This window comes from Thermodesulforhabdus norvegica (assembly GCF_900114975.1).
GTDB lineage: Bacteria > Desulfobacterota > Syntrophobacteria > Syntrophobacterales > Thermodesulforhabdaceae > Thermodesulforhabdus > Thermodesulforhabdus norvegica.
This window is the reverse complement of sequence record NZ_FOUU01000001.1, coordinates 517352-573735: the sequence shown is the minus strand read 5'-3', so window position 1 is coordinate 573735 and position 56384 is coordinate 517352. Positions and strand designations below refer to the sequence as shown.

At 50.2% G+C, this 56384-nt stretch carries 55 protein-coding genes and 1 tRNA gene (1 of these 56 cut by a window edge); 29 read left to right on the top strand and 27 right to left on the bottom strand.

Annotation, left to right across the window (positions count from 1 at the left end):
- A protein-coding gene (locus tag BM091_RS02770; RefSeq protein WP_093393297.1) for a sensor histidine kinase crosses the window boundary here: on the top strand, positions 1-674 show its 3' portion. The gene continues 151 nt to the left of window position 1, outside the view; 674 of the gene's 825 nt are visible here — the last part of the coding sequence; its start codon lies beyond the left edge, outside the window; its stop codon occupies positions 672-674.
- A gap of 102 nt (positions 675-776) precedes the next feature.
- Entirely contained in the window at positions 777-3257 is a 2481-nt protein-coding gene (locus BM091_RS02765; protein WP_093393295.1) for a methyl-accepting chemotaxis protein, read from the top strand.
- A 420-nt stretch (positions 3258-3677) separates the two neighbouring features.
- Here the strand turns inward: BM091_RS02765 and BM091_RS02760 are convergent, their stop codons facing one another.
- The 4 genes from BM091_RS02760 to asnS all read right to left on the bottom strand — a co-directional run bounded on the left by BM091_RS02760 (position 3678) and on the right by asnS (position 7123).
- Positions 3678-4568: an RpnC/YadD family protein gene (locus BM091_RS02760; RefSeq protein ID WP_093393294.1), complete on the bottom strand. Its 891-nt coding sequence runs from the start codon at positions 4566-4568 to the stop codon at positions 3678-3680.
- A gap of 279 nt (positions 4569-4847) precedes the next feature.
- Positions 4848-5144 (bottom strand): hypothetical protein, encoded by a 297-nt coding sequence (locus BM091_RS02755; RefSeq protein WP_093393292.1) that lies wholly within the window; start codon positions 5142-5144, stop codon positions 4848-4850.
- Between the two features lie 150 nt (positions 5145-5294).
- Positions 5295-5735, bottom strand: a complete 441-nt coding sequence (locus BM091_RS02750) for a hypothetical protein (protein ID WP_093393291.1) — start codon at positions 5733-5735, stop codon at positions 5295-5297.
- A 23-nt stretch (positions 5736-5758) separates the two neighbouring features.
- A complete protein-coding gene (gene asnS / locus BM091_RS02745) occupies positions 5759-7123 on the bottom strand; it encodes an asparagine--tRNA ligase (protein ID WP_093393289.1) in 1365 nt (454 codons plus the stop codon).
- 64 nt (positions 7124-7187) lie between these two features.
- Between asnS and BM091_RS02740 the strand changes: the two genes are divergently transcribed.
- Genes BM091_RS02740 through BM091_RS02725 form a run of 4 tightly spaced genes read left to right on the top strand, consistent with a single transcriptional unit; the run spans position 7188 to position 11059 of the window.
- Positions 7188-8519, top strand: coding sequence for a 3-deoxy-D-manno-octulosonic acid transferase (locus BM091_RS02740; RefSeq protein WP_093393288.1), 1332 nt, complete (start codon positions 7188-7190; stop codon positions 8517-8519).
- Positions 8520-8529: 10 nt separating this feature from the next.
- Positions 8530-9414, top strand: coding sequence for a nickel pincer cofactor biosynthesis protein LarB (gene larB, locus BM091_RS02735; RefSeq protein WP_093393286.1), 885 nt, complete (start codon positions 8530-8532; stop codon positions 9412-9414).
- On the top strand, positions 9377-9727 hold the full coding sequence (locus BM091_RS02730; RefSeq protein ID WP_093393285.1) for a hypothetical protein: 351 nt from the start codon (positions 9377-9379) through the stop codon (positions 9725-9727). Before larB ends, BM091_RS02730 begins: the two co-directional genes overlap by 38 nt.
- 15 nt (positions 9728-9742) lie before the next feature.
- Complete coding sequence (locus tag BM091_RS02725) at positions 9743-11059, top strand: nucleotide sugar dehydrogenase (RefSeq protein ID WP_093393283.1); 1317 nt, start codon at positions 9743-9745, stop codon at positions 11057-11059.
- A gap of 12 nt (positions 11060-11071) precedes the next feature.
- Here BM091_RS02725 and gltA read toward each other — a convergent pair whose 3' ends face one another.
- From gltA to BM091_RS02690, 7 genes are all read right to left on the bottom strand, one after another.
- Positions 11072-12502 (bottom strand): NADPH-dependent glutamate synthase, encoded by a 1431-nt coding sequence (gene gltA / locus BM091_RS02720; RefSeq protein WP_093393524.1) that lies wholly within the window; start codon positions 12500-12502, stop codon positions 11072-11074.
- A gap of 89 nt (positions 12503-12591) precedes the next feature.
- On the bottom strand, positions 12592-13452 hold the full coding sequence (locus BM091_RS02715; protein ID WP_093393282.1) for a sulfide/dihydroorotate dehydrogenase-like FAD/NAD-binding protein: 861 nt from the start codon (positions 13450-13452) through the stop codon (positions 12592-12594).
- 271 nt (positions 13453-13723) lie between these two features.
- Complete coding sequence (cobA, locus tag BM091_RS02710) at positions 13724-15259, bottom strand: uroporphyrinogen-III C-methyltransferase (protein ID WP_093393280.1); 1536 nt, start codon at positions 15257-15259, stop codon at positions 13724-13726.
- Complete coding sequence (hemC, locus tag BM091_RS02705) at positions 15252-16202, bottom strand: hydroxymethylbilane synthase (protein WP_093393279.1); 951 nt, start codon at positions 16200-16202, stop codon at positions 15252-15254. The genes cobA and hemC overlap by 8 nt, the downstream gene beginning before the upstream one ends.
- A 14-nt stretch (positions 16203-16216) precedes the next feature.
- Complete coding sequence (locus tag BM091_RS02700) at positions 16217-16450, bottom strand: FmdB family zinc ribbon protein (protein ID WP_093393277.1); 234 nt, start codon at positions 16448-16450, stop codon at positions 16217-16219.
- A gap of 51 nt (positions 16451-16501) precedes the next feature.
- On the bottom strand, positions 16502-16879 hold the full coding sequence (locus tag BM091_RS02695; protein ID WP_093393276.1) for a cyclophilin-like fold protein: 378 nt from the start codon (positions 16877-16879) through the stop codon (positions 16502-16504).
- A gap of 96 nt (positions 16880-16975) precedes the next feature.
- Positions 16976-17539, bottom strand: a complete 564-nt coding sequence (locus BM091_RS02690) for a coiled-coil domain-containing protein (protein ID WP_093393274.1) — start codon at positions 17537-17539, stop codon at positions 16976-16978.
- Positions 17540-17803: 264 nt separating this feature from the next.
- Between BM091_RS02690 and BM091_RS02685 the strand changes: the two genes are divergently transcribed.
- Positions 17804-19477 (top strand): 2-oxoacid:acceptor oxidoreductase subunit alpha, encoded by a 1674-nt coding sequence (locus BM091_RS02685; protein ID WP_177193496.1) that lies wholly within the window; start codon positions 17804-17806, stop codon positions 19475-19477.
- 16 nt (positions 19478-19493) lie between these two features.
- Positions 19494-20363, top strand: a complete 870-nt coding sequence (locus tag BM091_RS02680; protein WP_093393271.1) for a thiamine pyrophosphate-dependent enzyme — start codon at positions 19494-19496, stop codon at positions 20361-20363.
- Between the two features lie 59 nt (positions 20364-20422).
- On the opposite strand, the gene BM091_RS02675 is transcribed toward BM091_RS02680, so the two are convergent.
- On the bottom strand, positions 20423-21529 hold the full coding sequence (locus BM091_RS02675) for a M24 family metallopeptidase (protein WP_093393270.1): 1107 nt from the start codon (positions 21527-21529) through the stop codon (positions 20423-20425).
- A gap of 92 nt (positions 21530-21621) precedes the next feature.
- Between BM091_RS02675 and BM091_RS02670 the strand changes: the two genes are divergently transcribed.
- From BM091_RS02670 to BM091_RS02650, 5 genes are all read left to right on the top strand, one after another.
- A complete protein-coding gene (locus BM091_RS02670) occupies positions 21622-21978 on the top strand; it encodes a hypothetical protein (protein ID WP_093393268.1) in 357 nt (118 codons plus the stop codon).
- 25 nt (positions 21979-22003) lie between these two features.
- Positions 22004-22726: a ferredoxin--NADP reductase gene (locus BM091_RS02665; protein WP_093393267.1), complete on the top strand. Its 723-nt coding sequence runs from the start codon at positions 22004-22006 to the stop codon at positions 22724-22726.
- A 27-nt stretch (positions 22727-22753) separates the two neighbouring features.
- Entirely contained in the window at positions 22754-24205 is a 1452-nt protein-coding gene (locus BM091_RS02660; protein WP_093393265.1) for an FIST signal transduction protein, read from the top strand.
- Positions 24206-24287: 82 nt separating this feature from the next.
- Complete coding sequence (locus BM091_RS02655) at positions 24288-25157, top strand: two-component system sensor histidine kinase NtrB (RefSeq protein WP_093393264.1); 870 nt, start codon at positions 24288-24290, stop codon at positions 25155-25157.
- Positions 25158-25174: 17 nt separating this feature from the next.
- A complete protein-coding gene (locus tag BM091_RS02650) occupies positions 25175-26296 on the top strand; it encodes a response regulator (RefSeq protein WP_093393262.1) in 1122 nt (373 codons plus the stop codon).
- A gap of 6 nt (positions 26297-26302) precedes the next feature.
- Here BM091_RS02650 and BM091_RS02645 read toward each other — a convergent pair whose 3' ends face one another.
- Complete coding sequence (locus BM091_RS02645; protein WP_093393261.1) at positions 26303-26998, bottom strand: protein phosphatase CheZ; 696 nt, start codon at positions 26996-26998, stop codon at positions 26303-26305.
- 5 nt (positions 26999-27003) lie between these two features.
- Positions 27004-27756: a GGDEF domain-containing protein gene (locus BM091_RS02640; RefSeq protein WP_093393259.1), complete on the bottom strand. Its 753-nt coding sequence runs from the start codon at positions 27754-27756 to the stop codon at positions 27004-27006.
- 192 nt (positions 27757-27948) lie between these two features.
- Between BM091_RS02640 and glgP the strand changes: the two genes are divergently transcribed.
- From glgP to BM091_RS02620, 4 genes are read left to right on the top strand one after another with little or no spacing between them, the layout of a single operon-like run.
- The gene (gene glgP, locus BM091_RS02635) at positions 27949-29565 is read left to right on the top strand and encodes an alpha-glucan family phosphorylase (protein WP_093393258.1); all 1617 of its coding nucleotides are present in this window, start codon (positions 27949-27951) and stop codon (positions 29563-29565) included.
- Between the two features lie 9 nt (positions 29566-29574).
- Entirely contained in the window at positions 29575-30231 is a 657-nt protein-coding gene (locus BM091_RS02630; protein WP_093393256.1) for a queuosine precursor transporter, read from the top strand.
- A gap of 23 nt (positions 30232-30254) precedes the next feature.
- Positions 30255-31778, top strand: a complete 1524-nt coding sequence (locus BM091_RS02625; protein ID WP_093393254.1) for an HDOD domain-containing protein — start codon at positions 30255-30257, stop codon at positions 31776-31778.
- 17 nt (positions 31779-31795) lie between these two features.
- A complete protein-coding gene (locus tag BM091_RS02620) occupies positions 31796-32149 on the top strand; it encodes a hypothetical protein (protein ID WP_093393253.1) in 354 nt (117 codons plus the stop codon).
- A 1-nt stretch (position 32150) separates the two neighbouring features.
- Here BM091_RS02620 and BM091_RS02615 read toward each other — a convergent pair whose 3' ends face one another.
- Positions 32151-32420 carry an ogr/Delta-like zinc finger family protein gene (locus BM091_RS02615; protein WP_093393252.1) on the bottom strand — a complete coding sequence of 90 codons (270 nt, stop codon included), beginning with the start codon at positions 32418-32420 and terminating at the stop codon, positions 32151-32153.
- Positions 32421-32449: 29 nt separating this feature from the next.
- Positions 32450-32872 (bottom strand): DUF5663 domain-containing protein, encoded by a 423-nt coding sequence (locus BM091_RS02610; RefSeq protein ID WP_093393250.1) that lies wholly within the window; start codon positions 32870-32872, stop codon positions 32450-32452.
- 94 nt (positions 32873-32966) lie between these two features.
- Between BM091_RS02610 and BM091_RS02605 the strand changes: the two genes are divergently transcribed.
- The gene (locus BM091_RS02605) at positions 32967-33584 is read left to right on the top strand and encodes a DUF3786 domain-containing protein (RefSeq protein WP_093393249.1); all 618 of its coding nucleotides are present in this window, start codon (positions 32967-32969) and stop codon (positions 33582-33584) included.
- Positions 33581-34039, top strand: a complete 459-nt coding sequence (locus BM091_RS02600) for an acyl-CoA thioesterase (protein WP_093393247.1) — start codon at positions 33581-33583, stop codon at positions 34037-34039. The genes BM091_RS02605 and BM091_RS02600 overlap by 4 nt, the downstream gene beginning before the upstream one ends.
- On the opposite strand, the gene BM091_RS02595 is transcribed toward BM091_RS02600, so the two are convergent.
- A complete protein-coding gene (locus BM091_RS02595; RefSeq protein WP_177193495.1) occupies positions 34036-34866 on the bottom strand; it encodes a DUF3786 domain-containing protein in 831 nt (276 codons plus the stop codon). The two genes, BM091_RS02600 and BM091_RS02595, sit on opposite strands and share 4 nt — an antisense overlap.
- Positions 34867-35111: 245 nt before the next feature.
- Here BM091_RS02595 and alaC point away from each other — a divergent pair, with 245 nt between their 5' ends.
- From alaC to dksA, 9 genes are all read left to right on the top strand, one after another.
- The gene (alaC, locus tag BM091_RS02590) at positions 35112-36311 is read left to right on the top strand and encodes an alanine transaminase (RefSeq protein WP_093393244.1); all 1200 of its coding nucleotides are present in this window, start codon (positions 35112-35114) and stop codon (positions 36309-36311) included.
- 15 nt (positions 36312-36326) lie between these two features.
- Positions 36327-37646 (top strand): homoserine dehydrogenase, encoded by a 1320-nt coding sequence (locus tag BM091_RS02585; RefSeq protein ID WP_093393243.1) that lies wholly within the window; start codon positions 36327-36329, stop codon positions 37644-37646.
- A 4-nt stretch (positions 37647-37650) separates the two neighbouring features.
- Complete coding sequence (locus tag BM091_RS02580; RefSeq protein ID WP_093393241.1) at positions 37651-38886, top strand: cofactor-independent phosphoglycerate mutase; 1236 nt, start codon at positions 37651-37653, stop codon at positions 38884-38886.
- A 268-nt stretch (positions 38887-39154) separates the two neighbouring features.
- Positions 39155-41662, top strand: a complete 2508-nt coding sequence (locus BM091_RS02575) for a heavy metal translocating P-type ATPase (protein ID WP_245735224.1) — start codon at positions 39155-39157, stop codon at positions 41660-41662.
- Between the two features lie 32 nt (positions 41663-41694).
- Complete coding sequence (locus BM091_RS02570; RefSeq protein WP_093393240.1) at positions 41695-41955, top strand: glutaredoxin family protein; 261 nt, start codon at positions 41695-41697, stop codon at positions 41953-41955.
- A gap of 90 nt (positions 41956-42045) precedes the next feature.
- Positions 42046-42123: transfer RNA gene (locus BM091_RS02565), tRNA-Glu, on the top strand.
- Positions 42124-42502: 379 nt separating this feature from the next.
- Positions 42503-44611, top strand: coding sequence for a hybrid sensor histidine kinase/response regulator (locus BM091_RS02560; protein WP_177193494.1), 2109 nt, complete (start codon positions 42503-42505; stop codon positions 44609-44611).
- A 122-nt stretch (positions 44612-44733) separates the two neighbouring features.
- Entirely contained in the window at positions 44734-45261 is a 528-nt protein-coding gene (gene moaC, locus BM091_RS02555; RefSeq protein ID WP_093393237.1) for a cyclic pyranopterin monophosphate synthase MoaC, read from the top strand.
- Positions 45262-45266: 5 nt separating this feature from the next.
- The gene (gene dksA / locus BM091_RS02550; protein WP_093393235.1) at positions 45267-45629 is read left to right on the top strand and encodes an RNA polymerase-binding protein DksA; all 363 of its coding nucleotides are present in this window, start codon (positions 45267-45269) and stop codon (positions 45627-45629) included.
- Here the strand turns inward: dksA and BM091_RS02545 are convergent.
- From BM091_RS02545 to glnE, 9 genes are read right to left on the bottom strand one after another with little or no spacing between them, the layout of a single operon-like run.
- The gene (locus tag BM091_RS02545; RefSeq protein ID WP_093393234.1) at positions 45615-46664 is read right to left on the bottom strand and encodes a biotin--[acetyl-CoA-carboxylase] ligase; all 1050 of its coding nucleotides are present in this window, start codon (positions 46662-46664) and stop codon (positions 45615-45617) included. The genes dksA and BM091_RS02545 overlap by 15 nt on opposite strands.
- A 29-nt stretch (positions 46665-46693) precedes the next feature.
- A complete protein-coding gene (cobS, locus tag BM091_RS02540) occupies positions 46694-47452 on the bottom strand; it encodes an adenosylcobinamide-GDP ribazoletransferase (protein ID WP_093393232.1) in 759 nt (252 codons plus the stop codon).
- On the bottom strand, positions 47436-47975 hold the full coding sequence (gene cobU, locus BM091_RS02535) for a bifunctional adenosylcobinamide kinase/adenosylcobinamide-phosphate guanylyltransferase (RefSeq protein ID WP_093393231.1): 540 nt from the start codon (positions 47973-47975) through the stop codon (positions 47436-47438). Before cobU ends, cobS begins: the two co-directional genes overlap by 17 nt.
- Positions 47972-48400: a DUF3842 family protein gene (locus tag BM091_RS02530; protein WP_093393229.1), complete on the bottom strand. Its 429-nt coding sequence runs from the start codon at positions 48398-48400 to the stop codon at positions 47972-47974. The genes cobU and BM091_RS02530 overlap by 4 nt, the downstream gene beginning before the upstream one ends.
- 3 nt (positions 48401-48403) lie before the next feature.
- Positions 48404-49309: a ParB/RepB/Spo0J family partition protein gene (locus BM091_RS02525; protein ID WP_093393228.1), complete on the bottom strand. Its 906-nt coding sequence runs from the start codon at positions 49307-49309 to the stop codon at positions 48404-48406.
- Positions 49306-50082: a ParA family protein gene (locus tag BM091_RS02520; RefSeq protein ID WP_093393226.1), complete on the bottom strand. Its 777-nt coding sequence runs from the start codon at positions 50080-50082 to the stop codon at positions 49306-49308. The genes BM091_RS02525 and BM091_RS02520 overlap by 4 nt, the downstream gene beginning before the upstream one ends.
- Before the next feature lie 40 nt (positions 50083-50122).
- Positions 50123-50371 carry a hypothetical protein gene (locus BM091_RS02515; protein WP_093393225.1) on the bottom strand — a complete coding sequence of 83 codons (249 nt, stop codon included), beginning with the start codon at positions 50369-50371 and terminating at the stop codon, positions 50123-50125.
- Positions 50364-51305, bottom strand: a complete 942-nt coding sequence (locus BM091_RS02510; protein ID WP_093393223.1) for a ketopantoate reductase family protein — start codon at positions 51303-51305, stop codon at positions 50364-50366. Before BM091_RS02510 ends, BM091_RS02515 begins: the two co-directional genes overlap by 8 nt.
- Before the next feature lie 20 nt (positions 51306-51325).
- Positions 51326-54154, bottom strand: coding sequence for a bifunctional [glutamate--ammonia ligase]-adenylyl-L-tyrosine phosphorylase/[glutamate--ammonia-ligase] adenylyltransferase (gene glnE, locus BM091_RS02505; RefSeq protein ID WP_093393222.1), 2829 nt, complete (start codon positions 54152-54154; stop codon positions 51326-51328).
- Positions 54155-54182: 28 nt separating this feature from the next.
- Between glnE and kdsB the strand changes: the two genes are divergently transcribed.
- Positions 54183-54926 carry a 3-deoxy-manno-octulosonate cytidylyltransferase gene (kdsB, locus tag BM091_RS02500; protein ID WP_093393220.1) on the top strand — a complete coding sequence of 248 codons (744 nt, stop codon included), beginning with the start codon at positions 54183-54185 and terminating at the stop codon, positions 54924-54926.
- 33 nt (positions 54927-54959) lie between these two features.
- On the opposite strand, the gene cbpB is transcribed toward kdsB, so the two are convergent.
- Complete coding sequence (gene cbpB, locus BM091_RS02495) at positions 54960-56336, bottom strand: peptide-modifying radical SAM enzyme CbpB (protein ID WP_093393219.1); 1377 nt, start codon at positions 56334-56336, stop codon at positions 54960-54962.
- Positions 56337-56384 lie beyond the last annotated feature (48 nt).

Here is a 56384-nt window from a genome sequence, read left to right as displayed (position 1 = left end):
CCACTCTATTTCTCGGTGGATGTCAGCTCATTGCCGTATCTTCCCTTTTATTCAGAGAGTTTCTGCTGAGGTTTTTTGAAGAAAAGGAAAGAATGAGGTGGTTTCATGAAATGTTCCTCTATCTGCTGTCTCATAAGGTGGGCAATTTTCTTCTGGCCCAGAAGCTTAACGCATCAATACTCGAAAAAAACTTCAGCCCTGAGGCCGTAATGCGGATCAAGCAGGGATTGTCGAGAATTGAAGCAGATTTTCGCCAGATTCTTGCACTGATAGAAACCTTTAGCCGGGACTACATTCGGCAAAAGCCTTTTAACCCGGCAGAACTCGTGGATTCCGTTTTAGGTGAACTGGGGCGCATGGGAACGGATTCGGGCCTGCGCGTCAGAAAGAGCTATTACCTTTCCAGGATCAGAGCCAACATGCTGGAAACCCGCATAATGCTTTTGCTGTTGCTGGAAAATGCCTTTAAGTATGCAGGTAGAAAGGTCAGCATCAGAGTGGGTTCTTATAAAAAAAAGCCTTATGTTGCGGTGGTTAACGATCTCGGGTCCGAAAAGTCACCGGGAACGGGAATGGGGTTAATCTTCAGCGAAAGACTGGCCTCTCAGATGAAGGTAAAGTTCCGCTACGGTATCTTTCGGGGAAAGTTTTCCGTCCTCTTTATGTGGCCTTAAAACGAAAATCTTAAATATTTGACAAAGAAAGGGATTTTTACGATTTTTGGTATTGAATGTCGCTAACCGGCCTTAAGAAACCTTAGCGTCGGGAGGTAAACAATGACGATAGGCAAAAAGATAGGGACCGGATTTTTTGTCGTTTTGCTCCTTCTTGTGATCCTTGCGGCTGCGGCCTACATCGGGGTTGCCAAGATCAAAGATGCGGCCGACGGGGTCATAGGTACTGCCAGGTGGACGGGAATTTTTGAAGCCGCCAGGGGAGCTCACACCGAATGGGTTTTCAAAATGTCCAACTATGTCGCCGATCCCAGTATGAAAACCCCCGGGGTTGAACTGGATTACAAGAAGTGCAAGCTCGGAGAGCTCCTTTACGGACCGGTGCGAAGTGAGCTGGAGTCCCGGTTTCCCGATGTAGCCCAGATACTTGCCGCCCTTGAAGCTCCTCATAAAACCCTGCACGATACGGGGCAGGAGATAGCCTCGCTTAACCGGGCGGCTCATTTCTGTCTCCGCACCTATCTTCTGACCACCTTTCTCCGCGCCCATCAGGATTACGTTGCCAGGATTTCGGAAGAACTCGGGCAGGAGATAAGCGGACTTACTTCGAAGCAGGAGATGTTAAAAAACATCGTAAAATCTGCCATAACGATGGTTGACGCCGTAGCCAGGGATGCAACCCTGGGGCCCGAAGAGTACCGGAAAGAGATTGCCAAGAAACTCGTAAGAAACCTCCGTTACGGTCCTGAGGGTAAAGATTATATCTGGATCAACGACACCGGACCTGTAATGGTCATGCATCCTTACAAACCGGAGCTCGACGGCAAGGATCTCTCCAATTTCGAGGATAAAAAAGGCAAGAAGCTTTTTGTGGAATTCGTAAAGGTTTGTAAGGCTAAAGGTTCGGGCTTTGTTGTGTACTACTGGCCCAAGTACGGGGCCGATCAGCCCGTTCCAAAGATTTCTTATGTGGAGCTTTATGAACCCTGGGGCTGGATTTTCGGAACGGGTATTTATCTTGACGAAAAGAATGCCCGGCTAATGCAGAGAGCCGAAGAGTTTGCGGCGGGTGAGCCTTTTGCCTTTACTGCCCGATTGCCCGAGTGGGAGAGCTTTGATTTAAAGCTTATGCAGGATGCCGCCAAAGATCTTCCGGCAATTGAAAAGTACATGGGAACGATGAAGCAGATAAACGAACAGATGCGGGAGGCTGCCGGGCGCATAGAAGCCGCAATCAATAATCTCGACATTGCCACGGCGCAGAGAGAACTGGACTCGAACCTCCGGCTGCTTCTGACCAATCTGGAGCTTGCCGTGAGGGACATAGTGGATATGGAAACGTCGTTGCGAGGCAACATCGAGGTGGCCCAGAACCTGTATAAGACTAAAATCCTGCCGGCTTACAACGAAATCATGTCAAGCCTGGACAAGGCTGTTGACGTAATAAAGACCAGGGGTGTGACCGAGCAAAAGCTAATGAGCGTTGTGAACTATAACAACTGGATCATAGCCATCGTGTCGGTTGTGGCCATCGTGATCGGTGTCCTGATTTCAGCCTTCCTTGTAAGGAGCCTGACACGGACGCTGATAAACATCAGTCGTGAAATGGGTGAGGCGGTTGAACAGGTTGCTACGGCCTCAATGGAAACGGCAAATGCCAGCCAGCAGCTTGCAGAGGGTGCTTCCCGTCAGGCCGCCTCGCTGGAAGAAACGGCTTCTGCTCTCGAGGAGATGGCTTCAATGGCCAATCAGAATTCTCAGAACGCCACCGAGGCCAATCGGGTTGTTCAGGAAACTGCCCGCGCGGTTCAGCAGGCCAACGAGGCCATGAAGCGACTGGTCCAGTCCATTGCGGCGATTGATAAGGCCAGCGAGGAGACGGAGAAGATAATAAAAACCATTGATGAGATCGCCTTCCAGACCAATTTGCTTGCTTTGAATGCGGCTGTTGAGGCGGCCCGGGCGGGGGAGGCCGGAGCAGGGTTTGCAGTCGTGGCCGATGAGGTGAGGGCTCTCGCCATGAGGGCTGCAGAAGCGGCCAAGAACACCGCGCAACTTATTGAAAACACTCGTAAGGAGGTCAAGGACGGAGCCGAATACGTGGCAGTTACCGAGCAGACCTTTTCTACGGTGTCCAGCCATACGCAGAAGATAACGGAGCTGATAAATGAGATAGCGGCGGCGTCTCAGGAGCAGGCAGAGGGGATCGCTCAGGTTAACAAAGCGGCTTCCGATATGGACCAGATAGTTCAGCAGACGGCGGCAAATGCAGAAGAATCTGCTGCTGCGGCCGAGGAATTGAGCGCTCAGGCTCAGCAGTTGAGACAAAATGTACAGCAACTCCTGACCATGGTTGGGGCCGATAAAGTGACATCGGCAGTTCCGAGAACGGGCGTAAGCAGGAAAGCCGTTCCTGCAGTGGCTTCGACCGGCGCACCGCGCGGCGAAAAGGAAGGCGGGAAAAGGGCGAAGTCTGCTCGGGCCGAGAAAGGCCAGAAACCGGCACCGCGTTCCACGGGCGAAGCAAAAGAAGTAAGACCCGAAGAAGTTATACCTCTCGATGAAGACTTTGAAGACTTCTAAGGCTTAAAAGCGATTCCACACCGCTTGGTCGGCGGTGTGGAATCGCTTTAATGTAATGACATAGCAGTAGGAGCAAACTTAGACGGACGAATTTTAATTTGGGACTTTTAAAAACTCATCAATTGAACTTGCCCTTACGGCTAACCTTAAAAGCTCTTTCGACCTTCTTCTGGAATTGATCGTTCTGATCCGGCGCTCAGTTTTCTGGAAATTAAACCGAAGCGCTCGCAAAACACTCCTCCAACCATCTCCCTGACTTCTTCCTTCATTCCTTATTGCAATCCCTGTTTTAGCTCATCTTCAAACCCATCTTTTTTTCATATGCGAAGGGTTCCATGACGGTATTCCGTTTGATCCCTGCACAGGGGGAACGAAAACTTCACCGCCGCATCATAGGCACTCATGGTAGAAGCCTGCCTTTTAATCCAGAGCCTCCGTAAATTTTTCGATAGATTCAACTTTTATGGCGCACCTGTGAAGTTCTTTAAGTTTTCTTCGGGAATTGATAGCCCTTATTCGCCGCTCCAGTTCTTCCGGGATCGATCCAAAGCGTTCACACAATGCCTCTATCACCATCTCCCGGGCTTCTTCCACCATCCCCTGCTCTAAACCTTTCTGTAATCCTTCCTGCAATCCTTCTCTTAATCCTTCTCGCAATCCTTCTTCAAACCCTTCTTTTTTAATGATTTCGTATGCGAAGGATTCCATGATGATGTTCCTCCTTTTTTGCAAGAGGTATTTGCACAGGTCTTTAGAGACCAGTCCTGTGAGCAGTGCGAGGCCGGAGATGAGGTCTATTTTTTCTGATTTTTCTATGGGGGCGTTGTTGAGGAGTTTGTCGGCTTCGTCGAGTAGTTCTGTTCCACCTTTCATGAGGGGTACGAAGGGGAGCAGACACGGTTTTCCTTTTGCCATGGCTTCCCGGGCATCCATTTCGGCAAGAGAGACCACTTTGAACCTGTAATGAATCCCTCCGTCGGAGAATTCTTCCGTTACTCTGCCGCCCGGCCTCAGAAGCAGGACGGCCGGAAGTACGGAAAGCCCTGTTTTAATCCGGTACCTTACGTCGTATTCCAGAAGCCTCAGGGGAAGATTGTCCTGCCACTTGCTCTGAACCTCCAGAAGCACAACGAAAACCCGACCGTCCTTTGTCCTTACCCTTATGGGAATGTCCGCCCTTCTGATCGTCACGGTTTCCTGAGGCAGCTCAAGGACTTCCGACTCCAGGACGTCAAGTCCCAGAAAATACTCCAGCACCGCATCCCGACACCAGGAAAACACCGCCTTCACCGCCGCATCATAGGCGCTCATCTGAAGACCTCAGAAAAACGAATGAATAATTCACGTACACCGGACCCAACTCTGATCGTAAAGGGCTGAATTCCTAAAGACAAGAGTTTTGCACTCCCCTTTCCGGAAAAACCTCTGCCGCCACTTTAACTCTTTTGCCGATTACTTTGCGGGGAGAATCACCTCCGCCACTCGCCTCTTTGATTAATCGTAATACCTCGACTCCATTCTTTGACGAGATGGATGAACCTATTGGGAGCCACATTGTTGTGCCTTGAGAGGCGGTCACAGGAGAAACCGTTAGCCACTACTTGATTTAACGATTTCCCAGTTCGCTTCAAAGGTGTTGTCATGAAGTGTGTATGCATATCCCATCATCTTTCCGACGCCCGGCAGAGCACCCGGGGTTACTTTCCAGTAAGCCAGATAAATGGCGGGCACCATTCTCGGTTCGTTGGTTTCGGGATCATCACTGGTGTTAACCCAGACTTCTCGTTTCTCCATTACCCGCCACAATGTTCCGTACTTCTTGCTTTTTACGATGTCTCCAACCCTGGGCAACTTCTTTTGACGTATAATGTCGTCGTGGGTATACATGGCCTTTCTCCTCTATGTCTATGGTCGTGGATATAATTCCGCTAACTCTTTATTTATTGTCTAATATAACCCGGGTACACGACCGGAGAAAGGCCGAAAAAGGATCCCGGCCGGAGGGGCCGGCCGGCAGCAGTAAGCATCAGGAAACTCTCAATGTGGATCCATAGCCTTCCTGAATCCCTGTTTCTGTAACTCCTTAACCCGTTCAATACGGCGTTTCCGAAAGGCTTCGTAGTAGTCCCTCAAGCTGGCATGCTTAATCCCGGCAATTTCTTCGGATAGCCTTCTGTTCTCTTCGATATCGTGGGGGCTCAAGCCGTACCAGGAGCAATATTCTTTATCGAAGATAAATTCAGGGGTCAGGCGATAGGAGATTTTCTTCTGTTTGAAGAAATATTCGGCAATTTCCATGTCGTAATGGATTATCCAGCCGCCATCCCGTATCATCTCTTCAGGATTCCATTCGGCTCTGTTGCTGCACTCCGGACAGAAAACCTCAATTACCACCTCTTCGGGGAGAATGTTATCCTTATGGAAAATGTACGCTTCTTCTTTGCCACAGACACATCGGACTTTTTGATGGAAACACATCACTTTCCTCCTTATACTGGGCCTCAGGCAAAGGCATAACCGGGCACTCGAGGAAAGGGTATGGTCTCGCGAATGTTGGGGACGCCCGTGAGAAACTGTATGAGCCTTTCAAGCCCGAGCCCGAAGCCTGCATGGGGAACGCTGCCGTACTTCCTTAAATCAAGATACCATTCATAGGCCTCGGGGTTCATACCCTTCAGCTTCATCTGTTCCAAAAGAAGCTCGTAGCGGTATTCTCGCTCTGATCCTCCTATTATCTCACCCACCCCGGCCACGAGCACGTCCATTGCCGCAACGGTTCGTCCGTCATCGTTTACCTTCATGTAAAAGGGCTTGATGTCTCGGGGGAAGTGAATTACTGCAACGGGGCCATTAAAAACCCTTTCGGTCAGGTAGCGTTCGTGCTCGGCCTGAAGATCGCAACCCCATTCGGCGGGATATGTGAAGTTTTCCCCGGATTTTTTAAGCAATGATATGGCTTCGGTATACGTAACGACTTCGAAAGGCCTCTCGGCGACCGTTTGAAGTCTCTCAAGGAGCTTTTCGTCAAAGAATTTTGAAAAGAACTGTAACTCCTCGTCACATTCGCTCATTACGGAGCTCACAACATGGTGGAGAAAATCCTGGGCCAGAGCCAGATCGTTTTCCAGATCGGCAAAGGCCATTTCGGGTTCGATCATCCAGAATTCGGAAAGGTGCCTCCGGGTTTGTGAATTTTCCGCCCTGAAGGTGGGGCCGAAGGTGTAAACCTTACCCAGCGCCAAAGCATAGACTTCAGCCTGTAGCTGACCGCTTACGGTCAAGTAGGTCGGCCTTCCAAAGAATTCCGGATCCTGCTGGGCCGTGACCCTGAAAACTTCTCCCGCCCCTTCGCAATCGCTGGTTGTAATAATGGGCGTGTGAATATAATAAAAACCCCGCTCTTGAAAGAAGCGATGAACGGCATAGCTTACGGAGTTACGAACTCTCATAACCGCTCCGATGGTGTTGGTGCGAGGGCGGAGATGGGCAATTTCGCGGAGGAACTCGAAGGAATGGCGTTTTTTCTGAAGCGGATAGGAAGCAGGGTCACAGGAGCCGACAATGGAGATGCTTTCTGCTTCAACTTCCACGGGCTGACCCTTTGCGGGGGACCTTCTGACGACGCCGGTTATCGAAACCGACGCTCCCGTGGTGAGGCTTTGCAGGATTTCCTGAAATCGGTCCCGGCCGTGATCCACTATGACCTGAAGGTTTTTGAGGCAGCTCCCGTCATTAACTTCCACAAAGCTTATACCTGCCTTGGAGTCCCGCCGGGTTCTGACCCATCCGTTAATCATTACCCTGCGACCGATATGTTCTGCCCATCTTCTCAGGATTTCACGAACCGGCGTTCCTTCTTGAATCATGGCGTCCTCTCGTGCAATCCTTTTTGTCACCCTGTTTTAAATTCATTAGTCGAGGCCAAAGCAAATGACAACAAAAAATAAATACCTCTCTTCGCTTCCCGGAAGGCTGTACGCTGCAACGGGTCCCGTTCTGGCAGGACTTTACGTATCATATAGAACCCTTCGTGGCAATGATGAGGCGTTCTTCTGGGATGGGCGCCGGTGGTCGGCCGAAAGAGGGGTCTCTCTCCCTGAACCCAGAATTCTTTTTCACGGGGCTTCAGTAGGAGAAATCACGGGCATTCTTCCGGTAATAAAAAGCTTAAACGAAATGGGATTCTCCGGATCCGTGATTATCTCAACGGGAACTCCGGCCGGTTTCCGCAGGGTTAAGGCTCTTGCAGAGGATAAGGTGCTCGCCGTTCCTGCACCTTTTGATGTTCTCCCTGCCGTAGCTAATTTTCTGAACTCCCTTAAGCCGTCTCTGTATGTGTTGTTCGAAGCAGACTATTGGCCTGCAACGATTCTTTCGCTTGCGGAAAGATCAATCCCTGCAGTACTCTGTAACGGACGGATTTCTTCCCCTTCCTTTCGCCTTTACCGGCTTTGCGGTGGCCTGTTCCGTGGGGTTTTCTCTCACTTTTCCTGGATGGGAATGGTCCATGAAAGAGATCGAACCCGTGCGATCTCTTTAGGGGCCGATTTTCAAAGGGTGGAAGTTGTTGGATCCACGAAATACGATCTGCTGGCAGAACAGGTGGGCAGACTATCTGAGGTTTATAAAAAGTGGAAAGGCCTATTGCCCGTTGCCGATGGTGTGCCCGTCATGGTTGCGGGGAGTTTAAGAGGGCAGGAGTGTCGGGCTTTTGCTGAACTCGCCGTGGATCTTTTTGCCGAATTTGCCGAGCTCGTTTGCATTCTGGCCCCCAGGCACGGCAAAAGGGTTTCGGAGCTGGAAAGGGAATGTGCCCGTGCCGGTGTTCCTGCCCGGCGGCTTTCTGCTTATCTCAATCCCCGTTGCGGTAGTTTGGACCGGGAAGACGAGATAAGAAGGCAGATTATAATTGTTGACACCGTCGGTCATCTCTTTGAGCTCTATTCCCTGGCCGACCTTGCCTTTTGTGGTGGAACCTTTGAGAAGATCGGAGGCCATAACATTGTAGAACCCGTTGTGTGGGGGTGTCCCGTGATTTTTGGCCCTCATGTGTTTAAAGTATCCCGTGAAGCGGATCTGCTGGAAAAGGCGGGCGCCGGAATTCGGGTAGAAAATCTTTCCGAACTTTATTCTGCCGTTAAGGCTGCCCTTAAAGGGTTGCACAGGAGAAAGATCGATGAAGCCGTTGTTCACGCCTTAATGGGTGAACTTGCAGGTGTTTCGAAAATCTGCGCCGCCCGGATCATGGAAATTCTTTCGTGATGGAGGTTTTATGGAAAGACTTCGCAGGCTTCTTGAGGAGTATCGGAAGGGGAATGTCGGTATCGATGAGGTTATGTCTTTTCTCAAAGAGCTGCCTTACGAAAATCTTTCTTTTGCCCGTATAGATCATCACCGTGCCCTCAGGCGGGGTTTTCCCGAAGTAATTTACGGCGAGGGGAAAAAAGCGGAACATCTCCGTGCTATTGTCGAGTCCATGGCCCGCAGGGGCAGTAATGTACTTATAACCAGGCTGGACCGTCAAAATGCAGAAATCCTGAATCATGCCTTCCCCGAAGCCCGTTATCATGCAGATGCGCGGGTATGGATACTTCAGAATTCGGAAATTCCTTCTATTCCCAATGGTTACATTGCCGTTCTTACGGGCGGAACACTCGATATACCCGTTGCCGAGGAAGCGGCATTGACGGCAGAGCTTATGGGTAGTCAGGTCAGAAGATTTTATGATGTTGGGGTTGCAGGACTTCACAGATTGCTGGACATTCGGGAAGAAGTATGCGGGGCTTCTGCATGGGTTGTCGTAGCCGGTATGGAAGGAGCGCTTCCCAGTGTTGTCGCCGGCCTTGTTGAAGGCCCTGTGGTAGCAGTGCCCACAAGTGTTGGCTACGGGTCCCACTTCAACGGTATAGCGCCTCTGCTTGCCATGTTGACCACCTGTGTCCCGGGTATTGTTGTCGTAAATATTGACAATGGCTTTGGAGGGGGGTATGTGGCATCTGTTATACACAGACGCATAGCCCTTGGAAGGGGGTGGGAAGATGGCGAGAGGAGATTTCAGACCCGATGGGAAAGAAGCCGCAGTGATCTCGAAGCTCGATCATGCCAAAGAAGCTCAGAAGATGAAGGCACTGCGACTTCTGAAGAAACACCTCGATGACCTCAGCGAAAGGATTACAACCAGACTGATAGAGGCCAAGGCCGTTGAAACGACCAGCAAGATAGAACTGGAAAGGCAGATAAACCTGTGTCTTCAAAATCTTCTGACGGCCGACGAGTTCGACATTAAGTATCAGACGGCGGAAATTAGAAACCTCGTTCCCCGACCTCACTTTGTAAGCCTCTATGTTACCGCCTGGATTCTGGAAAAACTCATAGACCATAAGTGCGTGATCGACATTTACGGGACGGATGAGGAACTCTATTATCTCGTGCATCACGAAGTAATGAAGCTTATACCGCTTGACTGGTAAGGGCGAAGAGATTTTATGGAATCGGACCTTCTGAGAAAAATCGAGGCCCGTTCGTCGAAGATAGGCGTTATAGGCCTCGGCTATGTGGGATTGCCTCTGCTTCTCAGATGTGCCGAATGCGGCTTTCCGATCATCGGGTTTGACATAGACGGTCAAAAGGTGAATTTGCTTCGTCGGGGGGAAACCTATATTCGACATATCGATCCCGAGCGAATTCGGAACCTTAGACGGAAAGGCCTGCTGGACGTTACCGATGATTTTTCCAGGCTGAATGAGCCGGACTGTATTTTGATTTGTGTTCCCACACCGCTTTCACCCAACAGGGAACCCGATCTGAGCTACGTGGTGAAAACCGCAGAGGATATTGCCGGAAAGCTCAGACCCGGCCAGGCGGTGGTTCTTGAAAGTACCTCTTATCCCGGAACGACCGAGGAACTCCTTCTTCCCCTTTTCAGGCAAACGGGCCTTCTGGTGGGTAGGGATTTTTTCCTCGGTTATTCCCCGGAGCGTGAAGACCCGGGCAATCCCGTGTACCATTCGGGGAACATTCCCAAGATAGTGAGCGGCATAACCCCCCGGTGTCTCAAGGTCATATCGGCGTTTTACGAGAAGATATCGGGTAAGATTGTGCCCGTTTCGTCTACAAAGGTTGCCGAGTTTGCCAAGCTGCTGGAAAACATTTACAGGAGTGTAAATATTGCTCTGGTAAACGAAATGAAGATCCTGGCCCACCGAATGGGAGTAAACATCTGGGAAGTTATCGAGGCGGCGTCAACAAAGCCTTTTGGCTTCACGCCCTTTTATCCCGGTCCGGGTCTTGGAGGACACTGCATACCCGTTGATCCTTTTTATCTTTCCTGGAAGGCTCGAGAATACGGGCTTACGGCTCGCTTCATTGAACTGGCAGGAGAAATCAACGTATCTATGCCCCGGTATGTGGTCGAGCGCATTATGGAAGCCTTAAACGATCGGGGAAGATGTCTGAAGGGTAGCAAAATACTCATACTCGGAATAGCCTACAAAAAGGATGTCGATGATGATAGAGAATCTCCTGCCTATCCCATTATGGATATGCTTATGAAATTGGGTGCATCCGTCAGTTATCACGATCCGCTTATTCCAAAGCTCAAACCCACAAGAAAGTACGCCTTCTCCATGGAAGCCGTTGAACTGACGGAGGAGTTTCTTGAGAGTGTTGACGCCGTCGTTATAGTAACCGATCACTCGTCCTACGATTACGACTGGATTGTACGACATGCCGGGCTGGTCGTGGATACCCGGAATGCCACCCGGTATGTAAAAGAAGGACGTGAAAAGGTGGTGATGGCCTGAAAACGCCTTTGTTTACCAGTTCTGTTCCTTTGCGGTAAGAAACCTGTTAATGTCCGCTGCTGCTCGCTTTCCCGCACCCATGGCGCTGACAACGGTTGCGGCTCCGGTAACGATATCGCCCCCGGCCCACACCCGGGGAAGGGTGGTTCTGCATTTTTCAGGATCCTTCATAACCACTGTTCCGTGTTTGGTTCTCTCCAGGCCCGGAGCCTCATTAAAGACCATCGGGTTGGGTGAGGTACCGAGAGCGAATATGACCATGTCGGCTTCGATTTCGAATTCTGATCCCTCGATGGGTACGGGTCTTCGCCTACCTGAGGAATCCGGCTCTCCCAATTCCATCCTGACGCATTTCAGCGCCCGAACGCGCTGATCCGGACCCCCGAGAATTTCAACGGGGGCCGTGAGCAGCTCAAATACCACGCCTTCTTCTTCCGCATGGTGAACTTCTTCGGCCCTGGCGGGAATCTCTTCCCGTGATCTCCGGTAGATTATGGATACCCGACCGGGTTCCTTCCATCCTTCCCTCTTTGCCCTGAGATATTGAAGCCTTACCGCACATCTTGCGGCATCCATGGCCACATTTCCCGCTCCGATGACACAAACCTTTTTGCCCACCTTTACCGGAGTGTCGTAATCGGGAAAGAGGTAGCCCTTCATGAGGTTTACTCGGGTTAAAAATTCGTTGGCACTCATTACACCGATAAGGTTGGTTCCCGGTATTTCAAGGAAAATAGGCAATCCTGCACCCGTTCCGATAAAGACGGCGTCGTATTCCCCGAGAAGATCATCAACTGTAAGGGTTTTCCCTATTACGTGATTTGTGCGGATTTCGATTTCAAGGCACTCCGCGGCGTATTGTATCTCGCTGCGCACCACCTCTTTAGGCAGTCGGAATTCGGGAATTCCGTAAACGAGCACACCGCCCGGCAGATGAAGGGCTTCAAAAATTACGACCCTGTGCCCTTCTTTAGCCACATCGATTGCGCAGGTAAGACCCGCAGGGCCACTTCCTATGACTGCAACCCTTCTGCCCGTGTCGGCTTTTTTCTTCAACGGGCATGTTCTGTGCGTCAATTCGAAGTCGCCGATGAATCTTTCGAGCCGCCCAATGGCGACGGGCTGACCCTTTTTGCCCCTGACGCACAGGGCTTCGCATTGTAGTTCCTGAGGACAGACCCTTCCGCAGACGGCCGGAAGGCTATTTTTGGTTTTCATTACGGATACCGCCCGTTCTATGTCGCCTTCTCTGAGTGCCAGAATGAATTCCGGTATCGGCACCCCAACAGGGCAACCCTGAACGCACCTGGGATGCTCGCATTGAAGGCATCTTTCGGCCTCCTGAAGGGCCAGCTCCCATGTAAACCCCAGGGCAACTTCCTGGAAGTTGTATCGTCTGATCGTGGGATCCTGCTCGGGCATAACCTGCCGGGGGATTGCCATGCGTTCCTTCTGCTTGAGATCGAGCACGAACCGGGGGTAGTGTTTTTGTCGTTCCTTTCCAAAATGAACCTGAGGATACCAGCCCTTCATCAGGCCTTACCTCCAGCCGCAATAACACCTTGAGTCGTCTCGAGCCATCGGTTAAGTGCGAGTTGCTCTTCTTCCCTGTAGATGCAAAGTCGCATCAGGAGGTTTTCCCAGTTCACAAGATGTCCGTCGAATTCGGGCCCGTCAACGCAGACGAACTTGGTCTCTCCTTTTAAGTCCACACGACAGCTACCGCACATACCCGTGCCGTCAACCATGATGGTGTTCAGACTGACGATTGTGGGAATGCCGTAGGGTTCTGTGGCTTTGCAGACAAACTTCATCATCACGGCCGGTCCGATTGCCCAGATCCGGGCGATATTCGATGCCTCTTTCATCAGGATTTCCTGAAGTGGTTGGGTAACGACTGCTTTTCTGCCGTAAGATCCATCATCGGTGCAGATAATGAGCTCGTCGGAAACGGAAGCCATACGATCTTCCCAGAAGAGAAGATCCTTTGTTCTGGCTCCTATAATGGAAAGGACCGTGTTACCCGCTTCTTTGAGTGCTCTTGCTATGGGGAATATGGGCGCTATACCCACACCGCCGCCTATACACAGGACCTTGCCGTAAAGGGCTATTTCCGACGGATGCCCTAAGGGGCCGGCTACGGCAAACAGTTCATCTCCGGGACGAAGTGTGCCGAGGTGCATGGTTGTTTTCCCGACTTCCTGAAAGATCATCGTGACGGTTCCTGCCCTTCGGTCGAAATCTGCAATGGTTAGAGGAATTCTTTCTCCCGACTCATCAATCTGAATCATAACGAACTGCCCCGGCCTTGCCCGCTTTGCCACATGGGGAGCTCTCACGACCACAAGCTTTGTGGACGGGCTCAGGGTCTTTTTATCCACAATTTTGAACATCTTCCCCCTCCTCCCGCCAGGGCCAATAAAGTGAAATCGTACACAAATATACATGTAACTTATTACACACACATGACAATCCAAAATACATCTAATGACATAATTATATTATCAGCTTGCAGGAGTCAAGCGTGACAGAAACGGACTACGGGAGGAACATCGAGATTTTTACAGGGCGGTGAAATAGCTTTGCTTCTCTTAATAAAGGCGCTGCCGGCAATTTACGTCGGCACGGTAATTTTCGTTGATTCTTTGACTTTGAAAGGAATGTTTAAACCCGGGCGGTAAAGAATTCCGTGATGGCTTCAACAAGGCCTCTTATGGTGTATTCTCGGGCCGTTATCGTGACTTTTATGCCCAGTGAATGCGCCGTTTCCGTGGTTATTGGCCCGATGGATGCGACCTTTACATCTCGTAAAAGGGATACACCCCCCCAGGGTTCCATAATGGAAACGAAGTTGGTTACCGTTGAAGATGATGTAAAGGTGATGAAGTCAATAGAGCCCTCTTTAAGCATTTCCGCCGTTTCCCGGGCTCTTTCTCCCGAAGCCCTCACTGTCTGATAGACCGGTACGACATCTACATGAGCGCCCATGTCCTTCAGAGTTTCCGGAAGAAGGTCTCTTGCAACCAGGGCACGAGGTATTAAGACCTTCGCTCTTTTTATCTGCTCCTCCGGAAGGGCCTTTATCAGTTCTTCTGCTCTGTAGCCATCCGGTATAACGTCGGCTCTTATGAAGTAGTTCTGAAGCCTTCGGGCCGTTGCCGGCCCTATGGCCGCAATCCTGCATTTTCCAAGAGCCCGGCCGTCCAGGCCGTGATACAGAAGCCTGTCGAAAAACCGATCAACGCCGTTAACGCTTGTGAAAATGACCCAGTCGTAGCTTTCGAGGTTTTTGCAGGCCTCGTCTACGGCATCCCACGAAGGAGGATCGATAATTTCTATGGTGGGAAACTCTATGCAGTCGGCTCCCAGAGCCTCCAGCTCGCGTCGGAGCTCGCTTGCCTGTGTGCGGGTTCTTGTGATGATAATTCTTTTTCCAAAAAGCGGCCTGGTTTCAAACCAATTCAGCCGGTCTCTCAGCGTTACCACAGAACCCACGACGATTATGGCAGGCGGGGTAATCCCTGCCTCCTTTACTCGCTCCACAATATCGCCCAGCGTTCCCGTGACCGACTTCTGCCTCGGCGTGGTTCCCCACCTGATAACGGCTACGGGTGTATCCTTCGGGGCGCCGTAGTGAATCAGTCGGTCCACAATGTAGGGTAAGTTTTTTACTCCCATGAAGAAAGCCAGTGTGCCTTTAAGTTCTGCCAGAGCCTTCCAGTTTACCTTAGAGTCCTGCCGGTCTTCACGTTCGTGACCGGTGACAAAGGCTATTGAAGCCGTGAAGTCTCTGTGTGAAAGAGGGATGCCGGCATATGCAGGGGCCGCAACTGCCGAAGTTACTCCCGGGACGACCTCAAAAGGGATACCCGCCTCTTTCAGAACTTCCGCTTCTTCTCCGCCCCGCCCGAAAACAAAAGGATCGCCTCCTTTCAGGCGCACTACCTTAAGGTATCGGCCTTTTTCCACGAGAAGCCTGTTTATCTCTTCCTGGCTCATGGAATGACGACCGCCCTGCTTGCCCACGTAAATCTTTTCCGCATTCGGGCGAGCGTGGGATAGCAACGCTTCATTGGCCAGATAGTCGTAAATTATGCAGTCGGCCTGAGCGATCAGGTCTAGCCCCTTAACGGTGATCAGGCCCGGGTCGCCGGGTCCTGCACCCACTAAATATACCTTACCGGTAATTGCTTTACTCATAGAAGGTTCCCTTTTTCGGCAAGGCGGCATAGATTTCGTCCAGCACGGCTTTTGCTCCCGCCTGCAAAATGCGCATTGCCAGGTTCCGACCCAGTTCTTCGGCTTCGCTCCATAAACCCACGACCTCTTCGCGATACATGCTTGATCCGTCAATAGATGAAACCATGCCGATTATGCGGAGCCGTCCGCTTTCAACGAAGCAGTGTGCTCCTATGGGAACCTGACACCCTCCTTCGAGGGTTCTTAAAAAGCTTCGCTCTGCTTCAACTGCCCTGGCCGTGGCTTCGTCGTGGAGAGGCCTCAGAATTTCCCTGGTGATCTCGTCATTACTTCTTGCTTCGATGCCGATTGCTCCCTGTCCCACCGCAGGCAGAAATTCTTCAGGGTCCAGATAGGCCGTTATGGCCTCATCCCAACCCATTCTGCGGATTCCGGCGGCTGCGAGTATTACAGCGTCGTACTGTCCGGACATAACCTTCCTGAGGCGGGTGTCCAGATTTCCCCGGAGCACCTGAACCTGCAGATCAGGACGGCGGTGTCTGATCTGCGAAGCCCTTCTAAGGCTGCTGGTTCCGACCACGGCACCCCGGGGCAGAGTCGCAAGGTCGTATCCGCCGGGGCATACTATAACATCTCTAGGATCCTCGCGCGGGGGAATTGCCACGATTTCAAGGCCTTCCGGGAGTACAGAGGGAACATCCTTCATGCTGTGCACGGCTGCATCTATACGCCCTTCAAGGAGGGCCTCTTCGATCTCTTTTACGAAAAGCCCCTTACCACCTATTCGGGCAAGGGGAACATCGGTTATGCGATCTCCCGTGGTCTTTATCGTAACGACTTCTATCCGGAGCCCGGGGTAATGTTTTACCAGGAGGTTTTTTACTATTTCCGTTTGCTTCAGGGCGAGTTTACTACCCCGGGTTCCCAGGACAATCCTCTCCACTTCGACGCCCCGGTTTAGTGGCAGGATGCACAGGAAGTGGCCCTGCAGCCCGAACACCCGGACCCGGATGAACCCATACGGCTGCTTGCGGCTCCTTTGTCCCCTCCACTCTTGAAGCCGAAAATAGACATACACCTGGAAACTTCTGATGATCCGCACTCGGGACAGCAGACCTTTTCACTCTGCCGAAAAACCAGTTGCTCGAATCTACAATTGCATTTAGGGCATTCGTATTCGTAAATGGGCACCTCGGACACCTCCGTTGGAGTTTTCGTTCGCCCTGATCAGGCTTTTTTAAACTAATCCTTTTTTTCCAATCTTACAATATCTCCGTCTTTAACCTGCTTCAGAACTGTCGGGTCTCCGAGTACCCGTCCTATTATGTTGACGGCGCTGGCGGCCCGGATTTCGTTGCCTTCACTGGCGGGTGTCGGGCCGAAGAAAATGCAAAAAGCTCTTCCCGGAGGCCAATAGCCGATTTCACCCATTCCGACTACATCCCTTGCCGTGTCGTCTCTTCCCATCTGTACGGGGATCGTGAAGTATATTTCATCTCCCCAGGTCTGGGCGGTGGACTCAATGGGGAGCGCTTTTATCACTTCCCGGGCTGTCTCCGTATCTCCGAGCTCTGCTTCAAGCACGATCGGACCGGCCGTTATTTTGATGCGTTCTCCCATACCGTTTTCCCTCCGGTTACAGTTGTATATTGATCTGGGGTTTCCTGCCTCGATTCAGATTAGGCCTCGAGGTTGTAAAGACGGGGCTGTGCACTATTACTGACTTAAAACCTTTGACTCCAGCCGTTCGACTCTCACGATAATATCTTCAATCAGGGCTTTGGTCTGAAGCGCTTTTTCAAGGTTTTCTCTGATTTTCAGCATTTCTACAAAAATGGCGTCGATTCTTTTGTTTACTACATCGATTCTGGTGGTATTTTGGTTAATTTCGGCTTTTAATTCTGCTCTTAGCTCGTCAATTCTTTTATTTGTCTCATCGATTCTTTTGTTTACTACATCGATTCTGGTGGTGTTTTGGTTAATTTCGGCTTTTAATTCTGCTCTTAGTTCGTCAATCCTTTTGTTTGTCTCATCGATTCTTTTATTTGTTTCGTCGATTCTCTTGTTTGTTTCGTCGATTCTATCGTTCAAATTTCTTAGCTCATCTCTTATGTCCTTAACGGTGGCGTCAATGCCGTTCATTCTGGAAGCGAGGGTTTCGATAGCGAGGCCGTATCCTTTCAGATGTCCGGAAACCTCGGATCTGAAATTGTTCAGCTCATTTCTTAGTTCCCCGATGACAAGGTTTTTTATGGTTTCTGCAAGTTTTTGTACATCCATAAAAACCTCCTGAGGCAAAGTCACACCGCCTTTTAGTTTGTAATCTAGCCTTTTTTCCCCTATCCTGCAATTGGAAAGATGGCTTGTGTCCTTTCCAAAGGCTGAAGGCGTTAGCACATCCGGGTGTGCTTTTTGTAGCAGGCGTCCATACTCGTAAGCTAATAATGCTTTTCTTTTTTATTTCGTGCGAATATCTTCAATAAAAGTAAACCGTGCGTTATGCAGGAAAAATTTTCACATAAACTTCGTAGCAGGAGGACAACAGTGGCGTTGCTTGACGTTAACATTGCCATCTCGGGAGCCGCGGGCGAAGGGATACAGACGATAGGTTCGGTACTCGCCCGTTCAATTTCGCGGCTTGGGTATGCCGTTTTTTCCTGGCAGGAATACGAATCTCGCATACGAGGAGGGCTTAACAGCTACTCGATCAGAATAACCGATCGGCCCATAAACAGTCCTCGAATGGACTGTGATATTCTGGTTGCCCTCAATGGACCTGCGGCAGACAAGTATCGTTCATGGCTTCGCGATGGCGGTATCCTTGTCGGTGAAGGAGCTACTGACTCGCCTCTTGCCGTCCCCTTCTCAAAAACGGCAACGGAAAGATGGGGTAAACCCGTATATGCCAATTCTCTGGCTCTTGGGGTGCTCTGGGGAATGCTGGGAGCCGACCTCGATGTCATAGCTGCTACCGTGGAAAAAACCTTTGCGGACAAGGGCAATGATATAGTTGCCAGAAACCTCGAGGCGCTAAAAACCGGCTACGAAATGGCGGAAAAATCCTGCAAAGGCATCTGCCCCTGGAAACTGGAAAAGAGGTCAGAAGAATATTATCTCATCAACGGCCAACCGGCCATTGCTCTGGGAGCTGTCAGGGCGGGTTGCCGCTTTATGGCGGCTTACCCGATGACTCCTTCAACGGGCATTATAACCTTTCTTGCCCAACAGGAAGACCGGTTGGAGGTTCTGACGGAACAGGCCGAAGATGAGATTGCCGCCGTTAACATGGTCATCGGGGCTCAATTTGCTGGGTGCAGGGCCATGACGGCTACATCAGGAGGTGGATTTGCCCTTATGGTTGAAGCTTTAAGCCTTTCCGGCATGACCGAAACCCCTCTGGTGGTGGTGCTCGCCCAGAGACCCGGTCCGGCAACAGGGCTTCCCACCCGAACCGCTCAGGGTGACCTGCTTTTCGCCCTTCATGCCGGTCATGGAGAATTCCCCCGTTGTGTTCTGGCTCCGGCAGACCCCGTGGAAGCCTTTCGGCTGACCGTTACGGCTTTTAACCTGGCCGATAGATTTCAAATTCCCGTCATTATAATGACCGATCAGTTCCTGGCAGACTCGCAGTTTTCCATAAAGGACTTTGATCCCGGAGAGGTGGGGCCAGAATTTTTCCTGGCCGATCCCGAAAACATCGGCGAGTACAGACGTTACGCTGTTACGGAGGATGGAGTGTCACCACGCCTCTACCCGGGCCAGAGCTCTCACCTGGTAGGAGCCGATAGCGATGAACACGACGAGTGGGGGCACATTACGGAGAACCTTGCAGAGGTGGCCCGTCCGATGATGGAGAAGAGAATGCGAAAGATGAAATCTCTTCGGAAAATGGTTCCTCAACCGCTTTTCTATCTTCTTGAAGATGCCGAAACCGTCTTTGTGTGCTGGGGATCGGTTCGGAATGCTCTTTTAGAGGCGGTGGACAGGTTGCGGGAAGAGGGAAAGAAGGTGGGATGCCTTCATTTCCCCGGAGTCTGGCCTCTTCCGGAAATTTCTCTTCCAGAAGGCCGACGCTGGATTGCCGTTGAACAGAACATGACATCTCAGTTCGGCAGGCTCTTTGCCTGTGAGTACGGTATTTCGATGGATGCCCCAATTTTAAGGTACGATGGGTTACCGATTACGGCAGAGTGGATCGTTACGAACTTCAGAGCCTGATCAGGAGGCGTGTTCTATGGTTGGCGTAAAAGATTACAATGTGGTAACGGAAATTCAGTGGTGTCCGGGTTGTCCCAATCATATGATCCTGAGGGCCCTGAAACAGGCTCTCGCATCCCTTGGTCTGAAGCCCCGGGACATCTGTCTCGTTTCAGGAATCGGCCAGGCTGCAAAGTTGCCTCATTATATAGCCTGCAACTTTTTTAACGGTTTGCACGGCCGTGCACTTCCCGTTGCCACAGGGATAGCCGTCTCCAATCCGTCTCTCAAGGTCATAGTCACAACGGGAGACGGGGATTGCTACGGCGAAGGGGGTAATCATTTTCTCCATACCTTCCGAAGGAATCCCGATATATCGATTTTCGTCCACAACAACTCAATTTATGCTCTTACCAAGGGTCAGGCATCGCCGACCACGCCTCTTGGCGAACGCCGAACGCTTCAGTTGCGAGGAGTCCTTGAGCCTCCCCTGTCTCCTCTGGCGCTCGCCCTCGTTGCCGGATGTGGTTTCGTGGCTCGCGGGTTTGCTCTGGATGTTGAACATCTTGCGGAACTGATGGTTCAAGCTGTTTCCTACAGGGGCTGTGCTCTTGTCGACATCATCCAGCCCTGTATAACCTGGGATCCCAGACCCCTGGATTGGTTTCGAGAACGGGTCAGCTACATCGAGGGTGAGCACGATCCGTCGGATTTTGGAAAAGCCCTTGATCTTGCCCTGAGGAATGATTTTGCCGTAGGGGTTCTCTATAAGGGAGACCCGAAGCCGGTCTTTGGGGAAGATTTTTTCAGGAGGTCGGGGATGGAGCGACTCGTCGGAATTGACCCGGAAGGAGCTGAGGTTATTTCAGAAGTCCTTCAGATGTTCAGACCGGGGCAGAATGATTAATCGTACGGGGGGCTTACGGGGTTCTTTTAACGATCTATAACTCCATCGGCTGTGATGATTCAGTCCTCCAGGATAAACAGGCTCTTGCGGTTTAATATTTCAAAGCCTCCCTCCGTAACCCTGACCATGTTCTCCAGTCTTATACCGCCTTCGCCCTTAAAGTATATGCCCGGTTCGACCGTTACGATCATATTGGGCTCGAGCATTGTCGAGGAAGACTTTCTCAGGCGTGGCAGTTCATGTACGGCAAGCCCCACCCCGTGACCGAGACCGTGACCGAAAAGGTCACCGTATCCCGCATCCTCGATGATTTTCCTTGCAATACGGTCCACCTGGTCTGTCATAATCCCGGGTTTGATTGCTTCCTGGGCGGCCATCTGTGCTTCCCGAACTATTTTGTACCGTTCTATCCATTTTCGGGGAATCTGCCCGAGAAAAAAGGTCCGGGTCATATCAGAGCAGTAGCGGTTTTTGCGGGCTCCTATGTCGATCACTACGGGTTCGCCGAGGCCGGGTATGCGATGGGTGGGCGAGGCGTGAGGCAGTGCAGATCGCGGGCCACTTGCAACGATGGGCGGGAAAGCAAGGGCCTCTGCCCCCGTTTCTCTCATGCGCCTTTCAGTAAACCACGCAATATCACGCTCCGAAAGCCCTTTTCCAAGAAGATGCAGGACTTCTTCCATCACACTTTCGGTGAGCTGAAGAGATTCTCGAATTAGCTCGATTTCTTCCTCGTCCTTAACCGCCCTCATACCCTCGACGCATCGCCTGGCCGGCACGAATTCCACCGACTTACCCATTTCCTTCAGAGCATCGGAAATTGCCCGGAAGGTTTCAACGCTCAGGTGGTGATCTTCAAAAGCGCACCTTTTTGCGCCTGATTCCGCAAGAACGCGGGCAACCGTTTCGCAGGCCCCTTCATTGCCGTAAAGGAGGACATCAAAATCGGGGGCTTCGCCTTCCGCCTGCTCGCCGTATCGAGCATCGGTCAGAATTGCCAGCTCTGTTTCCGTTATTAAGAGAAAACCCGATATTTCTGAAGGAATGGGATCTTCGGCGGAAAATCCGCTCAGGTAGTACCGGTTCTCCGGTTCCGTTACGATGAAGGCATCGAGTCCCGCCGAAGCCATCCACTTTCGAACTTTTTCAATTCTCGCCTCTTTCATTACTAAACCCTATTTTTGAATTGTCTGGACAACCGGCCCGAAGATTTTATTATGGAGAAAAAAGAGAAAGTCCAGTCAAAAGGGGGCATGATATGACCCGTGAAGGTGACGTGGTGCTGGTGTATGTGGAGAACAAACCGGCTTTTTTTGCCAGAATTGAGGCCATAACGCCGGACGTGAAGCCTCTGTGGTTTCGTGTAAAGATGCTGATTCTTCAAATTCCTTTTGTGGTTGTCACCTGGATTTTGAGAGAAGAATACATAAACGGTGCAGAATTCACCATGGGCGGAACGCCGATCCGTATGGAAAGGGTTGAAGCTCCACCGGAGCCGCTTGAAGACCTGGAAGAGGAAGAGGATGTTGACGGCGTAAAGGGCGGCGACGAGGGGCGAGGCGGTAAGGTTGTGTCGCTTGCCGAACTCAGGAAGCAGAAGAAAAAGAAAGGTTAATCCTTAACATGTTAAGGGGGTGATTGTGGGTTACAGCGTCAGGGTGGTCGATCGGGTATCCAAGACGGGAACCGTTGCGGTTTTGAAGCTTGAGAAACCGCGCGGATTCGCCTTTAAGCCCGGTCAGTGGACGGTTTTGTCGCTTCCCGAAAAGGGCTTTTCCGACGAAAAAGGGCTTGCTCGGCCCTTAAGTATAGCTTCGGCTCCTTTCGAGGACTTCCTTCTCTTTGCAACAGGGCTTTCGGAAAGTGCCTTCAAAAAAACGCTTCAAAGGTTATCTGCCGGTGATGAGGTATTTGTAGATGATCCCCGGGGGAATCTGGTTTTTCCCGAAGAGGCCGAAGGGCCGGTTGTAATGATCGCAGGTGGTGTTGGCATAACACCCTTCCGCTCGATGGTTTTACATGCTCTGAAGACGGGATGGACTCACCCTCTGGCTCTTTTTTATTCCAGCAAAACCCCCGAAGAAGCGGTTTTTCTGCAGGAGTTTTTCGAATGGTCCGGCCGGTTTAAGAATTTTACCTTCGTACCCACGATGACCAGGGTATCTCCGGGGCAGGGCGGATGGGATGGTGAAACAGGTAGAGTTTCTGTGGAGTTGATCGGGAAACACTTCGACTCCTGGCGGGATGCTATCTACTTTGTGGCCGGTCCGCCTTCGATGGTCGATGCAACGCAAAAAATGCTTGCAGGGATGGGGATTGTTCAGGAGCGAATAAAGCTCGAAGGATTTGGAACGGGACGGTGATGTTTTGGTTTTCTTTGAGAGGAGACCATGAGCAACGAACAGGGGATTTACGTCGAAATCGGGACGGGTTTTTCTTTTCATCCCGAGCCGGCGAAGGCCTGCAGGGAGGCAATACTAAAGGCTTTAGAGAATTTAGGCCGTTATGATCCTTCGGTATGTTTTATTTTTGCCGCTCAGCGCTATGCCACAGGTGAAGTTCCCTCTACGGTTACCAGATTACTCGGGCAGATTCCCGTTCTCGGATGTACGACGGCGGGTGAAATCCTGAACGAGCCGAAAAAGGGGTCGCTGAGCGTTGTTCTGATTGCTTCCCCTTTTCTGGATGTCGTCGGGGTCTGGGGTGCTGAAGGTGCAAATCGTGATTATAAGAAGGCTCTTCGGTCGATTTTTTCTCAGGGGGATTTAGAGGGTCTGCTGAAAGACGATTACCGTAGAGAACTCAGGCGATCGGGGAAATCGATTTTCGGTGTTATGTTCACGGCAGGAACGACCAGATCCGCTGATACCAGAGCCTATGAGATATTTACCTCTCTCAGGGAAGCGACTTCCTTTGAAATTCCTTTTTTCGGAGGATGTGCGGGGAACGCTCCGGGAGAAAGAGACGAAAACAGCGTTTTCGTCGGGAACAGGGTAATTGCCGATGGAGTAGCCGTAGCGATTTTTGAAACCTCTCTTCGTCACGGTATGGGCATGTATCACGGTTTTGTGCCTCAGGATAGGAGCCTGATGGTTACCAGAGTGAAGGGCCATGAGATTCTGGAACTTAACGGTAAACCGGTAATGGAAGTCCTGCCGTCACTTCTGGGCATGCCCGTTTCCAGGTTAACGGAAATAAGCGTTTCGGCTCTTGCCCGTAAGGCCCTGGGTGTGAAAACCCGGGAGCAGAGATATCAGGTTATTCCCATGACCTACCTTACGGATCGGGGAACTCTCAGGGTGGCACAGCCCGTGTCGGAAGGGACTGCCCTTTCACTCATGATCCCGGGGCCTGATGTGGAGCATGTGGGAGAGCATGCCGCGTCAATGGCTTTATGGCGGGCCAATATACGGCGCCCTGCCGTTCTTTTCATGTTTTCCTGCGCTCTGGTTCATGTGATGATGGGTCAGGATCTGAGGAATTCGGAAGTGGAGTGTGTCAGGAATATGGTCGGATCCTGCCCCGTTGTGGGGTTCTATTCTTTTGGCGAACAGGGGGTAGCCCGAGACGGGTCCAATGTTGCGTGTCATGGAGCCGTTTCCTGTCTTGCTCTGGGAAATGAACTGACCGATGCGGCTCTGACTTATCTGGAAAATCGGCTGCTTGCAGAAAAACTCGAAATCCAGACCGAAAAGCTCAAAGAGGCCGTGCGGGATTGGGAAAATACCTTTAACAACGCCCCCTTCGGCATCATGGTGGTAGATAAGGACTTTGTCGTTCGCAGGATGAACAGGACTTTGCGTAATCTTTTACCCCCCCCCCCCCCCCGGAGGTGGGGGTGAATGGCGATGCTATGAACTTTTCAAAGGGTGTAAAAATGTTCCTGAGGGATGTTTCAAAGAAAAGGCCGCACTCACGGCTGAAATGCTTCACCGGGAGTTTTTTGAACCGGACCTTAACAGGTGGCTTGCCGTTACGGTTGTGCCCCTGCATGACGAAAAAGGTTCCGTTGTCTCAACCCTGCACTTCATACAGGATGTAACGGAAAAGAGGCGGTTTGAGGAAGTGCGAATGCTGGCAAGAAAGTTCGAGACTGCAATGACCATCGCCGGAGGCATAGCTCACGATTTTAACAACCTTTTGATGATAATAGCGGGTAATGTTGAAATTGCCCAGAAGGATATTTCTCCGGACTCCCCCGCCTACGACAAACTTTCAAGGGCGAAGGAAGCGGTATTCAGGGCGGCCGATCTTGTGAGAAGGCTCCTGTATGCAACAATGCACATTCATCCCCATCTGTGCGAATGTGATCTTAACACATTACTGCCGGTTTGGCTGGCCGATATCATGAAAAAATCGCCCTGCCGGTATGACTTAACGAGCTACATTGAAGATGCCAGAGTAATTGCAGACCCTGAGTTACTGAGAAGAGCCTTTGAAAACGTGGTGAAAAACGCCGAAGAGGCCACGGGTGGAAAAGGGGGTGTAAAGGTTTCTCTCTGGAACCGTTCTGTATCGGCAAGTCATCCCACCCTTAAAGGGGGATCATATATCGTTGTGGAAATCAAGGACTCAGGGCCGGGCATAAAACCGGAACTCCTTTACAGGGTGTTTGATCCCTACTACAGCACGAAGCAAAGGGGCACGCAGAAAGGTATGGGTCTGGGGCTTGCGGAAAGCCTTTCTATTATGAGCGCCATGGGAGGAACCGTTGAGATTACTTCAACCGAAGGAAGTGGTACATCGGTTTATCTTTACATACCCAAAAAGGAAGAAGAGACCACCCTTTCCTGAGATTTGAGGAATAGCCCATGGATTTGAAGGCTTCTGGCGGAATTATCGGAGGTGTGGAAGGCCGTCCCGCTGGGGAAATCGTGGTTGTTGATGACATGAAGGAAAGCCTTGAAATGATAACCACCCTTTTATCACGCCGGGGATACAGTGTTCGTGGATTTACCGACGGAGTTTCCGCCTTGGCTTACTGTAAAGAAAACCCGCCCGACCTGGTCCTTCTGGACATAAATATGCCGGGAATGAACGGTTATGAGGTCTGTCGAAGCATAAAGCAGATTCCCACACTCAGGGATGTGCCCATCATATTCGTAAGCGGGTTGCACGAGGAGGGGAACATCGTTGCCGGTTTTGAATCCGGCAGTGTTGATTACGTAGAAAAACCCTTTCGGACCAACGAACTCCTGGCCAGGGTGGAAACTCATTTAAAAATCCACAGGATGAAACGGGAACTGGAAGCCTACTCGCATCATCTGGAATTTCTGGTTCGGCAAAAAGTAGAGGAACTTACCCAGGCCTACAAGGCGACCATCTTTGCAATGGCAAAACTTGCCGAGTACAGGGACGATGCCACGGGGCACCATCTTGAGCGGGTTCGGGAATACTCCCGGTTGCTTGCGGAACAACTGGCCCGCATGGGACACTATAGCGAGGTGGTAACGCCCAGATTCATTGAAAACATTTTCGAAGCCAGTCCCCTCCACGACATAGGAAAGGTGGCGATACCCGACTCCATCCTTCTCAAACCGGGGCGACTCACCGATGAAGAAATGGAGATCATGAAGCAACACACCGTGATCGGGGCCTCGGCTCTGAGAGATGTTCTACGGATGCATCCGAAGAATGAGTTCATTGCGATGGGGATAGAGATCGCAATGAGCCATCATGAAAGGTGGGACGGTATGGGTTATCCCGCAGGGCTTGCGGGTGACTCAATTCCGCTTGCTGCACGCATTGTGGCCGTGTCCGATGTTTACGATGCCCTGAGATCCAGAAGACCTTACAAGGCACCGCTTCCCCATTCCAATGCTGTTGGGATTATACTGGCCGAAAAGGGCACTCACTTTGACCCCCTGGTAATTGACGCATTTGTGGAGATACAGAACGAATTTGAAAGAATAGCCGAGAGGCTTTCGGATTGATATCGGTCACGATCCGGCTATGGATTCTATGAGGGCATCAACGGCGTATTGATCCACAACTTCAACCTGAGGTTTTTCCTTTAACATTTGTCGGCGGACCCTTTCGCGAAGTTCTTCGTAATCAATCTCTTCACCCAGATCTCTGGCTTTTCTTATCGCTTCTGTTTGAATGTACAGTTCAAAGGCGATTCCTTCGATATTTTTAAGAACCTGTATCAATTTTTTAATTTTTTGACCTGCAAGATCCTGAAAGCTCAGCAGGGTCATTATATCCAGCAGCTTCCGATTAATGCTGTCCAGTATTTCCTGCATGTTGTCGGCAAGAAGGTTTTCCCTGGCTTCGCCGATAATATCCTGCATCTCTTCTATGATGTCCATGATCTGAAGGGCGGCATCCTCGGTTATTTTGAGAACACTATCGAGAATGGATTCGGATTTCTCAATGCTCTGAAAGGCGTCACCTATTATGCCTTCAATGTTCATATCCTTTTTTACCGAACTTATGGTTGAATAGATTTTCTCTATTCCGCTAACGGCATCTTCACTTAAATTCTTGTAAAAAGCACTGTCATAAAGCGCTTTTCTTAAAGCTTTCACCACTTCGTCCTGAACGATCTGGCTTAAGGTCTGACGCATTGACGGTCCCATTCGTTCGATAATCTTGTCTGCAAGTTCTTCCAGCATTTTTTTCTCATCGGTCATTGAGGCTACTCCACGGTAAAGGCATAAGTATTACCGCCGCTTTTTTTGGCTTCGTACATTGCCTTGTCAGCCTTTCGAAGAAGTTCGTCGATATCGGATCCATCGTCGGGAGCAACGGCTATGCCAATGCTTACACCCAGCCGGGCTTCGCGTTTTTTTACGACTAAAGGGCGGGTTATGGCGTTAATGATCCTTCGGGCAATAAGCCCTGAGTGAATTTTTTCGGTAAGTCCCTGAGTTATGATGACGAACTCGTCACCACCCCATCGAAAGCATAGATCGACAGATCGTATGGCGGAGGTCATGCGCCTTGCCACTTCCACGAGAACTTCGTCGCCTGCATCGTGCCCCAGCGTGTCGTTCACGAGTTTAAAGCCGTCGAGATCCAGAAATAATATTGCAGTTTTGCGATCAGGGGAAGTGCCTCTGAGTATGATTTCCCCGATACTGTGCAAATGGTGGCGGGTCATGAGGTTGGTGAGTTCGTCTCTGGGGATGTCGGCTTGATCAGGCTCCTCGAATACCAGAAGGGCTTCCCTTCCCGTCAGCGGTACCGACCGGACCGCAACAAGTCGCCTGGAAGAGGTAATGACCTCAAAGGTTGTAATCCTGTTTGCCAGCATTTGTTGCCATTGAGGGATTTCGATCTGTCCCATGTGAGACAGGGCTTCAGGATTCAGGATGATGTCCCCGCGGGTATCTACAATACCAAGAGGATATGGTATGCTGTCGATGATCTGCTTAAGCAAGTCCTTCATAGGCTTTTCGCAGTTTCGGGTTACCGGTTAAAGTTAAGCGAGAATTTCTATTTAGGAAATTATCGTGCCCGTTGCAACAACATCTTTGAAGTCCTGCGAAATAAGATTCGGTTGATTACCCGGTCCCGTTAACGATAATATGCCTTTTCAAGCGTATCCGGGTTTTTAAAGGTGGAAAATGTGAGGGGCGAGATGAAGATTGCATATTTTTCCATGGAAATCGGCATTGACGAGAATATTCCCACTTATTCAGGGGGGCTGGGGATTCTCGCAGGGGATCATCTGAAATCCAGTGCGGACCTTGCACTGCCTGTCGTGGGAGTTACCCTGCTTTACAAGCGGGGCTATTTTCTTCAGCATTTGACTCCTGATGGCATACAGCTTGAGGCATATCCACTTTTCGATCCCCGGGGCTACATGGAACCGATCCCCTTTAAGGTCAATCTTTCCATTGCCGGTCGCAATGTGGCGGTAGGAGCGTGGAAGTATCGCTACCGTGGGCTGAACGGGCAGACCAGTGTTTATTTTCTCGATACGGATCTTCCCGATAATGCCCCTGAAGACAGGATGATAACCCAGTACCTCTACGGCGGTGACCAGTACACAAGGATAGTTCAGGAGGTTGTGCTCGGAATAGGGGGATATCTGATACTCAAAAAACTCGAACCCGACATAACCACCTACCACATGAACGAAGGCCACGCAGCTTTTTTGACTCTTGCTTTGCTGAGGGATCTTGATGGCGACGAAGAGAAGGTTAGGCACAGGTGCATATTCACGACTCACACGCCGGTACCGGCAGGCCATGATCGCTTTCCCTATGATATGGCCTATCATGTGCTGGGGGATTACCTCCCGTCCAACATCAAAGAGCTGGCCGGAGAAGAGAGTCTCAACATGACTCTCCTGGCTTTAAACCTTTCCCGTGCAAGCAACGGGGTTAGTGAGCTTCACGGTGAGATCTCCCGTCAGATGTTTCCCGGCTACGACATAGGGCACATAACGAATGGAGTTCATCACCTGACCTGGACCGGACCGGAATTTGCTAAGCTTTTCGATTCGTATGTGCCCGAATGGAGAAAACAGCCTCAAGTTCTCAGGGATGCTGTGAACATTCCCGATGATGCAATTAGATCTGCCAAGCTTGAGGCGAAAAAGAGGCTGATAAGATATGTTAATTCTTTGACAGGTGTTGGATTTACCGACGAAATGCTGACGATTTGCTTTGCCAGGCGGGCAGCGGCATATAAACGGGCTACGCTCATCTTTACAGACATTGAATACCTTCTTAATCTGTCGTACGATCGTGTGCAGTTCATCTTTGCGGGCAAGGCCCATCCTCAGGATCAAGCAGGTAAGGATCTCATAAGGCAGATTGTGGAAATTGCCCATCGTTACGAGGATCGTCTGCGCCTTGTGTTTTTGCCCAACTATAACATGTGGCTTGCGCAGCTAATGACCCAGGGTGCGGATGTATGGTTGAACACTCCGAGAAGACCCAGGGAAGCCTGCGGGACCAGCGGTATGAAGGTATGTTTCAACGGAGGTGTCAATATGAGCGTGCTCGACGGATGGTGGCGTGAGGCCTGTAGGGACAGGGTTAACGGGTGGGCGATAGGCGATGACGAGGAACAGACCGATGAGGAAGCGGCCATGGATCTGTACCGGGATCTCGACGACATGGTCACGATGTATTATGCGGCGCCCCATCAATGGACGCGGATTATGAAGCATTCAATTGCCGACATAACCCCTTACTTCAATACCCATAGGATGGTTCTTGAGTACCTGCATAAGTATTACCTGTAATGAGGTAGCATGGAGCCTATTGAGTCCAGCCCTTCGGAAAGCATAAAAGCTCAACGTGACGGAGCGTTAGGCATAGTTGTTGTTTCGGGCTATGTGGCCACTCAGATGCTCTCTGATGTGGCCAGTCTCAAAATAGGGGTTGTCTTCGGACTTGCCGTTGACATGGGTACTTTTATCTATCCTGTAACTTTTACCCTGAGAGACCTGGTGCACAAAAGGTTGGGGAAGAAAAATGCCAGAATTCTCATTATTCTTGCCGGGCTTATCAATCTATTTATGGCCTTTTACCTCTGGTGGTGTGCCCGGATACCGGGTGATCCGTCCTGGGGTTTACAGGAAGAATTCCGCGCCGTTCTCATGCCCGTGTGGCGAATAGTCATTGCTTCGATAGTGGCAGAGGTGATAAGTGAACTGTTGGACACAGAAATTTACCACTGGTTTGTTCATCGGGTTACGCCAAGACATCAATGGGCACGGGTAATGGTCAGCAACGGGTTAAGCATCCCCGTAGATAATGCCATTTTTGCTTTCGGCGCCTTCTGGGGAATTGTTCCCGCCGATGTCATTGGTCAAATATGGCTTATGAACCTTTTTGTTAAGTACTTGATAACCCTTGTGTCGGTTCCCATGATTTACTTTGTTCCGGAGGGATCGGCAATCAGGTAACGGGGCATGAGAGGCTTTCAACGATGACGGCAGAAAATGCTTTTGTTTCAACCAAGGAGATTCGTGAAACCTTTTCCAGAATAATAGGCCGAATAACTGAAGAAGGCTTCCCTTTACTCAGGCGAACCGTTGCAATTGTAAAGAATGTTCAATACGATCGGGAAGCGTCGATAAAAGCTCTGGCTGCCGACATAATGGCCGATCCCGGCATGTCGGCAAGAATCCTTCGTATAGCCAACAGCCCTCTTCTTAATCCCGGTATTTACCGGATAAGGACGATTACAAGAGCCCTGGTAATGCTGGGCCTTAAAAACGTTGTGTCTCTTGCCCTGAGTGCGGCCGTTCTCGAAGATGTAATGACCAGAGAACAGGCGGCGGTGGTTTTCCCCAGGCTTGTTCGTGCACTCAAAAGAGCCGTCCATGCCAAGCAAATTGCAGCTCTTTCGGGAGACGACCTATCGGAAGAGGCTTTTATTGCAGGGCTTCTCTACGATCTGGGCAACCTGGTCTTTGACGCTTTTGTACCGCTGGAATTGCAAAATCGTATCAGGGACATAGCCCTTAGGGACGACATTCCGATTGAAACGGTCAGAAGACGCCTGCTGGGTTTTGATGCCCGAGAGGTAACATTTCAGCTTAATAAATCCTGGAAACTATCGCCGCTACTTAACGATGTTTTAACACCCGGCAAGGAATCAAGGCGCACCAGGTATATAACAACGGCAGAAAAAATCGTCGAGTTTTTGGACAAACACAATATTGATACACCGGAAGGTGCTGAGTTTTTAAAAAAAGTAGCATCGGAGCTGGGCATTTCCGCAAAATCCCTTGAGGAGGCGATAAAGGCGGCCGAGAATCTTTCGGAAACCTTCGAAAAGGAGTATTCCAAACATATTCTTCCTCCCGAAGAGGTCGAACACCCGGAAGGGAAGGTAAAGGAGCCTGAATTTGCGGAAGATTTGGTGAAGTCTGAGGAAACTGCCCCGGATAAAGCCCTTTCAACGGAAGACGGACGGCTCAGGGAACTGATGGGAATTGTTCAGGACATCGTTGCCATGATGTATAGAGGATTTACGGATCCCCATGTTCTGTTCAGTCTCGTTATGGAGGCGATTTTTTCGGGTCTGGATATGGACGTTGTGCTCTTTGGGCTGCTCACGGCGGAAAAAAATGCTTTTAGGATACGATACAGTCTGGTTCGTAAGGGGCTGGACATAAAACTTCCGGATCTCGTTAATTTGAAAAATAAGGAAAAAAATCTATTCTACCATCTTCTATTCCAGGATTCGGCTGTTTGGGTTTATGAAAAAGGCGATCCCCAATTGCTTGCCAGGGCTAATTCTCCGCCTGCTTCATCCTTTGTGGCGGTACCCTGTATGTTAATGCCTATTCGTCCTAAAAACACTACCATAGGTTTTATTTACGCCGACATGAGGAATAAACCTGAAAAAATGAACGACGAGGTTTTTTCCATGTTTACAATGTTTGGTCAGTTTGCAACCCTGGGGCTGTCTTTCCTGGTGTCTCAGGATAGGGTGGAAAAATAGAGCTGGACGAAGAAGGTATGGAAGAGTTTCTGCCCAAAGAAGAAGCGGTGATATTTAACGAAGTTCAGCTTATCCTTGCAGAAAAAAGAACGGCCCTGGCTACGCTCAGAACGGGGATTGCCGTTTTCGCCCTTCCCATGTCGGTCTTAGGGCTCCTTATCACGACTTCTCGCTATTACAGGGCTTCGGAAGTTCTACCATTTCTTGCACCTTTGCTCATCCTTTGTGCCCTGCTCACCGTTTTGGGGACCTACCTTGTGGTGCGTTCTCTGCTCAGGCTCAGAAGATACGACAAGGTGATTTCCCGCCTTAAGCAATCCCATCCCATCTTAAAGCACCTGCTGGACGATGCTCCGGCAAACCCCGGATGAATCAGTCTTCTATGATGTCGGCCTTCAGATCGTCAAGAGACCATACGGGCAGAGGGCCCGATTGGCCCGTTTCCGGATCGTAGCGGTAGCGGTAAGAGCAGGTGTTCCTGTAAGTTTCGAACATGTGTTTCCACCCTCTCTGGAAGTAGGGGCATTCATCGTTGAAACAGACGTAAAAGAATTCGGCAGTCCAGGTCGAAAACATGGGAACCCGCCATTTTTTCATCTTCTGACCACAATGAGGGCATATTGTTTTATCTTCTACGGTCATGCCATCTCCTTTCCTGGAAGTAGATTTGGCTAATCCAGCACAATGTCCTCATCGCTCTGGATTCTTTTTTGTATTTCTTCCGGGTCGAACTTCCGGTTTCTCATAAAAAGCTCGGTAAACTGTATCATTGTCTGTTTCATAACTTCGCGGTAATTGGGTACGTGTTTGTCGAAGATCTCGGCGATTTTTTCGTAGGTCAGACTTCTTAGATCTTCACACATTGCCAGATATTCGCGACGCTTGTCCTCCGGGAGAGCCTTTACCATGTTCTGTCCCAGGAGGTTTTCAAAGAGCTTGTACATGTCGTTCAGGAGTTTCTTGAGTGATTCGGGAGAGTGTTTTTCACCCTTCTTTTCGACCAGTGCTCTGCAGAAATTGAGAATGTAAGGGTTCTTCATTGATAGCGGCCTGGCTTCCATGAGCTCCTTTGCCGTGGGAATCTTGCCGTCCATAAAAATACTCCTTTCCTGATTTATCATTGCCTTTTGCCCGGGGAATACTATAAAACATTTTTCACAATCTTGTAGAGATAAACGGAGAAATTTTATGGAAAGCCAGAATTATCATCATATTTCGCTTAATTATCTGAGACATGCCCTTGAAAGAGATCTGGATCTTTTGGCCAAGGCGTTACCCGGAAGTGTTTCGGGTGGTGAAGTGACCTTTCGGGCCTTCGGGCATTCCTGTCGTATTTCTCGAGAGGGGGTCTTTCTTGGCGGCAGACTTGACAAGGGTCCCAGAGCAATAATCATAAGCATTTATGCCCTCAATGTGCCCGAAGAAACGGTAACCTACACGACGAGCTGGACCTCTTTCAGGGAACTTCCCGGGACGATGCCTTACTGGGGGCCTTTTAGGAAAAACGTAGAGGAACCACTTTTACCCTATGTTCCCACCATTCATCACGAGAGCACCAGAATCTGCGAGACTTTAGACGGATACTTGACGGATGACGCTCCCGGCGATTTTGCCATGGTTCTCTTTCCTCTTCCCAAGGTACCCCTTCTTTATGTTTTCTCTCTTCCCGATGAGGAATTCCCTGCAGAAGCTAAGTGTCTTTATGCCAAGGGATCCACGGCCTTCATGCCCGTGGATGTACTGGCAGATTTAGCAGAGCATACCAGCAGGCGAATTGTTGAAATAATCTCGGGAGAGAAGAAATGAATCCCTTTGGTGATCCGGAAAAGCCCCAGGGATCCTTTATCGCCGTTCCGGTATCGATCCACTTCGGCGATACGGACCCCTATGGTGTTGTGTACTTTGCTTCTTACTTCAGATATTGCCATCAGGGCATTGAGGCACTATTTGAACGCCTCGGTTTGCCGCCTCATCTATACTTCAGGAATAGCGAGCGGGGCTTCGGCTTGCCGATAGTTGGAGCTTCCTGTGATTTTTACAGACCCGTAAAATACGGAGATAAATTAACTCTGAAGGTCTGCGTGAAACATTTGAAGGCAAAGTCGGTCACCTTCGGTTTTTTCTTCTACAAAGAGAATTCGGAAGATCTCGTGGCAAAAGGAGAAGCGACCATAGTTGCCATTGATCGGAACTGGAAGTCCTGTGCTCTTCCCGATGATGTGAGATCTGCTCTGGAGAAATTTGCCGGAGACCTGAACTAGTCTTTTGCCAATAGAGACTCGGCAATATGTTCACTTATGAAGGTCAGGCTCTCTAAGTCTATGATTTGTAATGCTTTCTCGTCATAAAGAAACTTGGCCCTTGCAGGAAAGGGATCATCGGGATCTGCATCCCAGAAGAGAAGCAGAATTGAGAGTTTCGGGAACACATTGAAAAGGATTGCCACATCTGCGCCCTCGTATTCGGGAAGAATGTTGCCCTTTTCAGAGGCTTTTGCCTTTAGGGCTTCTACCCTGCCTCTAAAGGCTTCTCCAAGGGGCTTTTCACAGTGGTTTTCAAGAGTTTTGACTTTGGAAATGCTTCCCGGAAAGTATTCCATGCCTACCCATTTGCCCGAAGGCTCTCCCTCACCCTGCAGAAGGTAGTTGTAAATGAAGATTTTTTCTTTTTCGGAGATCCTTTGACCTTCTGGATTATAAATATCCTTCGATGTGACCACCACCGATGTACCGAGATAGGGAACGACAATCCCCCGCTGAGCCTGAAATTCGGTAATTTCAAGGCCGTGCCGCCCTGCGAGTTCCTCCATGTCTTTTGAAGCAAACTCTCTTCTCACAAATTCAAAAGCTTCGAGCTTTGTCCCCACTCCTTCGGAAAGCTGGTTCCGGATTCTCTCATCCAGTTCTTTTTTGATTTCAGGCGATATGTAGGGGCAATCGTTAATTCTGGCTTCACCTTTTACAACGTGAGTGGCAAAGGCCAGGCATGAGGGGTAGCTGCATTCTTTACAGTTGGTTTTTGGGGTGAATTTGTAAACCTGAAGCGGTACGATGTGTCTCTTCGTTGAAAGTCCGACACCTTCCTTCATGTTACGGGCTCCCTGCATATTTTGTTAAGCCCAAAACTCATTAAAATTCTAACTGTTATTGAGTTAATGAAAAGCATTTTAATTATGCGCGGAAGGGATTGTTAGAATTTTTCGACCCGGTTTTTTGTCAGGCTGCTTCGAATGTTTGACTGGATGATTTTGCCGGGTTATTTTTTTATTCCATCTCAAATCCGGCAAAAGATTCACACAAACTTAGGGCCAGGGCGGCATTTTCGGAGGAAGAAATGGATTGGAATGTAGAAGAAGTTGTAAAGCAAGGGCGTATGAGGCGTCTCCCGCCCTATGTTTTTGCTCAGGTTAACGACTTGAAAATGAAACTTCGGCGAGAGGGGCGGGACATCATAGACCTGGGAATGGGTAACCCCGACATGCCCACTCCAAAGCATATCGTGGACAAACTTGTTGAAGCCTCCCTTAAGCCCCATAATCATCGTTATTCTGCGTCTAGAGGCATAACCAAACTCCGTCATGCCATTGCCGACTGGTATAAGAGAAGGTATGGCGTTGAAATCGATCCGGAGACGGAAGCCGTTGTGACAATTGGAGCCAAGGAAGGGCTGAGTCATTTGGTGCTTTCTCTTGTGTCTCCCGGCGATGTGGTCCTGGTGCCAAATCCCACATACCCGATCCATCCTTACTCGGTTGTCATAGCAGGCGGTGATGTTCGGTCCATCCCCATTGGCCCCGAAAGAGATTTTCTTGAAGATCTGGACAACGCTGTAAGGCAAACCTGGCCTCGTCCCAAGATGCTCATAATCTCATTTCCCCATAACCCCACAACCGTGGTAGTGGATAAGGCCTTTTTTGAGCAGGTTGTCCAGTATGCCCGTGAGCACAAGATCATAGTAATCCACGACTTTGCCTATGCAGACATAACCTTCGACGGCTATAGAGCTCCAAGCTTTCTGGAAGTGGAAGGTGCAAAGGATGTAGGTGTCGAGTTCTTTTCCATGTCCAAAAGCTACAGCATGGCGGGATGGCGGGTGGGATTTTGTGTCGGGAACAGACACATAGTTCACGCCCTTACCAGAATAAAGAGCTATCTGGATTACGGTATTTTCCAGCCCATACAGATTGCTTCAATTATTGCCCTGAACGGAGATCAATCCTGTGTGCAGGCCATTGTGGACACCTATCGCTCCCGCCGGGATGTGCTGATACAGGGCTTGAATAGAATCGGCTGGACCGTGGACCCGCCTAAAGGAACCATGTTTGTCTGGGCCAGGATTCCCGAGGAATACAGGAAAATGGGGTCTGTAGAATTTTCCAAGTTTCTGATAGAAAAAGCCGAAGTTGCCGTATCCCCGGGACTGGGATTTGGTGAATACGGCGACGAGTACGTAAGGTTTGCTCTGGTTGAAAACGAACATCGGATAAGGCAGGCGGTTCGAAATATGAGAAAACTTTTTAACAGTGGTTCGTGATGGTGAGGCGTCGATATGGAACAATTGAATGTGGGAATTCTTGGATGGGGAACCGTAGGGTGCGGTGTTATTGAGATATTGCAGAGTCATCGAGAGGAGATAAAGAAAAGGCTGGGGCGTGAGCTGGTTCTCAAGAAGGTTGCCGACATTGACCTTGAGCGACCCAGGCCCGTAAGCCTGCCCCGGGAAATCCTTACCCGGGATGCAAAGGCTGTTATAGAAGATCCCGACATAGACATAGTTGTGGAGTTGATAGGGGGCATTGAGCCCGCTCGGAGCTTTATCATGAAGGCTCTTGAACGGGGTAAACATGTCGTTACCGCAAATAAGGCTCTTCTCGCTCACCATGGAAACGAACTGTTTGATTTTGCCAGGAAACACCAGAGAATTATAGCTTATGAGGCCTCCGTAGCGGGTGGTATTCCTTTTATAAAATCGTTGAGAGAAGGGCTTGCGGCAAACAATATCGATACGGTGTTCGGGATTCTGAACGGTACGGCAAATTTTATTCTCACCCGCATGCGTGAATCGGGACTGACCTTTCAGGAGGCCCTCAAAGAAGCTCAGTCCAGAGGTTATGCCGAGGCCGATCCCCGCCTGGATATAGAGGGTATCGATACGGCTCATAAACTGGCCATAACGGCAGCCATCGCTTTTAATATGTCCATAGTTTTCGATTCCATTTACGTTGAGGGCATATCGGGTATAGATCCTCTTGACATTCAGTTCGGTGAGGAATTCGGCTACGTCTTAAAGTTACTTGCCATCGCAAGGCTGGGTGAGGGTGGAGTAGAACTCCGTGTTCATCCCACTTTCATCCCTTCCGGTCATGTGCTGGCCGGCGTCCGGGGTGCTTACAATGCCGTTCACGTACACGGTGATGCCGTTGGACACGTGATGCTCTACGGCCTTGGTGCCGGGATGATGCCAACGGGGAGCGCCGTCGTTGCAGACCTTATGGATCTGGCACGGGATATTGCTCAGGGGATACATTGCCGTCTTCCCGCTCTTGGCAGTTACGAGTTGAATCCTATACCCGTTAAGCCCATGGATGAGGTGGTTACCTGTTACTATTTCAGGTTCAGTGCCGTGGATCAGCCCGGTGTTCTGTCGAAAATTTCGGGCATCCTGGGGAGGAATAACATAAGCATCTCGGCCGTGATCCAGAAGGGACGCCATATAGGTGGGGCAGTCCCCATAGTGATGGTAACCCACGAAGCTGTCGAAAGTTCGGTGCGGCGGGCCATTGAAGAGATAGACCGTCTCGATGTGGTAAGGGCAAAAACCCAGCTTATCCGCATTGAAAATCTGCCCGTAAACTACAGCGAGGTCTGACAGGATGGGACCCAGCAAGAAATACGTTATTCTTGTGGGCGATGGTATGGGTGATTACCCCGTTGAAGAACTCAATGGCAGGACTCCTCTCGAAGCAGCCCATACCCCTTTTATGGATATGCTTGCCGGATACGCAGAAATGGGAACGGTGAAAACCATTCCCGAGGGTATGGAAGCGGGAAGCGATGTGGCAAACATGAGCCTCCTCGGCTACAATCCCGAAGTATGCCACACGGGTCGAGGCCCTCTTGAAGCGGCAAGTATGGGCGTGCGCCTCGAAACAGGCGATATTGCCTTTAGGTGCAATTTCGTGACGGTTGAAAACAAAGACGGGATTAGAATTATGGCCGATTATTCTGCAGGCCATATAACAACCGAAGAAGCGCGGAACATAGTCAGAGATCTGAGGGGATGTCTCGAGGGGCTTCCGCTGGAGCTTTATCCCGGGGTGAGCTATCGCCATCTGCTTGTCTGGAAGGGTGGGCCCTCGGCTCTTAACACCACTCCCCCTCACGACATCCTGGGCCAGCCCGTTGATACCTACGAGGAGGTGTATAACACCACCCCCGTTTTGAAAACCTTTAGAGATCGGGCAAGGTCGGTTTTGCGGGATCACCCCGTTAACATTGAGCGTTTGTCCCGGGGGCAGAAACCCGTTACGGACCTCTGGCCCTGGGGACAGGGCCCGGCTCCGGCAATGCAGTCTCTTAAAGACAGGTGCGGCCTGTCGGGGATGGTTATAAGCGCCGTCGATCTTATAAAGGGCATAGGTGTTTATGCCGGTTTTGAAACCCCCGTTATCAACGGAGCCACAGGATATCTCGACACGAACTATGAAGAAAAAGTCCGGGTTGCTCTCGAAGGGCTGAGTCGTCTTGACTGTATTTACGTACATATAGAAGCGCCTGATGAAACCAGTCACGAAGGGGATCTTAAAAAAAAGCTTACCGCCATTGAGGACTTCGACCGCAGGGTCGTGGGCCCCATTCTGAAAGGAATCGTGGCTTTCGACTCCGTTGATTTGCTTGTTGTTACGGATCACTACACCCCTCTTTCGGTAAGAACCCATGTGCCTGAACCCGTCCCTTTTATGATCGTTCGCGACGCGAATAAAATCGCCCCAACGAACGCCGGTAATTGTGGATTTAATAGGAAATTTTGCGAAAAAGATGCTCAAAAGGCAGATCTGCATTTTCAATCGGGATCGGAATTGTTTTCGTACTTTGTTCAAAAATGCTGATTCGGGAATTTATCTATTTTGCCGGTATGTGCGGTTATTTCTGGGTCAGCATTTTCCCCCAATCTGAAATCTAAAAGTTCCATCAATTGTCATACTTCCGTGTGTGTGTTGTTTCCACTTTTGCTGCGGAAAGTATCGCAGGACCAGGAGCGGTACCGCCAGTTGGCCTGTTTTTCGGTAAAAATTTTCAATTGACGGTTGCCTGCTTTGACATACCGGGTTAACCATTAGTGGGTTTCATTCTTAAGCTCAAAGGAGGAGTGCCCTGATGGGAATGGATAATTCTCACGGATCCTGTCCTCATTGCCGGAATATCATGCTGAAGGCCGCTCAAGAGATTGGTCGCACGGAAAAAAAACGATACGTCGATCCCGTATGTGGCATGTCCACGGATGACCCCTCTGAGTATCTTTCCTACAGCTACCGGGGACAGATCTTCTATTTTTGTTCGGCTCATTGCTTGAACAAGTTCAAAGAGAATCCGGATTTTTACCTGAGCGGTAAGGTTGGGGGGGCGGAAAGGGCGGCTCATGTCAAAGGAGCCAGGTACATATGTCCCATGTGTCCCGAGGTTTCTCAGGATAGACCGGGGAATTGTCCGAAATGCGGGATGGCCCTTGAGCCGGATCTTTCATCGCTGGTATCCAGGAAAGTGTATACCTGCCCGATGCATCCCGAAGTCGTTCAGGATTTCCCGGGAACCTGTCCGAAATGCGGAATGGCCCTTGAAGCCAGGGATGTCGCCGTAGAAGAAGGCCCTAATCCTGAGTTCCTGGAGATGAAAAGGCGTTTCTGGGGAGCGCTCATCTTTGTCGTGCCTCTTATGATCGTTGCAATGTTACATATGATTCTGGATATTGGATCCGGCCTGCCCACCTGGGTCCTGAAAAATCATCAATATCTGCAGTTACTTCTGGCAACACCCGTTGTGGTATGGGCGGGATGGCCCTTTTACGTTCGAGCTGTCCAATCACTCCGCTATCTCTCTCCCAACATGTTTACCTTAATAGGTCTGGGAGTTCTTGCGGCCTACCTGTACAGCCTCGTCGCAGTATTATTCTCCAGAGCTTTCCCGGAATCCATGAGAACACCCGACGGCACCGTACCCGTCTATTTTGAAGCTTCCGCCATGATAATTTTGCTCGTGATCGTAGGCCAGCTTTTGGAAATCAAAGCCAGGGAGAAAACCGGTCAGGCCATAAAGGCGCTTCTCGGCCTTGCTCCAAAGACGGCAAGGAAGATAAGCGAGGACGGCTCGGAAGCGGATATTCCTCTCGATAGTGTTCAGAAAGGAGATCTTCTGAGGGTGAGGCCCGGAGAAAAGATCCCCGTGGACGGCCTTGTAATCGAGGGTTCATCCAATGTGGACGAATCTATGATTTCGGGGGAACCTCTTCCGGTTCAGAAAAAACCGGGGGACATGGTTATAGGAGGGACTTTAAACGGAAACGGTACGATGATAATCAGGGCCGAGCGTGTGGGTTCGGAAATGCTTTTGTCCCGGATTGTCCGGCTTGTGTCAGAAGCCCAGCGAAGCCGTGCCCCTATGCAGCGCATAGCCGATCGTGTGGCTGCTTACTTTGTTCCATCTGTTATCGGTACGGCACTGCTGGCTTTCTTTATCTGGTCTGTCTGGGGGCCTGAACCCAGGTTATCCTATGCTCTGGTTGCTGCCGTCTCTGTTTTGATTATCGCCTGTCCCTGCGCTCTGGGCCTTGCTACTCCCATGTCCATAACCGTGGCCATGGGCAAGGGAGCCTCCTTGGGCATTTTGTTCCGTAACGCCGAAGCCCTGGAAAATATGCACAGAATTGACACCCTGGTGGTCGATAAAACGGGGACCCTGACGGAGGGGAAACCTCAGGTAACCTGCGTCCTGACTGCAGGCGGTTTTGCTGAGGAAGATGTCCTAGCGATGGCCGCCGCGGTAGAAAAAGGAAGTGAACATCCTCTGGCAAGCGCCATAACATCCGAGGCTACCAGGCGGGGTCTTGCCGTCGAGGAAGCGGAAAAGTTTGAAAATTTCCCCGGGAAAGGGGTATCGGCCCTGTTGAACGGTAAGACCTGTCTTGTCGGGAGTGAACGATTTCTTAGAGACCAGAGTATCGACACCGGAGATATGAAAAAGGAAGCATTAAGGTGGCAGGCGGAAGGCAAAACCGTTATATGGGTTGCCGTGGATGGAATGGCCGCAGGAATTCTCGGTATAGAAGACCCCATTAAACCGACGACCGGCAGGGCTATCGAATTTCTCCGAAAAGAGGCAATAGAAATCGTAATGGTGACCGGAGATGGGAGGCAAAGCGCAGAAGCGGTTGCGTCCAGGCTGGGGATTAACAGGGTTATTGCCGAAGTTTTGCCTGAAGAGAAGTATCAGATTGTTCAAAATTTTAAACGAGAAGGACGCTTCGTTGCTATGGCAGGCGACGGTATAAATGATGCCCCGGCCCTGGCAGCATCAGATGTGGGAATAGCCATGGGTAACGGTACGGATGTGGCCATCGAAAGTGCAGATGTTACCCTGATCAAAGGAGACCTGAGGGGTATTGTGAGAGCAATAATACTCAGCCGGGCTACCGTCAGAAACATAAGGCAAAATTTGTTTTTTGCCTTTATTTACAATACTTTAGGAGTTCCAATCGCAGCAGGGCTCCTTTATCCCTTTTTTGGGGTTTTACTTTCGCCCGTCATAGCCGCCGCAGCTATGAGTTTGAGCTCACTTTCCGTTATCTCGAATGCGTTGAGATTGAGAAAGGTCAGAGCGGAGGTTATTTAGAACGGTTAAATCAAACAGAAGGAGGTAAGGCTTTGAGCGATCAGGTAAAGGTTTATGCTCTTAGCACCTGCATTCACTGCAGGAACACGAAGGAGTTTTTGAAGAAATGTGGAGTAGAATACGACTGTGTTGATGTTGATACTCTTACAGGGGAGGAGCGGGATCGGATTGTTGAAGAAGTTCGCCGCCTTAACCCGGAGCTCACATTTCCAACCGTTGTTATAGGGGACAGGATAATCGTAGGCTTTAAAGAAAAGGAACTTCGTGAAGCCCTGGGGCTTGATGAGGACTGACCCTGGCTCTTACCGCGAGAAATTTTTTGAAAGTGACGAAATAACTTGACGTGACGGGCTCTTTGGTATAGAAGGCTTTTGCTGTTGAGCGTCCCCATCGTCTAGCCAGGTCCAGGACACCGGCCTTTCACGCCGGCAACAGGGGTTCAAATCCCCTTGGGGACGCCAGAAAAGGGAAAAAACCCGACATGGTCCGGTGGCCATGTCGGGTTTTTTTTGGCTTGAGTTTTGCTTGCCGAAGATCTCCGGGAAAAAGAATTTTGCAAGGGGCTCGGAGTACTTTTGTAACTCTTGGTTCTGCATTCAAACGGAGGATGGTAAAGTGAAAAATTCCTGTTCCCGTGCACAATCACCCTCACTGTGCAACATGATTCGGCAATGGTTAGAGGCCAGAAAAGGGTCTGGAAGAGCGCTGTCTGCGGTTCTAATATCGATGATTTTTTTTATCTTGCTCTTTTGTCGTGATCTTAATGCCCATCGCCTTTTTTCCGATGATACCTACTTCGCCGGGATCCGAAGTTTGCAGGCCTATTCGGGAGAAAGGTCTATGTACCCCTTTGCAGATACTTCTGCTAGGAACGGGGAGAATCGCCTGCCGCCCCTTGTCACCCCCTTTGCGCTTTTTGTCATTTTGTTACTTTTTCTCGCCCTGGGCTTTTGTTTTGTGTCCATCAGGCGCAAGAACCGCCTTTTGAAGGGCCTTCAGAAGGATCTGGAAGATCAAAGGAGGGAAAACAGGTCGCTCACGGACAAACTCTTTCAAGCCCAGATGCGCTTTCAATCTTTCTTCAATTTCATGCCTATCGCCCTTCTTCTAATCGACGAAGAAGGAATCATCTGTCAGAGTAATGCCAGGGCCTGTCATGATTTTGGCTTTAAACTTGATGGAAGGAGATTGAGGGACCTGATCGATCCTGAGGAAGCCGAAAAATTGGAGCTTGCACTGGATTGTGTCCTAGGTGGCTTTAATCAATCGCTTACTGTCTCAATGATGGGGGTCAGCAGAAAAATGCCCTGCCGAATAATGCTGGCTCCGATTACCGGCGAATCCACCCCAAGGGTGCTCTGTGCGCTTTTCGATGAATCAGAACGCATCGATCTTGAAAACCGAATCCGTGAGCGAACCCGACTTCTGGAAAAGGTGATTGACGGTATTCCCGTGGCAACCTTCATGATAGATACAACGGGTAAGGTGCTGATATGGAACAGAGCTTCCGAACTGATAACGGGTATCGGACGAGACGAAGTTATTGGAAAAATGCTTGACCTGAAACCCCTTTTTGGAGGAAGAGAACTTCCCGTTCCTGCCCTTTTGCTTCTGGAGCATAGCCCTGAGGAGATAGGAGCAAAATTTAGAGGTCGAATCAGGCAGCATGATCAATTCCCGAATGCCGTAGAAGCTCGGGGGATGATCTTTGCAGGCAGAGAAGAACGCTATGTTCACATAGTGGCCGCAGGAATTCATGACGATGAGGGAAAACTGATTGGCGTCGTGCAGTGTGCTAAGGATGTTACGGAAGAGTTAAGGTTAAGGGAAAATGTCTTTCAAATTCAGAAAATGGAAGCAATAGGAAGACTGGTATCGGGGATTGCCCACGATTTAAACAATGCATTAACCGTCATTCTCGGAGGGTGTGATCTTCTGGGCATATGCCTGGACGACAGGGAAAATGCCGAGAGGTATCTTCAGGAAATTCGCGGAGCCGTACAACGAGCGGGGAAGTTGGTTGAACGATTGCTGGGCTACAGCAAACGCCAGCGCTTCTTACCCCGAACGGTTGACATCAATGAAAATGTCAGAAATGCCGTGAGCAGCATAGCCGACGCTCTGGGTGAAGACATTACCGTTGAACTGCAACTGGATTCCCGACCGATCCTCTGCCGTGTCGATCCCTTCCATCTGGAGCAGTCAGTGGTGAATTTAATCGTAAATGCCCGGGAAGCCATTTCTTCAGGTGGCAGGATTACCGTAACCACGGGTATTGAAAAAATTGATAAGACCTTGACAATACATCACTTTTCGGTTCCAAGGGGAGTTTATGCCAGGATTTCCGTTTCTGATAATGGTTCCGGGATAGAAAAAGAGATTTTGAAACACATATTTGAGCCCTATTTTACTACCAAAAAGGGTGGATCCGGACTTGGACTGGCAATGGTTTACGGCTTCGTTAACCAGAGCGGTGGTCACATCACTGTGGACTCGACCGTCGGAAAGGGAACGACCTTCACGATCTATCTCCCCCTTGTCGCTGCAGATCAGGAAAACTTTGATAACTCCGGTAATAACCAAAAGGTGAAGAATATTCTGGTCGTTGAGGACGATCCCACAATCCGGGAGATCCTGCAATCAACCTTAAGCAGTGCAGGATATGCGGTGAGAACCGCCGATTCCTTTGAACAGGCGCTTACCCTTTTTCAGGAAGGTTCGGCATCTTTCGATTTGCTAATTGTTGATGTGGTTTTGCCTGACCGTTCTGGGTGGGAAGTGGCCGAAGCTCTCCTGAAGATAAAACCGGACCTTAAAGTATTATACATGACCGGTTATAACGGCCAATATCTGGAAAAACTCGGGCTGACCCACGAAAAATTAAAGCAAATAATTCAAAAGCCCTTCACAACGGACGAGCTTCTAAGGCGCATAAAAGAGATAAGTTGATTTTATCCTGCCGGATCGATAGGCTCTCTTTGACGGGTTGCCCTCTCCGAAAAGGCGTGTTAATTCAAAGCCGGGTTGGGCGGCTTATCGTGTTTAAGTTTGTAGCGTCGGGAGCGATTGCCATGGCTGCTTCGTTTACGCATCTGGACGAAGAAGGCCGGGTTCGGATGGTTGACATAACATCCAAGGAACCCACGGTTCGGGAAGCACGGGCGGAAGGGGCTATCAGGATGAGTCCGGAGCTCCTGGATATGGTTGTGTGCGGAAAAGTCCCGAAGGGAAATGTCTTCGAAACGGCCCGTATTGCCGGTATCATGGCTGCAAAGAAAACGGCGGATTTAATTCCTCTGTGCCACCCCTTACAGTTGACCGCCGTTTCCCTGGACTTCACCGTGGACCGCAAACTTCCCGGCGTTCACATAACCGCCATCGTCAGGACAACGGACAGGACAGGGGTTGAAATGGAAGCCCTGACGGCGGTGTCGGTTGCGGCCCTTACCGTTTACGACATGTGCAAGGCTCTTGACAAAACCATGACAATTGACCAAATACGACTTGTTTACAAATCCGGAGGAAAAAGCGGGGTCTTCGTACGAGACGGCAATCTCGTGCTCAATTCCGATGAAGGGGAAACCAATTTGCAGAGGTAATTTTTATGGATCAGGAAACCTTGAATTACTTCAAAAAGCTGCTGGAAGATCGTCTTCAGGAGCTTCTGAAAGAGGCTGAAAAAACCATGCAGGAGATGACGGGAGAAAACACCTTCTTCCCGGATCCAACGGACAGAGCTTCTCTGGAAACGGACAGGAACTTCCTGCTACGGATTCGTGATAGGGAACGCAAGCTTATAGCAAAAATAAGAGAAGCCCTGGAAAGGATTGAAAACGGCACTTACGGTATATGTGAAGGCTGTGGCGATGAAATAGACATAGAACGCCTCAAAGCCCGCCCTGTGACCACCCTTTGCATAGAATGCAAAAGGAAACAGGAGGCTCTTGAAAAACTAAGGGGTGAATAGGGTCCGTTCGTCGGGGTAGACGTGGACGACATCGCCTGCGAGTACCTTTCTTTTTTCTCCGTCGGGAAGTTGAATTACAAGCGATCCTTCGGGTGAGAAATCGCAGGCAAACCCCGCAATTTTTTCTTCTCCAGTGTCAATAACAACCTGGCATCCCAGTAGCATGGACATTGCTTTCAGCTTTTCGCTCCATATTTCCCACCCTTCTGACAAGTAATTTTTATAGGCTTTTTCGAAATTGTTCAGGAAATTAGAAACAATGTGCTGTCTCGTGATTTTTCGGTCTTTCGGTGCTTCAAGGGTTACCGAAGTGGGGGGATACCTGAAAGTGCCACCGGAAAAATCCTCTTGCCCGTGATGAACGTTTATGCCTATGCCGATTACCACAAATCTTGCCCTTTGAGGTTCAATCTGACTTTCTGCCAGAATACCTGCTACTTTTTTCCCTTTTATGACGACATCATTGGGCCACTTTACCCTTGCGTCTATGTCGTACATAACGTTGAGTGTGGCGGCCAGCACTATACCGGTAAGCAGAGTTAGCTGTGGAACCTGCCGGGGAGGAATATCAGGTCGCAATATAACCGACATGTATATACCTTTACCGGGAACGGAAAGCCACGAACGGCCGAGTCTTCCGCGACCCTTTGTCTGAGCCTCGGCCACAACGCAGGTACCCTCCGGCGCTCCGTCAAGCGCTAAAGAAACGGCTAAATCGTTTGTGGATCCCACTTCGTAGCAGTAATGGTAGGAGCGCCCCATATTTTCTGTGGCAAGCAGGGAAAGGATTGCAACAGGGTGTAGAGTGTCCGGCTCATGTATTAACCTGTAACCCGTCCCCGTTCGTTTTTCGAACCTATAACCCAGGCTTTCGATTTCTCCTATGTACTTGGATATCATCGTGCGCGATACGCCGAAGCGGCTTGCGAGGTACCCTCCCGATACGGGCTTCTGACCGGCTTTTCCGAATATCTTCAGTATTTTGGAAAGACGAGCCGTCTTTTCGTCAATTGTTACCCTGTCTTCCGTCAACATATTGTTACTCCTGATGCCAGAAGCGTTTGTCAGGACATTCCGCGCAAAGTAGCAGCAATAAGAACCGTAAGTTCAACGAGTTCGCAGGTGGCTCCAAAGAGGTCTCCCGTTAGCCCCCCGAAATTTTTAGCAAAGTTACGTCTTAAAATTATTACCTCAAGGAAGACCAGAAAAGCCGTGAAGACGATAAATCGAGGGCGGTAGATCAGAAAAGGAATCCACCACAGCAGGGAGAGAATGAAATGTTTTTTTGTAAAACCTGATAAGAAAAGGTCTCCTAATCCCTGTTGAGTATTTCTCTGTGCGGGTTGCATTCCAATTGCGACCGCCACCATTGAAGACCGGCTGAACAGAGGTGCGCAGAGAATTGGGAAAAGACAGCCGCGGTCGATCAAAAAGGATAATGCCGTTGTCTTTCCGATAATGACAAAGAACAGGGCCATTACCCCGAAGGAGCCAACGCGACTGTCCTTGAGAATTTCCAGGCGTTTTTCTCGAGTGTATCCACCACCGAGGGCATCGGCCCAGTCGGCCAGACCGTCCAGATGAAGACCCCGGGTAATCCAGGCAAGAAAGGCGACGATTATAAAAGACGAAATTTCGGGCGGAAATAACCTCGTGAGAAGGACTGCACCCCCGGCACATACAGCCCCCAGTAAAATGCCCACACCGGGAAAGTAGGGGAAGGTACGGGAAAGGTTGGCCTGTGCTGATGAAACCGCCGGAGCAGGTAAGGGAATACGGGTCAAAAATGACAGGGTGAGAAGCGCATCATTCAGGATGACCATCTTTTACTACCACCGGGATTCCCGCAACCATCCAGGTTACCGTGCTGGCGAGATCGGCTAACTTCTGATTGGTAATTCCCGAAAGATCCCGGAAACTCCTGGCGAGTTCGTTTTCGGGAACTATGCCGAGCCCGACCTCGTTGGACACCACTATTATGGGTATCTCCTGCTCCTTCGCCAGAAGATTACAAAGAAAATCGACTTCTCTTTGTGCATCAAAGGAATCGGACAGTAAAAGATTTGTGAGCCACATGGTTACGCAATCTACAAGTACGACGTTGCCGAGCCTTTTTGCCCTTTCTAAGGCGTCGGCGAGCCTGTAAGGTTCTTCCACCGTGGTCCATTCACTTCCCCGGCGCTTTCTGTGAGCCGCAATCCGCTCGGCCGTTTCTCTATCCAGGGCAAGGCTCGTTGCCAAATACACCCGGGGGGCGGGGAATGTCAGGGCCAGCTTTTCTGCGTGAAGGCTTTTGCCGCTTCGTGCTCCCCCTATTACCAGATGTACTCCGGGAAAAAGCTTCATGGCCTCTGCTCTTCTATGTAGTTTTTGAGATATTCAGAAACCAGACTTTCCACCAGATGGGGCAAAGGCTCTCGGATGGTGCCTACTATGTGTACCGGCTCTTGGGCAAGGGGGATTAGAAACTTTCTGGCTCTGGACGCTCCTATGGCCGAAGCAATCTCACTCGTGACCTCGCCCATCATGGAATGGGCTATAACTATGGAAATGGGCCCCACTATAATGTCCACTCGGTCTGCACAGTGACAAATGGCCGAAGAGCCCGTTGCTCCCCGATTTGCGCCGGCTTTGAGCATCTGAGAGGTTGCAATTGCGTTCGTTCCCAGGGCCCATACCTCTACGGACTCCCCGAAAACCTCTTTGATCTTCTTTATGATAACCGAGCCGATACCTCCGCCCTGACCATCAATGACGGCTATACGGATCACCTCTTATCCCTCCGTATCCTGCTTTTCGGTTTGAGAAACAATTTGAGAAACAATTCGATCGAGTTCTTCTTCGTCTCCTGCTTCTATGACTATCTGTAACTTTTTCTTGAACCTGCGGATCTTTACTTCTGTTCGGAGTATCGATGAGATCAACTGTTCTCTGGCAGTGAAATAATCCCGGTTTTCCAGAGACCTGTTTTTATCCCCTTCTTGGGAACCATCATGGAATCTTTCGGAGAGCAAATGAGCCCGTCTTTCTGTTTCTCTGACGGTAAGCCCCTGAGCCAGTATCTGATCCCTTAACCTGTGCATCAGCTCCCGGTCTGGAAGGCTCAAAAGGGCTCTGGCGTGACCCATAGATAGCCGTCCTTCAAGAACGTCTTTCTGGATATCCTCCGGCAGGGCCAGGAGCCTCATGGTGTTTGCAACGGCCGAGCGGCTCTTGCCCACACGGTTTGCGATATCTTCCTGAGTCAGTCCGAATTCTTCCTGAAGCCTTCTATAAGCAAGGGCTTCTTCGATGCAGGTCAGGTCCTTCCTCTGGATGTTTTCAATAAGTGCCAGTTCAACCGCCTCAACCGACGAAGCCTCCTTCAGGATAACGGGAACTTCTGACAGTCCAGCCTTCCTTGCAGCCCTCCAGCGGCGCTCCCCTGCAATTATGACATACCTGCCTTTAGTGCTTCCTTGGGTTACTATGAGGGGTTGCAGAAGGCCTTTTTCCTTTATGGATACTGCCAGCTCTTCCAGCGATTCGTCGTCTTCAACGGCAATTCTGGGCTGGTATGGATTGGGCTCCAGCGTATCAAGGGGGCAGAAGAAAATTTTCAGATCGTCTCTGAACATCCATTCCGTTGGAGTTGACATTAAATCGTTCAAAGACCTTCCCAGTCCTTTCTTTTTCGTCATTTTTTGCTCCGGGGTTTTTCCACAAAAGCCTGAGCAAGTTTACGATATGCCCTGGATCCTGCGCAAGAGGGATCGTAAAGTATTACGGGCAGGCCATGACTCGGAGCTTCGCTAAGCCGCACATTTCTCGGTATCGGCGGGTCATAGGTATGAAAGGGGGAATGCCGCCTGACTTCGCGGATAACTTGATGGGCCAGGCGATTGCGCCTGTCGAACATGGTGAAGACTATGCCGTCAACGGTGAGGGTGGGGTTCCAGCGCAACCTCACGTTTCTAATGGTTTCGAGCAAAAGTGAAAGCCCTTCAAGGGCGTAATATTCACACTGTATGGGTATGATAACGGCATCTGCCGAAACAAGGGCGTTCAGGGTGAGAATTCCCAGGGAAGGCGGACAGTCTATGAATACGTAGCTGCACCGGCTTTTCAAAAGGGGCATACGGTTGGCGAGAAGAAAAACACTGTCGTGCTTTGACCACTCAAAGGATGCAAGGCTTGCGTGGGAAGGCAGTAACCAGAAGGGTAGTTTTTCGATGGGCTGGACCAGCGGAGGCAGGCCGCCGTCTTCCTGTAGAAAGGAAAGAAAAGATCGGCTGCCTGAGGAAAGCCTGACACCAAGCCCACTTGACGCATTGGCCTGGGGGTCTCCGTCTATCAAGATGACACTGTGCCCCATTTCGGCGACGCAGACCGAAAGGTTGACAGCCGTTGTGGTCTTACCGACCCCACCCTTTTGATTGACCACGGCAACGACGTATGCCTTTTGTTCGGCCATCCTGGGGCTTCTCTCCGGAAAAATGTTTCACGTGAAACATTCACAACCGTTCTTTAACCAGTAGGGCCCACCGATCAAATAATTGATTATACCGCAATATGAAAACTCCGCCTTCTAAGGTTCGTACCCTGAAATACCGCATGGGCACCCGTGTTTCGTCGGCGTAACCCTCATACCATCTATCTATGACGTCATCAATAGTCCACCACCTGTTTTTCCAATAAAACCTTCTGGGCTCCTGCTGACCCGTATAAAAATCGAGAGTTTCAACCTCTACGGCTTCAAACATCACGGTTCTTTCCGCCCAGCTTCCTGTTGAAGGACATGAGAAGGTTGTAAAGTGTCCTTATCGTCGGCGTTTCCACCCCGAGTTCTTCGGCCTTCTTAACGGCTTTTCCCAGTATGGCTTCGCACTCCATAGGCCGTCCTTTTTCGTAGTCCAAAAGCATGCTCGTTTTGTAGGGGCTCATAGCCCTGGTTGCCTCAAGGTTTTCGTCGACCACGGCAGGCGACAGGGGATGACCGTCGGCATCGGCAAGCCTTACCACTTCTTCCATAACCGATCTGGCAATGTTCAGTAGATACGGGTCTGAGACAATCTCCCCCGTGTCTTTTCCGCCGGCCAGGACCGAAAGAGGATTAAAGGCAGCATTCCACACCAATTTCCCCCATCTGGCCCTTATGATATCTTCAGTAACTTCACAGGGCACCCCGGCCTTTTTGAAAGTATCGGCAAGAAGTCGTGTTTTTTTCGATACCCCCTGGGGATAGTCTCCCAGCACTATTCTTCCATAGTCGGTGTGGCAGATGTAACCGGGTTGAGTGCGAAAGGTACAGACAAAAGCTATTCCGCCTATGACGGTAAGGTCCGGCCTGAATTTTTTGACGGGTTCTTCAATGTAAATGCCGTTCTGGAGTAGCACCACCGCTACCTCGTCGCTCTTTTCCGGCAGTCCTTCCAGCAATTTCAGCGCCGTATCATCGGAGACGGCCTTGGTACAGACAAGGAGATAGTCAGGTATGGGATCGCACTCTGAAACAGATCTTACAACCTTATGAGGCCGGTAGTGAAAGGATCCCCAGATGCTTTCAACGGTAATTCCCCTGTCTCGTATGACCTCGTAGTCGGATCGACAGACCATGGTGACGTGAACACCTGCCTGATAGAGCTTTCCTCCGTAAAGCCCTCCAATGCCTCCGCTACCGATTACGGCAACATTCATTACAATCCCCCTTCTTCAAATTAAAAAGGCCTTCTGGTGTCGCAAACCCTATTCCACCATAGCCGTATGAGTGACATCGCCCTTTTTACGTCACCATACGATAATTCGGCTTCCTTTAAGGGAAGCAACCCATAGCTTTCCAGTGCTTCCCAATCGTCGGGCTTTAACCAGCCTGTGTGTCCTTCCGGATGAACCAGGGAAGTCCTTAATTCCAGCCACCTGAGAATTCTAAAGGCATCAGCGATCTTTTCCGCTTCCCGAGGATTTACATTCCAGGTATCCAAAACCCCCGGCAGCAGTTCTCCCGTGGTAGTACCGGGCGTCCATCCAGGCCGATTCCAGACGACCACCGTTCCCTGACACCATAACTCAATATCGGCGAGGCCGCCGCTACCAAGCTTGATGTGAATTCCCTCCCTGTCCCCGGTTTCACCCAGGCGTTCCTCTTCCATGCGTTTGCGCAGATCGCAAAGCCGTCTCCATACCTTCTCCGGATCTCTTGGAACCGAAAGGATTTCGGTCACCCTGTCCACAAGAACGCGGGCAAGCTCACCGTTTCCAGCTACCGGTCGAAACCTGACAAGAGAAGCGTATTCCCAGGGATCGGCCTGATCCTGATAGTATTCATCCCAGGCTCTTCTGGTAACCACAAGAGGTCCGTAATTTCCAGAGGGGCGCAGACGCATATCCACCTCATAACCGGGTCCTTCTTCAAGATTTATGGAGAGAAGCCTGACAAATCTTTGCACCAGTTTTACCGTTTCTTCGGGTATCTGTTCAAGACCTTTGCCGTTATCGGCGAGTTCGGCGGAGAAAACGAACATGAGGTCAAGGTCCGAATGGTACCCCATTTCTCTGCTGCCCAGCTTTCCCAGTGCACATACGCAGAGCGGATAGGCTTCGGGATTAATTCCAAGCCGTTCGCAGGTAATCCTGTAGGTCTGATTTACAAAGTATTCGGCAAGACGGGTTAGCTCGGTTCCGATTATTTCCGGTCCCGGGTTCTTCAGGATGTCCTGCAGGACAATCGTGAGAAGGCGTTCATTTTTAAAACGCCGGAGCCACTGGATTTTTTCCTCAAAAGCCGGAGTTGACTCCATTACGGCACTGCACTCAGATGACCAATCTTCAAAGTCCTGAAAGGTGTCCTTAAGATTTTCGGCAAGGCCGGGAAGATGAATCAGAATGTTTGCTGCAAAAGGGCTTCGTATCAGCGCCTCCAGAGCTCTTTGAAGTGTCCGATTGGATTGATGTCTTCTGCTTCCTCCAAGAAAAAACTTTACCAAACCCGGTCTTCGAAGTACGCCTTCCATGAAGCGGATTATTTTCACCGCTGCAGTTTCAGCGGGAAAGGAATTTGGAAGCTTGCAAACCAATGTTGAGCTCCTGTCGGCAACTACGGCAACGAAGGCTTTTTTCTCCTCCGAAAGCTCTTTAGAAGCCGACCACTTTTCAATTATTTCCTTAATACACCTCGAGTTTAAAGCCTCTGTTTCTTCCTCCTCTTTCGGCACTTCTTCGCCTCTACCCCCGTATCGTGTGAACTCTTCACCAAAGAGAGAGCGGAACTGGTTGTTAACGAAGTCGGTCTGGTTGTGAAGATGTTTTATAAACTGCTCAATGTAGGGTCCGACCTCCTCGGAAGGGTGAACCCTCATAACGGCACGAACCAGCTTTTCCATTGCCGTTGCGGACCTGGGGATCTTGTGGCTCTGAACGTTGTTCGCAAGCTGAATCCAGTGTTCCGTCCTCCTCAGAAACTCGTAGGCCTCGCTCAGCTTCATAGCCACATCTTCCGGAAGGATTTCTTCCTTTGCAAGTTTCTTAAGGGCCTTTAAGGTTGAAGCCTCACGAAGGTCCGGTTTTCTCCCCCCGTATATGATCTGAAGAGCCTGCACTATGAATTCTATTTCCCTTATGCCACCAATGCCGAGTTTAACGTCGTAACCCGGCCCGGGTTTTGTGGGAGGTGTTTCGGAAAGAATCCTGTCTCGCATCCGCCGTATCTCGTCCAGCGCCTGAAAGTCGAGAAAACGACGGTATATGAAGGGCTGAACTTCCCTTATCAGGTAATTACCCAGACTTATGTTACCGGCAAGGGGGGAGGCCTTGATAAGAGCAAATCTTTCCCAGCTCTGACCTTCCACAAGGTAATGGTGTAATGCAAAGGGCAGAGGGACGACCAGTTCCGAGTCTTTTCCGCCGGGTCTTAAGCGCAGATCTACTTTGAACAGCCGATCACCCTCCACGATGTCGTCCACCAGATGAACTAAGGCATGGCATAAACGGGTTAGAGTTGAGACGACTTCGTGAAGCAGGCGGTTGGATGAGGTCGGATCCATCTCGTATATGAACATAATATCCACATCTGAAACAAAATTCAGTTCGTGGGCTCCCAGCTTGCCGAGTCCGATTACCGCAAGGGATAGATTTCCTGATTTTATTTCATCAATAAGCAAAACCCCGTTCCAAAGATGGGGAAATTTTTCGAGAAATTGGTAAGCCGTTTGAAATGCAGCGCAGGCGAAATCCGATAGCTGACCCGTTGAACTCTGGAGGTCGTCCAAACCGATTAGGTCCCTCAGGGCGAGTCTCAGGAAATGTCTTTGCTTCACCCGCCTCATAGCTCTGGCTACCTCGGCCAGAGAAGGAGCTTCACCGATTTCTTTCTGAAAATCCCTGTGAACATCCAAAAGCGAAAAGCTTCTTCTTATCGATTTCTGATCCCATAACCATTCAGAGTATTCCGGAAATCTCTGAAGGAGGGTTTTCGCATAGTTGGAGGCCAGTTCCAGGGCTTGTCTTTGATCGGAAGGATCCGTAATATCTAGCTGGGCTTTTTCGGACATCGAGGTTCCTCCACATTAAGAGGTTTTCATGGCAACTTATGTCTTTATACCGGCAAGGTACTCTTCGACAAGGCTTCCCGGAAAGCCTCTTTTGAAGTTGGCGGGGAAGTCCTTATTAAGGTGGGTTTACGAGGGATGCTCCCGGAGCCTGAAAGCCGATAATGTGATAATAGCCACGGATGATGAAAGGATTCGTGAGGAAGCCGAAAGCTTCGGTGCATCTGTCGTGCTGACCAGTTCCGAACACTTGTCCGGGACCGATAGAATAGCCGAAGCGGCCGAGAAGTACGGTTGCCGCGACGAGGACGTCATTATTAACGTACAGGGTGATGAACCCACGGTTGACGGGCAGATTGTGGACGATTTGATAACGGCTTGTGTGGAGTATCCGGAATTCTCCATTATTACGCTGGCCTATCGATCAAAATCAAAAGAAGAATTCCTGAATCCCAACACCGTCAAGGTTGTTTTTGATAACGAAATGCGAGCTCTTTACTTTTCCCGTGCTCCGATACCACACGTCAGAGACGACACGTCTGATAATCTGGTCTGGTGGAAGCATCTGGGGTTTTATGGTTATCGTTACGGCTTTTTGAAAACTTTTGTGAAGTTGCCACCGGGTAAGCTGGAACAACTTGAGCGCCTGGAACAGCTCAGAGCCCTTGAACGGGGCTATTCCGTTAAAATTCTTCCGTCTTCACGGGATACAATTTCTATAGATACGCCGGACGATGTTGAAGAATTTCTCAGGTACCTGAAAAACAAGAAATGAAAGGGTCCGACCTAAATCGGACCCCTTATAGACCTAAGGCAGGATCTGAGAAAAGGTTTCCTCCGTTTCTTCCTCCCAGCCGTCCCAAAGGAATTCTTTTTCTTCTCCGGACGCTATTACCCTGAAAGCGTATCGAACCTGCTCCTCGTAAAATTTGCAATAGGGGGCCGGAGCATTGAGTTTTCCGTGAAGAGAGTACACTTCGGCAGGGCAAGGAGCGCCGCAGAAGTGTTTTATGGCGCACCTGAAACAGGGGGCTATGTCTTCCACCTTGCGATTCGTAACCTTGAGGAAAGGTTCGGATTTAAGGGCATTTTCAACAGGGTCTTTTAAAAGGTTTCCTCCACGGAATTCGGGAAATCCCACGAATTCACTGCAGGGAAAGAGATCTCCCCGGGCCGAAACCGCAAAAAAGCACCTGCCTCCGCCACATGGCGATATGTCGCACATGAGCCTTCTTGTCGTGGGGCCGAGAATCCCGGCCAGGACGTTGGCAAAATTAACCACCACAATTTTGAATCCCTTGCGGTCTCTTACGGTTCTCGTCTGGTCTAGGGCACGGCAGAAGTATTCTGCCATAATGGAGTCCTCGGGTTTAAGTTCTCTGCCTCCCCGTTGAGTGCATCTTACGGGGTTAAACATCACCATTTGAACGCCCAGATCTGCAAAGAAGTCAACCATCTGCGGTAGAAGATGGACATTTTCTCGGGTGACCGTGGTAATGACATTGTAGGCCGGATATTCTCGAAGCATCTCCAGCACTTCGAGGATTTTTCGGAATCCCCCCTGACCGCTCCAGTTCTTCCGGGTTGTGTTGGCAACCTCTTCAACGGGGGCATCTAGAGACAGCCCGATTCCGGTGTTCCGTGATGTCAGGAACTCCACTGCTTCGCGATCCAGAAGAATGCCGTTTGTCTGTATGCCGAACAGGAAATCATCACGAAAATCCTCAATTGCCCGGAAAACGGCGTCACGGGCGATCATCGGTTCGCTTCCGTGGAAGATAACTTGAGGTTTAACCTTCGGGGGCAGAGTTTTACCGAAATATTCCTTCAGGACATTGAGGGCCCTGGAAACTTCTTCGGAGGTCATTGTTACGCCGTTACGCCGAATTTCCTCCGGAATATAGCAATAAGTGCAGTTAAAGTTGCATTTTTCCGTGGGGTTGAAGTACACGGCCGAGGGAGTAAGGTTAAATCGGAAATTATCCATTTCCTCGGCGAAACTTTGCCGTTGGTCCATGTATTTTTCTGCAAAGTCGCCGGCCAGTATATCACCCAACGAACTTGATTCACTCAGGGCCCAGAAGCCTGTGTCGGGGTCAATTACGGCGACCTTGTCCTTGAGGCCGATGTCGATTACGCTGAAGTGTGGTCCATAACCGGTGTTTGCGTAAAGCGGGATTGTCATAGTGGTAACTTTCCTCCCCGAGTTTCTAATTCGTCACGGCAGGCCACG

Bases quoted from the DNA above. Each gene is read 5' to 3' on its own strand.
- BM091_RS02595 (WP_177193495.1), bottom strand. From the start codon at position 34,866: ATGAAGGAAGGTGTCGGACTTTCAACGAAGAGACACATCGTACCGCTT.
- BM091_RS02620 (WP_093393253.1), top strand. From the start codon at position 31,796: ATGGAAGAGTTTCTGCCCAAAGAAGAAGCGGTGATATTTAACGAAGTT.
- dksA (WP_093393235.1), top strand. From the start codon at position 45,267: ATGGATCAGGAAACCTTGAATTACTTCAAAAAGCTGCTGGAAGATCGT.
- BM091_RS02670 (WP_093393268.1), top strand. From the start codon at position 21,622: ATGACCCGTGAAGGTGACGTGGTGCTGGTGTATGTGGAGAACAAACCG.
- BM091_RS02760 (WP_093393294.1), bottom strand. From the start codon at position 4,568: ATGAGCGCCTATGATGCGGCGGTGAAGGCGGTGTTTTCCTGGTGTCGG.
- BM091_RS02610 (WP_093393250.1), bottom strand. From the start codon at position 32,872: ATGGACGGCAAGATTCCCACGGCAAAGGAGCTCATGGAAGCCAGGCCG.
- BM091_RS02600 (WP_093393247.1), top strand. From the start codon at position 33,581: ATGAATCCCTTTGGTGATCCGGAAAAGCCCCAGGGATCCTTTATCGCC.
- alaC (WP_093393244.1), top strand. From the start codon at position 35,112: ATGGATTGGAATGTAGAAGAAGTTGTAAAGCAAGGGCGTATGAGGCGT.
- BM091_RS02605 (WP_093393249.1), top strand. From the start codon at position 32,967: ATGGAAAGCCAGAATTATCATCATATTTCGCTTAATTATCTGAGACAT.
- larB (WP_093393286.1), top strand. From the start codon at position 8,530: ATGGAAAGACTTCGCAGGCTTCTTGAGGAGTATCGGAAGGGGAATGTC.
- BM091_RS02660 (WP_093393265.1), top strand. From the start codon at position 22,754: ATGAGCAACGAACAGGGGATTTACGTCGAAATCGGGACGGGTTTTTCT.
- BM091_RS02615 (WP_093393252.1), bottom strand. From the start codon at position 32,420: ATGACCGTAGAAGATAAAACAATATGCCCTCATTGTGGTCAGAAGATG.
- BM091_RS02580 (WP_093393241.1), top strand. From the start codon at position 37,651: ATGGGACCCAGCAAGAAATACGTTATTCTTGTGGGCGATGGTATGGGT.
- BM091_RS02645 (WP_093393261.1), bottom strand. From the start codon at position 26,998: ATGACCGATGAGAAAAAAATGCTGGAAGAACTTGCAGACAAGATTATC.
- BM091_RS02520 (WP_093393226.1), bottom strand. From the start codon at position 50,082: ATGGCCGAACAAAAGGCATACGTCGTTGCCGTGGTCAATCAAAAGGGT.
- BM091_RS02715 (WP_093393282.1), bottom strand. From the start codon at position 13,452: ATGTTCAAAATTGTGGATAAAAAGACCCTGAGCCCGTCCACAAAGCTT.
- cobU (WP_093393231.1), bottom strand. From the start codon at position 47,975: ATGAAGCTTTTTCCCGGAGTACATCTGGTAATAGGGGGAGCACGAAGC.
- BM091_RS02650 (WP_093393262.1), top strand. From the start codon at position 25,175: ATGGATTTGAAGGCTTCTGGCGGAATTATCGGAGGTGTGGAAGGCCGT.
- BM091_RS02675 (WP_093393270.1), bottom strand. From the start codon at position 21,529: ATGAAAGAGGCGAGAATTGAAAAAGTTCGAAAGTGGATGGCTTCGGCG.
- BM091_RS02655 (WP_093393264.1), top strand. From the start codon at position 24,288: ATGCTTCACCGGGAGTTTTTTGAACCGGACCTTAACAGGTGGCTTGCC.
- BM091_RS02515 (WP_093393225.1), bottom strand. From the start codon at position 50,371: ATGTTTGAAGCCGTAGAGGTTGAAACTCTCGATTTTTATACGGGTCAG.
- BM091_RS02630 (WP_093393256.1), top strand. From the start codon at position 29,575: ATGGAGCCTATTGAGTCCAGCCCTTCGGAAAGCATAAAAGCTCAACGT.
- BM091_RS02765 (WP_093393295.1), top strand. From the start codon at position 777: ATGACGATAGGCAAAAAGATAGGGACCGGATTTTTTGTCGTTTTGCTC.
- BM091_RS02695 (WP_093393276.1), bottom strand. From the start codon at position 16,879: ATGGGAGAACGCATCAAAATAACGGCCGGTCCGATCGTGCTTGAAGCA.
- BM091_RS02750 (WP_093393291.1), bottom strand. From the start codon at position 5,735: ATGTGTTTCCATCAAAAAGTCCGATGTGTCTGTGGCAAAGAAGAAGCG.
- BM091_RS02545 (WP_093393234.1), bottom strand. From the start codon at position 46,664: ATGTTGACGGAAGACAGGGTAACAATTGACGAAAAGACGGCTCGTCTT.
- BM091_RS02725 (WP_093393283.1), top strand. From the start codon at position 9,743: ATGGAATCGGACCTTCTGAGAAAAATCGAGGCCCGTTCGTCGAAGATA.
- kdsB (WP_093393220.1), top strand. From the start codon at position 54,183: ATGGCAACTTATGTCTTTATACCGGCAAGGTACTCTTCGACAAGGCTT.
- gltA (WP_093393524.1), bottom strand. From the start codon at position 12,502: ATGGCAATCCCCCGGCAGGTTATGCCCGAGCAGGATCCCACGATCAGA.
- BM091_RS02730 (WP_093393285.1), top strand. From the start codon at position 9,377: ATGAAGGCACTGCGACTTCTGAAGAAACACCTCGATGACCTCAGCGAA.
- BM091_RS02640 (WP_093393259.1), bottom strand. From the start codon at position 27,756: ATGAAGGACTTGCTTAAGCAGATCATCGACAGCATACCATATCCTCTT.
- cbpB (WP_093393219.1), bottom strand. From the start codon at position 56,336: ATGACAATCCCGCTTTACGCAAACACCGGTTATGGACCACACTTCAGC.
- asnS (WP_093393289.1), bottom strand. From the start codon at position 7,123: ATGATTCAAGAAGGAACGCCGGTTCGTGAAATCCTGAGAAGATGGGCA.
- BM091_RS02755 (WP_093393292.1), bottom strand. From the start codon at position 5,144: ATGTATACCCACGACGACATTATACGTCAAAAGAAGTTGCCCAGGGTT.
- BM091_RS02585 (WP_093393243.1), top strand. From the start codon at position 36,327: ATGGAACAATTGAATGTGGGAATTCTTGGATGGGGAACCGTAGGGTGC.
- cobA (WP_093393280.1), bottom strand. From the start codon at position 15,259: ATGAGTAAAGCAATTACCGGTAAGGTATATTTAGTGGGTGCAGGACCC.
- BM091_RS02525 (WP_093393228.1), bottom strand. From the start codon at position 49,309: ATGACGAAAAAGAAAGGACTGGGAAGGTCTTTGAACGATTTAATGTCA.
- glgP (WP_093393258.1), top strand. From the start codon at position 27,949: ATGAAGATTGCATATTTTTCCATGGAAATCGGCATTGACGAGAATATT.
- cobS (WP_093393232.1), bottom strand. From the start codon at position 47,452: ATGGTCATCCTGAATGATGCGCTTCTCACCCTGTCATTTTTGACCCGT.
- BM091_RS02690 (WP_093393274.1), bottom strand. From the start codon at position 17,539: ATGGATGTACAAAAACTTGCAGAAACCATAAAAAACCTTGTCATCGGG.
- moaC (WP_093393237.1), top strand. From the start codon at position 44,734: ATGGCTGCTTCGTTTACGCATCTGGACGAAGAAGGCCGGGTTCGGATG.
- BM091_RS02680 (WP_093393271.1), top strand. From the start codon at position 19,494: ATGGTTGGCGTAAAAGATTACAATGTGGTAACGGAAATTCAGTGGTGT.
- BM091_RS02625 (WP_093393254.1), top strand. From the start codon at position 30,255: ATGACGGCAGAAAATGCTTTTGTTTCAACCAAGGAGATTCGTGAAACC.
- BM091_RS02560 (WP_177193494.1), top strand. From the start codon at position 42,503: ATGTACCCCTTTGCAGATACTTCTGCTAGGAACGGGGAGAATCGCCTG.
- BM091_RS02510 (WP_093393223.1), bottom strand. From the start codon at position 51,305: ATGAATGTTGCCGTAATCGGTAGCGGAGGCATTGGAGGGCTTTACGGA.
- BM091_RS02575 (WP_245735224.1), top strand. From the start codon at position 39,155: ATGGGAATGGATAATTCTCACGGATCCTGTCCTCATTGCCGGAATATC.
- BM091_RS02740 (WP_093393288.1), top strand. From the start codon at position 7,188: ATGACAACAAAAAATAAATACCTCTCTTCGCTTCCCGGAAGGCTGTAC.
- glnE (WP_093393222.1), bottom strand. From the start codon at position 54,154: ATGTCCGAAAAAGCCCAGCTAGATATTACGGATCCTTCCGATCAAAGA.